This window comes from Streptococcus sp. HMSC065E03, from assembly GCF_001815045.1.
Taxonomy (GTDB): Bacteria; Bacillota; Bacilli; order Lactobacillales; family Streptococcaceae; genus Streptococcus; species Streptococcus parasanguinis_AD.
In genome coordinates this window covers 331,312-385,933 of sequence record NZ_KV818853.1, presented here as the reverse complement: position 1 = coordinate 385,933, position 54,622 = coordinate 331,312, and the positions used below count along the sequence as shown (strand labels likewise).

General features: G+C 40.0%; 73 protein-coding genes, 2 tRNA genes and 1 other RNA gene (1 of these 76 cut by a window edge). 69 read left to right on the top strand and 7 right to left on the bottom strand.

Going from position 1 to position 54,622, the window contains the following annotated elements:
* From obgE to whiA, 6 genes are all read left to right on the top strand, one after another.
* A protein-coding gene (obgE, locus tag HMPREF3002_RS08655) for a GTPase ObgE (protein WP_023917726.1) crosses the window boundary here: on the top strand, positions 1-884 show its 3' portion. The gene continues 430 nt to the left of window position 1, outside the view; 884 of the gene's 1,314 nt are visible here — the last part of the coding sequence; its start codon lies off the left edge, out of view; it ends in the stop codon at positions 882-884.
* Positions 885-935: 51 nt separating this feature from the next.
* Entirely contained in the window at positions 936-1,100 is a 165-nt protein-coding gene (locus tag HMPREF3002_RS11085) for a hypothetical protein (protein WP_003006512.1), read from the top strand.
* Between the two features lie 18 nt (positions 1,101-1,118).
* The gene (locus HMPREF3002_RS08650; RefSeq protein ID WP_003006514.1) at positions 1,119-1,502 is read left to right on the top strand and encodes a RidA family protein; all 384 of its coding nucleotides are present in this window, start codon (positions 1,119-1,121) and stop codon (positions 1,500-1,502) included.
* A 77-nt stretch (positions 1,503-1,579) separates the two neighbouring features.
* Positions 1,580-2,470 (top strand): RNase adapter RapZ, encoded by an 891-nt coding sequence (gene rapZ, locus HMPREF3002_RS08645; protein WP_009732574.1) that lies wholly within the window; start codon positions 1,580-1,582, stop codon positions 2,468-2,470.
* Positions 2,467-3,444, top strand: a complete 978-nt coding sequence (locus HMPREF3002_RS08640) for a YvcK family protein (protein ID WP_003017791.1) — start codon at positions 2,467-2,469, stop codon at positions 3,442-3,444. Before rapZ ends, HMPREF3002_RS08640 begins: the two co-directional genes overlap by 4 nt.
* On the top strand, positions 3,441-4,358 hold the full coding sequence (gene whiA, locus HMPREF3002_RS08635) for a DNA-binding protein WhiA (RefSeq protein WP_023917728.1): 918 nt from the start codon (positions 3,441-3,443) through the stop codon (positions 4,356-4,358). The genes HMPREF3002_RS08640 and whiA overlap by 4 nt, the downstream gene beginning before the upstream one ends.
* Before the next feature lie 289 nt (positions 4,359-4,647).
* Here whiA and HMPREF3002_RS08630 read toward each other — a convergent pair whose 3' ends face one another.
* Positions 4,648-5,616: an NAD(P)/FAD-dependent oxidoreductase gene (locus tag HMPREF3002_RS08630; RefSeq protein ID WP_023917730.1), complete on the bottom strand. Its 969-nt coding sequence runs from the start codon at positions 5,614-5,616 to the stop codon at positions 4,648-4,650.
* A gap of 179 nt (positions 5,617-5,795) precedes the next feature.
* Between HMPREF3002_RS08630 and rpsU the strand changes: the two genes are divergently transcribed.
* A complete protein-coding gene (rpsU, locus tag HMPREF3002_RS08625) occupies positions 5,796-5,972 on the top strand; it encodes a 30S ribosomal protein S21 (RefSeq protein WP_000048054.1) in 177 nt (58 codons plus the stop codon).
* A 100-nt stretch (positions 5,973-6,072) separates the two neighbouring features.
* Here rpsU and mscL read toward each other — a convergent pair whose 3' ends face one another.
* A complete protein-coding gene (mscL, locus tag HMPREF3002_RS08620) occupies positions 6,073-6,453 on the bottom strand; it encodes a large conductance mechanosensitive channel protein MscL (RefSeq protein WP_021152922.1) in 381 nt (126 codons plus the stop codon).
* A gap of 214 nt (positions 6,454-6,667) precedes the next feature.
* On the opposite strand from mscL, the gene dnaG reads away from it, so the two are divergent.
* The 6 genes from dnaG (at position 6,668) to ssrA (ending at position 12,198) form a co-directional block, all read left to right on the top strand.
* Positions 6,668-8,446 (top strand): DNA primase, encoded by a 1,779-nt coding sequence (dnaG, locus tag HMPREF3002_RS08615; RefSeq protein WP_070666239.1) that lies wholly within the window; start codon positions 6,668-6,670, stop codon positions 8,444-8,446.
* Positions 8,447-8,448: 2 nt separating this feature from the next.
* Positions 8,449-9,558, top strand: a complete 1,110-nt coding sequence (gene rpoD, locus HMPREF3002_RS08610) for an RNA polymerase sigma factor RpoD (protein WP_021152924.1) — start codon at positions 8,449-8,451, stop codon at positions 9,556-9,558.
* 174 nt (positions 9,559-9,732) lie between these two features.
* Entirely contained in the window at positions 9,733-10,062 is a 330-nt protein-coding gene (locus HMPREF3002_RS08605) for a metal-sulfur cluster assembly factor (protein WP_004220168.1), read from the top strand.
* 172 nt (positions 10,063-10,234) lie between these two features.
* Positions 10,235-10,942: an ABC transporter ATP-binding protein gene (locus tag HMPREF3002_RS08600; RefSeq protein WP_021152925.1), complete on the top strand. Its 708-nt coding sequence runs from the start codon at positions 10,235-10,237 to the stop codon at positions 10,940-10,942.
* A gap of 9 nt (positions 10,943-10,951) precedes the next feature.
* Positions 10,952-11,746 (top strand): hypothetical protein, encoded by a 795-nt coding sequence (locus tag HMPREF3002_RS08595; RefSeq protein ID WP_070666232.1) that lies wholly within the window; start codon positions 10,952-10,954, stop codon positions 11,744-11,746.
* 103 nt (positions 11,747-11,849) lie between these two features.
* Positions 11,850-12,198: a transfer-messenger RNA gene (gene ssrA / locus HMPREF3002_RS08590) on the top strand.
* Positions 12,199-12,350: 152 nt separating this feature from the next.
* Here the strand turns inward: ssrA and HMPREF3002_RS08585 are convergent.
* From HMPREF3002_RS08585 to HMPREF3002_RS08570, 4 genes are all read right to left on the bottom strand, one after another.
* Complete coding sequence (locus tag HMPREF3002_RS08585) at positions 12,351-13,436, bottom strand: tyrosine-type recombinase/integrase (RefSeq protein WP_070666229.1); 1,086 nt, start codon at positions 13,434-13,436, stop codon at positions 12,351-12,353.
* 124 nt (positions 13,437-13,560) lie between these two features.
* On the bottom strand, positions 13,561-14,055 hold the full coding sequence (locus HMPREF3002_RS08580; RefSeq protein ID WP_070666224.1) for a hypothetical protein: 495 nt from the start codon (positions 14,053-14,055) through the stop codon (positions 13,561-13,563).
* Between the two features lie 13 nt (positions 14,056-14,068).
* Positions 14,069-14,449 (bottom strand): ImmA/IrrE family metallo-endopeptidase, encoded by a 381-nt coding sequence (locus tag HMPREF3002_RS08575; RefSeq protein ID WP_070666221.1) that lies wholly within the window; start codon positions 14,447-14,449, stop codon positions 14,069-14,071.
* A gap of 11 nt (positions 14,450-14,460) precedes the next feature.
* Positions 14,461-14,805, bottom strand: coding sequence for a helix-turn-helix domain-containing protein (locus tag HMPREF3002_RS08570; RefSeq protein ID WP_070666218.1), 345 nt, complete (start codon positions 14,803-14,805; stop codon positions 14,461-14,463).
* Between the two features lie 274 nt (positions 14,806-15,079).
* On the opposite strand from HMPREF3002_RS08570, the gene HMPREF3002_RS08565 reads away from it, so the two are divergent.
* Positions 15,080-15,265 (top strand): helix-turn-helix domain-containing protein, encoded by a 186-nt coding sequence (locus HMPREF3002_RS08565; protein WP_070594941.1) that lies wholly within the window; start codon positions 15,080-15,082, stop codon positions 15,263-15,265.
* 1 nt (position 15,266) lies between these two features.
* A complete protein-coding gene (locus HMPREF3002_RS08560; RefSeq protein ID WP_070666214.1) occupies positions 15,267-16,013 on the top strand; it encodes a phage antirepressor in 747 nt (248 codons plus the stop codon).
* Between the two features lie 58 nt (positions 16,014-16,071).
* Here the strand turns inward: HMPREF3002_RS08560 and HMPREF3002_RS08555 are convergent, their stop codons facing one another.
* Entirely contained in the window at positions 16,072-16,806 is a 735-nt protein-coding gene (locus tag HMPREF3002_RS08555; RefSeq protein WP_070666211.1) for a DUF4145 domain-containing protein, read from the bottom strand.
* A 53-nt stretch (positions 16,807-16,859) separates the two neighbouring features.
* Between HMPREF3002_RS08555 and HMPREF3002_RS08550 the strand changes: the two genes are divergently transcribed.
* The 54 genes from HMPREF3002_RS08550 (at position 16,860) to HMPREF3002_RS08305 (ending at position 54,590) form a co-directional block, all read left to right on the top strand.
* Complete coding sequence (locus HMPREF3002_RS08550; protein ID WP_256263423.1) at positions 16,860-17,168, top strand: hypothetical protein; 309 nt, start codon at positions 16,860-16,862, stop codon at positions 17,166-17,168.
* A gap of 68 nt (positions 17,169-17,236) precedes the next feature.
* Entirely contained in the window at positions 17,237-17,404 is a 168-nt protein-coding gene (locus HMPREF3002_RS11230) for a hypothetical protein (protein WP_176745577.1), read from the top strand.
* A complete protein-coding gene (locus tag HMPREF3002_RS08545) occupies positions 17,401-17,679 on the top strand; it encodes a hypothetical protein (protein ID WP_141754502.1) in 279 nt (92 codons plus the stop codon). Before HMPREF3002_RS11230 ends, HMPREF3002_RS08545 begins: the two co-directional genes overlap by 4 nt.
* On the top strand, positions 17,666-17,875 hold the full coding sequence (locus tag HMPREF3002_RS08540; protein WP_070666206.1) for a hypothetical protein: 210 nt from the start codon (positions 17,666-17,668) through the stop codon (positions 17,873-17,875). The genes HMPREF3002_RS08545 and HMPREF3002_RS08540 overlap by 14 nt, the downstream gene beginning before the upstream one ends.
* Positions 17,872-18,132 carry a DUF3310 domain-containing protein gene (locus tag HMPREF3002_RS08535; RefSeq protein ID WP_070666205.1) on the top strand — a complete coding sequence of 87 codons (261 nt, stop codon included), beginning with the start codon at positions 17,872-17,874 and terminating at the stop codon, positions 18,130-18,132. The genes HMPREF3002_RS08540 and HMPREF3002_RS08535 overlap by 4 nt, the downstream gene beginning before the upstream one ends.
* Positions 18,125-18,538 (top strand): single-stranded DNA-binding protein, encoded by a 414-nt coding sequence (gene ssb / locus HMPREF3002_RS08530; RefSeq protein WP_070666204.1) that lies wholly within the window; start codon positions 18,125-18,127, stop codon positions 18,536-18,538. Before HMPREF3002_RS08535 ends, ssb begins: the two co-directional genes overlap by 8 nt.
* 14 nt (positions 18,539-18,552) lie before the next feature.
* Positions 18,553-19,452 carry a phage replisome organizer N-terminal domain-containing protein gene (locus HMPREF3002_RS08525; protein ID WP_070666203.1) on the top strand — a complete coding sequence of 300 codons (900 nt, stop codon included), beginning with the start codon at positions 18,553-18,555 and terminating at the stop codon, positions 19,450-19,452.
* Complete coding sequence (locus tag HMPREF3002_RS08520; protein WP_070659765.1) at positions 19,452-19,649, top strand: hypothetical protein; 198 nt, start codon at positions 19,452-19,454, stop codon at positions 19,647-19,649. The genes HMPREF3002_RS08525 and HMPREF3002_RS08520 overlap by 1 nt, the downstream gene beginning before the upstream one ends.
* Before the next feature lie 20 nt (positions 19,650-19,669).
* Complete coding sequence (locus HMPREF3002_RS08515; protein WP_070666202.1) at positions 19,670-20,059, top strand: helix-turn-helix domain-containing protein; 390 nt, start codon at positions 19,670-19,672, stop codon at positions 20,057-20,059.
* 12 nt (positions 20,060-20,071) lie between these two features.
* Positions 20,072-20,575, top strand: a complete 504-nt coding sequence (locus HMPREF3002_RS08510; protein WP_070666201.1) for a MazG-like family protein — start codon at positions 20,072-20,074, stop codon at positions 20,573-20,575.
* Positions 20,568-21,047 carry a DUF1642 domain-containing protein gene (locus HMPREF3002_RS08505; RefSeq protein WP_070666197.1) on the top strand — a complete coding sequence of 160 codons (480 nt, stop codon included), beginning with the start codon at positions 20,568-20,570 and terminating at the stop codon, positions 21,045-21,047. Before HMPREF3002_RS08510 ends, HMPREF3002_RS08505 begins: the two co-directional genes overlap by 8 nt.
* Positions 21,047-21,469, top strand: coding sequence for a hypothetical protein (locus tag HMPREF3002_RS08500; protein ID WP_070666194.1), 423 nt, complete (start codon positions 21,047-21,049; stop codon positions 21,467-21,469). The genes HMPREF3002_RS08505 and HMPREF3002_RS08500 overlap by 1 nt, the downstream gene beginning before the upstream one ends.
* Positions 21,470-21,607, top strand: a complete 138-nt coding sequence (locus HMPREF3002_RS11225; protein WP_176745576.1) for a hypothetical protein — start codon at positions 21,470-21,472, stop codon at positions 21,605-21,607.
* 21 nt (positions 21,608-21,628) lie between these two features.
* Complete coding sequence (locus HMPREF3002_RS08495; protein ID WP_070666192.1) at positions 21,629-22,075, top strand: hypothetical protein; 447 nt, start codon at positions 21,629-21,631, stop codon at positions 22,073-22,075.
* Between the two features lies 1 nt (position 22,076).
* The gene (locus HMPREF3002_RS08490) at positions 22,077-22,553 is read left to right on the top strand and encodes a class I SAM-dependent methyltransferase (RefSeq protein WP_070659751.1); all 477 of its coding nucleotides are present in this window, start codon (positions 22,077-22,079) and stop codon (positions 22,551-22,553) included.
* On the top strand, positions 22,553-22,708 hold the full coding sequence (locus HMPREF3002_RS11220) for a hypothetical protein (RefSeq protein ID WP_176745575.1): 156 nt from the start codon (positions 22,553-22,555) through the stop codon (positions 22,706-22,708). The genes HMPREF3002_RS08490 and HMPREF3002_RS11220 overlap by 1 nt, the downstream gene beginning before the upstream one ends.
* Positions 22,709-22,814: 106 nt before the next feature.
* Complete coding sequence (locus HMPREF3002_RS11215; RefSeq protein WP_176745574.1) at positions 22,815-22,988, top strand: hypothetical protein; 174 nt, start codon at positions 22,815-22,817, stop codon at positions 22,986-22,988.
* On the top strand, positions 22,985-23,389 hold the full coding sequence (locus HMPREF3002_RS08485; RefSeq protein WP_049483864.1) for a transcriptional regulator: 405 nt from the start codon (positions 22,985-22,987) through the stop codon (positions 23,387-23,389). Before HMPREF3002_RS11215 ends, HMPREF3002_RS08485 begins: the two co-directional genes overlap by 4 nt.
* Before the next feature lie 68 nt (positions 23,390-23,457).
* A tRNA-Lys gene (locus tag HMPREF3002_RS08480) sits at positions 23,458-23,530 on the top strand.
* A gap of 42 nt (positions 23,531-23,572) precedes the next feature.
* Positions 23,573-24,115, top strand: coding sequence for a site-specific integrase (locus HMPREF3002_RS08475; protein WP_070666189.1), 543 nt, complete (start codon positions 23,573-23,575; stop codon positions 24,113-24,115).
* 139 nt (positions 24,116-24,254) lie between these two features.
* Entirely contained in the window at positions 24,255-24,551 is a 297-nt protein-coding gene (locus tag HMPREF3002_RS08470; protein ID WP_070666187.1) for a hypothetical protein, read from the top strand.
* Positions 24,548-25,054, top strand: a complete 507-nt coding sequence (locus tag HMPREF3002_RS11210; RefSeq protein WP_070666185.1) for a YopX family protein — start codon at positions 24,548-24,550, stop codon at positions 25,052-25,054. Before HMPREF3002_RS08470 ends, HMPREF3002_RS11210 begins: the two co-directional genes overlap by 4 nt.
* Positions 25,055-25,390: a hypothetical protein gene (locus HMPREF3002_RS08460; RefSeq protein ID WP_070666182.1), complete on the top strand. Its 336-nt coding sequence runs from the start codon at positions 25,055-25,057 to the stop codon at positions 25,388-25,390. It abuts the gene before it with no gap.
* 9 nt (positions 25,391-25,399) lie between these two features.
* A complete protein-coding gene (locus tag HMPREF3002_RS08455) occupies positions 25,400-25,603 on the top strand; it encodes a hypothetical protein (protein ID WP_083312676.1) in 204 nt (67 codons plus the stop codon).
* A gap of 112 nt (positions 25,604-25,715) precedes the next feature.
* On the top strand, positions 25,716-26,048 hold the full coding sequence (locus HMPREF3002_RS08450) for an endonuclease (RefSeq protein WP_070666179.1): 333 nt from the start codon (positions 25,716-25,718) through the stop codon (positions 26,046-26,048).
* 179 nt (positions 26,049-26,227) lie between these two features.
* Entirely contained in the window at positions 26,228-26,620 is a 393-nt protein-coding gene (locus HMPREF3002_RS08445; RefSeq protein ID WP_049483858.1) for a P27 family phage terminase small subunit, read from the top strand.
* Positions 26,613-28,343: a terminase large subunit gene (locus tag HMPREF3002_RS08440; RefSeq protein ID WP_070666176.1), complete on the top strand. Its 1,731-nt coding sequence runs from the start codon at positions 26,613-26,615 to the stop codon at positions 28,341-28,343. The genes HMPREF3002_RS08445 and HMPREF3002_RS08440 overlap by 8 nt, the downstream gene beginning before the upstream one ends.
* Positions 28,344-28,363: 20 nt before the next feature.
* Complete coding sequence (locus tag HMPREF3002_RS08435; protein WP_049483856.1) at positions 28,364-29,566, top strand: phage portal protein; 1,203 nt, start codon at positions 28,364-28,366, stop codon at positions 29,564-29,566.
* Positions 29,553-30,131: an HK97 family phage prohead protease gene (locus HMPREF3002_RS08430; RefSeq protein ID WP_049483855.1), complete on the top strand. Its 579-nt coding sequence runs from the start codon at positions 29,553-29,555 to the stop codon at positions 30,129-30,131. Before HMPREF3002_RS08435 ends, HMPREF3002_RS08430 begins: the two co-directional genes overlap by 14 nt.
* Positions 30,128-31,300 (top strand): phage major capsid protein, encoded by a 1,173-nt coding sequence (locus HMPREF3002_RS08425; protein ID WP_070666173.1) that lies wholly within the window; start codon positions 30,128-30,130, stop codon positions 31,298-31,300. The genes HMPREF3002_RS08430 and HMPREF3002_RS08425 overlap by 4 nt, the downstream gene beginning before the upstream one ends.
* A gap of 11 nt (positions 31,301-31,311) precedes the next feature.
* Positions 31,312-31,650 (top strand): hypothetical protein, encoded by a 339-nt coding sequence (locus HMPREF3002_RS08420; protein WP_049483853.1) that lies wholly within the window; start codon positions 31,312-31,314, stop codon positions 31,648-31,650.
* A gap of 1 nt (position 31,651) precedes the next feature.
* Positions 31,652-31,918, top strand: coding sequence for a hypothetical protein (locus HMPREF3002_RS08415; protein WP_049483852.1), 267 nt, complete (start codon positions 31,652-31,654; stop codon positions 31,916-31,918).
* 1 nt (position 31,919) lies between these two features.
* Entirely contained in the window at positions 31,920-32,219 is a 300-nt protein-coding gene (locus tag HMPREF3002_RS08410; protein ID WP_021152936.1) for a phage head closure protein, read from the top strand.
* On the top strand, positions 32,216-32,575 hold the full coding sequence (locus HMPREF3002_RS08405; RefSeq protein WP_049483851.1) for an HK97 gp10 family phage protein: 360 nt from the start codon (positions 32,216-32,218) through the stop codon (positions 32,573-32,575). Before HMPREF3002_RS08410 ends, HMPREF3002_RS08405 begins: the two co-directional genes overlap by 4 nt.
* Entirely contained in the window at positions 32,572-32,895 is a 324-nt protein-coding gene (locus tag HMPREF3002_RS08400) for a hypothetical protein (RefSeq protein ID WP_049483850.1), read from the top strand. Before HMPREF3002_RS08405 ends, HMPREF3002_RS08400 begins: the two co-directional genes overlap by 4 nt.
* 11 nt (positions 32,896-32,906) lie before the next feature.
* The gene (locus HMPREF3002_RS08395) at positions 32,907-33,479 is read left to right on the top strand and encodes a major tail protein (protein ID WP_070666171.1); all 573 of its coding nucleotides are present in this window, start codon (positions 32,907-32,909) and stop codon (positions 33,477-33,479) included.
* Between the two features lie 15 nt (positions 33,480-33,494).
* Positions 33,495-33,893, top strand: coding sequence for a hypothetical protein (locus HMPREF3002_RS08390; protein WP_070666168.1), 399 nt, complete (start codon positions 33,495-33,497; stop codon positions 33,891-33,893).
* Between the two features lie 278 nt (positions 33,894-34,171).
* Positions 34,172-37,264, top strand: a complete 3,093-nt coding sequence (locus HMPREF3002_RS08385; protein WP_070666165.1) for a phage tail tape measure protein — start codon at positions 34,172-34,174, stop codon at positions 37,262-37,264.
* Complete coding sequence (locus HMPREF3002_RS08380; protein ID WP_070666163.1) at positions 37,258-37,983, top strand: phage tail protein; 726 nt, start codon at positions 37,258-37,260, stop codon at positions 37,981-37,983. The genes HMPREF3002_RS08385 and HMPREF3002_RS08380 overlap by 7 nt, the downstream gene beginning before the upstream one ends.
* 32 nt (positions 37,984-38,015) lie before the next feature.
* Entirely contained in the window at positions 38,016-42,182 is a 4,167-nt protein-coding gene (locus HMPREF3002_RS08375; RefSeq protein ID WP_070666160.1) for a phage tail spike protein, read from the top strand.
* Between the two features lie 13 nt (positions 42,183-42,195).
* Positions 42,196-42,417 (top strand): hypothetical protein, encoded by a 222-nt coding sequence (locus HMPREF3002_RS08370; protein ID WP_070666157.1) that lies wholly within the window; start codon positions 42,196-42,198, stop codon positions 42,415-42,417.
* Positions 42,417-43,088 (top strand): hypothetical protein, encoded by a 672-nt coding sequence (locus tag HMPREF3002_RS08365; RefSeq protein ID WP_070666154.1) that lies wholly within the window; start codon positions 42,417-42,419, stop codon positions 43,086-43,088. The genes HMPREF3002_RS08370 and HMPREF3002_RS08365 overlap by 1 nt, the downstream gene beginning before the upstream one ends.
* Positions 43,089-43,106: 18 nt before the next feature.
* A complete protein-coding gene (locus tag HMPREF3002_RS08360) occupies positions 43,107-43,559 on the top strand; it encodes a phage holin family protein (RefSeq protein WP_070594910.1) in 453 nt (150 codons plus the stop codon).
* The gene (locus HMPREF3002_RS08355) at positions 43,556-43,885 is read left to right on the top strand and encodes a phage holin (RefSeq protein ID WP_070594909.1); all 330 of its coding nucleotides are present in this window, start codon (positions 43,556-43,558) and stop codon (positions 43,883-43,885) included. Before HMPREF3002_RS08360 ends, HMPREF3002_RS08355 begins: the two co-directional genes overlap by 4 nt.
* A 9-nt stretch (positions 43,886-43,894) precedes the next feature.
* The gene (locus HMPREF3002_RS08350; RefSeq protein ID WP_070666151.1) at positions 43,895-44,641 is read left to right on the top strand and encodes a CHAP domain-containing protein; all 747 of its coding nucleotides are present in this window, start codon (positions 43,895-43,897) and stop codon (positions 44,639-44,641) included.
* A 32-nt stretch (positions 44,642-44,673) separates the two neighbouring features.
* Positions 44,674-45,411, top strand: coding sequence for a hypothetical protein (locus HMPREF3002_RS08345; RefSeq protein ID WP_070666148.1), 738 nt, complete (start codon positions 44,674-44,676; stop codon positions 45,409-45,411).
* 288 nt (positions 45,412-45,699) lie between these two features.
* Positions 45,700-45,787 (top strand) — tRNA-Ser (locus HMPREF3002_RS08340).
* An 83-nt stretch (positions 45,788-45,870) separates the two neighbouring features.
* Complete coding sequence (locus HMPREF3002_RS08335; protein WP_070666145.1) at positions 45,871-48,972, top strand: DNA polymerase III subunit alpha; 3,102 nt, start codon at positions 45,871-45,873, stop codon at positions 48,970-48,972.
* Between the two features lie 84 nt (positions 48,973-49,056).
* Positions 49,057-50,070, top strand: a complete 1,014-nt coding sequence (gene pfkA, locus HMPREF3002_RS08330) for a 6-phosphofructokinase (protein ID WP_021152956.1) — start codon at positions 49,057-49,059, stop codon at positions 50,068-50,070.
* A 69-nt stretch (positions 50,071-50,139) separates the two neighbouring features.
* The gene (pyk, locus tag HMPREF3002_RS08325) at positions 50,140-51,645 is read left to right on the top strand and encodes a pyruvate kinase (protein ID WP_013903352.1); all 1,506 of its coding nucleotides are present in this window, start codon (positions 50,140-50,142) and stop codon (positions 51,643-51,645) included.
* A 165-nt stretch (positions 51,646-51,810) separates the two neighbouring features.
* A complete protein-coding gene (gene lepB, locus HMPREF3002_RS08320) occupies positions 51,811-52,371 on the top strand; it encodes a signal peptidase I (RefSeq protein ID WP_003006560.1) in 561 nt (186 codons plus the stop codon).
* 98 nt (positions 52,372-52,469) lie between these two features.
* Positions 52,470-53,111 (top strand): amino acid ABC transporter permease, encoded by a 642-nt coding sequence (locus HMPREF3002_RS08315; RefSeq protein WP_023917742.1) that lies wholly within the window; start codon positions 52,470-52,472, stop codon positions 53,109-53,111.
* Between the two features lie 12 nt (positions 53,112-53,123).
* Positions 53,124-53,753: an amino acid ABC transporter ATP-binding protein gene (locus tag HMPREF3002_RS08310; protein ID WP_023917743.1), complete on the top strand. Its 630-nt coding sequence runs from the start codon at positions 53,124-53,126 to the stop codon at positions 53,751-53,753.
* A 9-nt stretch (positions 53,754-53,762) separates the two neighbouring features.
* On the top strand, positions 53,763-54,590 hold the full coding sequence (locus HMPREF3002_RS08305; protein ID WP_023917745.1) for an amino acid ABC transporter substrate-binding protein: 828 nt from the start codon (positions 53,763-53,765) through the stop codon (positions 54,588-54,590).
* The last annotated feature ends 32 nt before the right edge of the window (positions 54,591-54,622 follow it).

Here is a 54,622-nt window from a genome sequence, read left to right as displayed (position 1 = left end):
ACGGGGAACCTGGTCAGGAACGCGAACTTGAATTAGAGCTCAAGGTCTTGGCAGACGTTGGTTTGGTTGGCTTCCCATCAGTAGGGAAATCAACTCTTCTTAGTGTCATCACTTCAGCCAAACCAAAGATTGGAGCTTATCATTTCACAACCATCGTTCCAAACTTGGGCATGGTTCGGACACCGTCAGGTGAATCCTTTGCAGTCGCGGACCTTCCTGGATTGATCGAAGGGGCTAGCCAAGGTGTCGGACTCGGAACCCAGTTCCTTCGTCACATCGAGCGCACCCGTGTTATCTTGCATGTTATTGATATGTCAGCCAGTGAAGGACGTGACCCTTATGAAGACTATGTTCAAATCAATAAAGAGCTTGAAACCTATAATCTTCGTTTGATGGAGCGACCTCAGATTATCGTGGCAAATAAGATGGATATGCCAGAAAGCCAGGAAAATTTGAAAGAGTTCAAGAAGAAATTGGCAGCCAATTACGATGAGTTTGATGAACTGCCACAGATCTTCCCGATCTCTAGTTTGGCGCATCAAGGTTTGGACAACTTGTTAGAAGCAACAGCAGAATTGTTAGACAAAACGCCAGAATTCCTCTTGTATTCAGAAGACGAAATGGCCCAAGAAGAAGTCTACTATGGCTTTGATGAAGACCAGCCAGCCTTTGACATCAGTCGGGATGACGATGCCGCTTGGGTCTTGTCTGGTGAAAAACTTGAAAAACTCTTTAATATGACGAATTTCGATCGGGATGAAGCGGTCATGAAATTTGCTCGTCAATTGCGTGGCATGGGTGTTGATGAAGCTCTCCGTGCGCGTGGGGCAAAAGATGGCGATATCGTCCGGATCGGTAAATTTGAATTTGAGTTTGTAGATTAGGATAGATCCCCAGCGGATCAAGGATTCCAAATAAGAAGTGAGGCTTTTTCAGTGGGAGATAAACCAATATCTTTTCGAGATGAAAATGGAAATTTTGTTTCAGCAGCCGATGTTTGGAATGCTGAAAAACTTGAAGAACTCTTTAATACGTTAAACCCTAAGCGCAAGTTGCGCTTACAAAGGGAAAAATTAGCAAAAGAAAACCAGCAGAAGTAAATAGACTTGGAGAATACTATGGCAAAAACAATTCATACAGATAAAGCACCTGCAGCAATTGGACCTTATGTTCAAGGGAAAATCGTAGGGAATCTTCTCTTTGCAAGTGGACAAGTTCCCTTGTCACCTGAAACAGGTGAAATCATTGGAGAAACCATCCAAGAACAAACAGAGCAAGTCTTAAAGAACATTGGGGCTATTTTAGAAGAGGCTGGGACAGACTTTGACCACGTGGTGAAAACCACTTGTTTCTTAAGTGATATGAATGACTTTGTACCTTTTAATGAGGTCTATAAAACAGTCTTTACTACAGAGTTTCCAGCTCGATCTGCTGTTGAAGTAGCACGCCTGCCACGTGATGTGAAGGTTGAAATTGAAGTTATTGCGGAAATCAAAGCCTAATAACCATTCAAAGACAAAAAGACAGAGTGGAGAGCAGGAAACTGTAGGCCACTCTGTTTTATTTATGGGAGGAGAAAATGACAGAAAGTAAGATTCAACTGGTCATGGTAACAGGGATGAGCGGTGCGGGTAAGACCGTCGCCATCCAATCGTTTGAGGATTTGGGTTACTTTACCATCGATAATATGCCACCGGCGCTCTTGCTGAAATTTATTGAGCTCATGCGCCACAGTCCCGATAACAATAAATTAGCCGTTGTTGTGGATATGCGGAGCCGGTCTTTTTTCAATGAAATTCGCACCATTTTGGATGAATTGGACAACCAAGAAGACCTCGATTTCAAGGTCTTGTTCTTGGATGCCACTGATAGTGAGTTGGTAGCACGATACAAGGAAACCCGTCGTAGCCACCCACTAGCGGCAGATGGCCGTGTCTTAGATGGGATTACTCTAGAGCGCGAACTCTTATCCCCTTTAAAAAATATCAGTCAAAATGTAGTAGATACGACTGAGTTGACACCTCGTAATCTGAGAAAAACCATTGCAGAACAATTTGCCAGTCAAGACAATCAGCCAGATTTTCGGGTTGAGGTCATGTCATTTGGGTTTAAATATGGCCTTCCGATCGATGCTGACCTTGTGTTTGACGTGCGTTTTCTTCCAAATCCCTACTACAAATTGGAGCTTCGGAATTTAACCGGTCAAGATCCAGCTGTTTATGATTATGTCATGGATCACCCTGAATCAGAGGACTTTTACCGTCATCTTCATGACTTGATCGTTCCTATTTTACCGTCCTATAAACGTGAGGGTAAATCCGTTCTCACCATTGCTATGGGATGTACCGGTGGGCAACACCGTTCAGTAGCCTTTGCAGAGCGCTTAGCACATGATTTAGAAAAAAATTGGCAGGTCAATTGCAGTCATAGAGACAAGGACAGACGGAAAGAAACGGTGAATCGCTCATGAGAAAACCTAAAGTAACCGTTATTGGAGGAGGAACAGGGATTTCTGTTATTCTCGATAGTCTGAGAAAGAAACCGGTCGATATTACTGCTATTGTAACCGTTGCAGATGATGGCGGGAGTTCAGGTGAATTGCGGAAGAACATCCAAAAATTGACACCACCTGGGGATCTTCGAAATGTGCTGGTTGCCATGTCAGATATGCCTCGTTTTTATGAGAAGGTCTTTCAATACCGCTTTGCTGACGATGATGGCCCTTTGGCCGGACACCCTTTGGGAAACTTGATTATTGCAGGGATTTCAGAGATGCAAGGCTCGACCTATAATGCCATGCAGTTGTTAACCAAGTTCTTTCATACGACCGGCAAGATCTATCCGTCCAGTGATAGTCCCTTGACCCTTCATGCCGTCTTTCAAGATGGAAAAGAAGTGGTAGGAGAAAGCCACATTGCCAACTACACCGGCATGATTGATCATGTTTATGTGACCAATACCTTTGATCAAGAGCGTCCAAAAGCTAGTAAAAAAGTAGTGGAAGCTATTCTTGAAAGTGATATGGTCGTCTTAGGTCCTGGTTCGCTCTTTACCTCGATCCTTCCTAATTTGATGATCGATGAGATTGGGAAAGCCATCCTTGAAACCAAGGCTCAGGTAGCCTATGTTTGTAACATCATGACCCAAAGAGGAGAAACCGAGCATTTCACAGACAGTGACCACGTTGCCGTTCTCCATAAACATTTGGGAGAGAAGTTCATCGATACCGTCCTTGTCAATATCAATCAGGTTCCCGCAGCTTACATGAACAGTAACAAATTTGATGAATACTTGGTGCAGGTAGAGCACGATTTCAAGGGGCTACACTCGCAAGTTCCCCAAGTGATTTCTTCTGATTTCTTGAAGTTGGTCAATGGAGGAGCCTTTCATGATGGTGAAAAAGTGGTCGAAGAGTTGATGCAGATCGTGCAGGTGAGAAAATGAGTTTTACGGTTCGTGTAAAAGAAGAATTATTGTCTCTCAAGCGATTTGAAAAGAGTGAATTGGCTGCCATTATCAAGATGTCTGGAAGTCTTGGGATTTCAATGGGGGGCTTGACGCTCTCGGTAACAACAGAAAATGCCAAGATCGCTCGCCATATCTATGAATTGTTGCATCATTTCTATGAGGCCAAATCGGATATCCGCCACCACCAAAAAACCAATTTGAAAAAAAATCGTGTTTACACAGTATTCTTGGATGAAAAGGTGGAAGAGATTCTAGCTGACTTGCATTTGGCAGATGCCTTCTTTGGGATTGAAACAGGTATTGATGCCAGTGTTTTAGAAGATGAAGTAGCCAGTCGTGCTTATCTTCGAGGGGCTTTTCTGTCGAGTGGTTCCATCAAGGATCCTGAAAAAGGAAAGTACCAGTTGGAAATTCATTCTGTTTATACAGACCACGCGGAAGGAATTGCCCTTCTCATGCAAGGATTTTTACTAGATGCGAAAACCATCGAGCGGAAAAAAGGAGTGGTGACCTATCTGCAACGAGCGGAAGATATTATTGATTTTCTCATTGTAGTAGAGGCCATGCAAGCCATGCAGGAATTTGAGTCTATCAAGGTCATGAGAGAGACGCGCAATGACGTCAATCGGGCCAATAATGCCGAGATGGCCAACATTCAGCGCACAGTCACAGCTAGCATGAAAACCATTAATAATATTAGTAAAATTGTGGATACGGTCGGCCTAGGGAGTTTACCAAGTGACTTGCAAGAAGTTGCCTATATCCGGATGAACCATCCAGATTATTCCATCCAGCAGATCGCAGATAGCTTGCAACAACCTATTTCAAAAAGCGGCGTCAATCACCGCTTGCGTAAGATCAATAAGATCGCAGACGATTTAGACAAATAAAAAAGGCCAAAGGCCTTTCATAATGAGGATAAAGTCTTTTTAAAAACTTTCCTTAGGTGAGTACGGACGTCAGCGAACTTCATAGAAGTTCCATGACTTAGTTTTGAGCCTAATGTCTCAAAACTCCCGAGTGCCTGAAACGTAATGTTTCAGGCACTTTTCTCACAGCGGAAAGTTTTGTATTTTCTTGATTCATACTAAAAATAGGAACTCATTTTTACTTCTTTGCAGAATCGATTAACTTAAAATAGTTTGACTTCAATTTAAAAAAGGCCAAAGGCCTTTTTTATTATAAACTAGTTGAGTGCGTTGGTTGGACTTTCTTATCTGGATAGATGTAGTTGATGGCATTGTTTACGGCTGTTGGAGCTTCCCCCAGACCTGTAGCGATGAGATCAATCTTTCCTTCGTAGAAGCAGCAGTCTCCACAGGCATAAATTCCAGGAAGGCTGGTTTCTTGTTTCTGATTCACCTTGATTTTATGGCGTTGCAATTCTACACCCCATTCTTTCAAGTTTCCGATTGAAGATTTAAAGCCATAGTTGACAAATAAGTGATCAATCGGGATGAGTTCGGTTTCATCGGCTTTAACTTTTGTGATTTCAAGATGAGTGGCATGACCATTTTCGCCAATCAAGCGGCTAGGAACAAATGGTGTTTTGATGCTGACAGAAGATTGCTTGAGTTCTTCTACACTGTGTTCTAGGGCACGGAAGTTGTCCCGACGGTGAACGATTGTAGTTGGAGCAATCATATCAAAAGCAAGAGCCCAGTCCACAGCAGAGTCCCCACCACCAAGGACGGTCACCTGTTGTCCTTTATATTGTTGGATGTTTGAAACATGGTAGTGGACGTTATCAAAGTCTTCAGCCCCCTCGATATCAAGAGCGCGTGGCTTAAAGGCACCGCCACCCATGGCAATGATGACTGCTTTAGACTGATGAACCTGGCGAGAAGTAGTGATAGTGAAGAGGTCACCCTCTTTTTGAATATCCTCTACAGTTTCATTGAGGAAGATCGGCGTATCAAACCGTTCGACTTGCTCGATCAAGCGGTTGCTCAATTCTTCACCAGTCAAATTGGTAAAGCCAGGTACATCGAGGATACTCTTTTCTGGATAGAGAATAGCTGGTTGCCCTCCAAGTTGAGGTAAGGAATCAATCAGTTTGACTTTAACTTGGCGCATATTGCCATAAAAAGCAGCAAACAGACCAACTGGTCCGCCCCCAACAATCGTAATATCATAAATTTCTGACATGGTATCTCCTTCAGGGTTTTCTTTGTTTCCATTGTATCATAAAATAGGAGGATTGAAAAAGTCATAAAAAAGAAATGGCATAAAGGCTAGGAAGGCTAGAAAAGTTTCAAAAGATCTTGACAGCCTCTTTAAAGTGTGATAAAATAATTAAGATTTTAGGCTTGAAGGGAGTGAAAAATATGTCAAAAACAGTAGTACGTAAGAATGAATCTCTTGACGATGCTCTTCGTCGTTTCAAACGTGCGGTTACTAAAGCTGGTACTCTTCAAGAAACACGCAAACGTGAATTCTATGAAAAACCTTCTGTAAAACGTAAACGTAAATCAGAAGCAGCTCGTAAACGTAAAAAATTCTAATTGAATACAAGAACAGACCTCGGTCTGTTTTTTGTTTTTTTCATCCGTTAAAGACAAAAAAACCGATCTTCTAGCTAGAAGATCGGATCTTTTTATCTGATTATTTGTTTGCAAGCAAGTCGCGGATTTCAGTAAGCAACTCTTCTTGAGTAGGAGCAGGAGCTTCTTCTTCGACAGCTTCTTCTTTTTTACCAAGGTTTTGAGCTTTTTCAGCAGCTTTCACTACGAAGAAAAGAACAGTACCAACAACAAGGAAGTTGATCACAGCGCTCAAGAAGCTACCGTATGCAACACCGTTCCATGACAAATTAGCAATCTTATCAACACCAGCAGCTTTCATAGCTGGTTTCAAAATAAGTGGAGTGATGATATCGTTAACAAGTGATGTTACGATAGCTCCAAATGCAGCTCCGATAACGACTGCTACAGCAAGGTCAACAATATTCCCACGAAGGAGAAAAGCTTTCAAATCTTTTAACATATCCTAAATATGTCCTTTCATAATAATTTTTTACTATGATAGTATAACGGAAAAATATTCGACTGACAAGGAATATGCCTCATTTTTAAAAATTAGTGATAAAGGTTGAAAATCTTTTCTTTTATGTGTGAAATCGGTAGGAAAAAATTTACTTTTACTAACTTTTAGTATAAAATATAAAGTGATAATCTATGGTAAAATGGAGGCACTGTTTATGGTTGATAAAGAGCTGATTGCAGAAATTAAAAACAGTGTAAACATTGTTGAAGTTATTGGAGAAGTTGTTTCTTTGACCAAGGCTGGCCGTAATTTTTTAGGGCTCTGTCCTTTTCATGGTGAAAAGACTCCTTCTTTTAATGTCGTTGAAGACAAGCAGTTTTACCATTGTTTCGGATGTGGTCGCTCGGGAGATGTCTTTAAGTTTATTGAGGAATACCGTGGAGTCGCTTTTATGGATGCGGTTCAGATCGTAGCAGAAAAAGCGGGTATTGCGCTTCAGTACCAAGCAAGGCCGGCTCAACCAACGTCTATCAATCCCAACCAAGAACTTTATGAGATTCATCAGGAAGCCAGTAAGTTCTACCAGGCGATTCTGATGACGACAAAGATGGGAGAAGAAGCGCGAAATTATCTGCATGAACGTGGACTGACGGATGAGGTCATCCGACATTTTCAATTGGGCTTAGCCCCAGCAGAAGGGAATTATCTCTATCGAAATCTCTCTGAGAAGTTCTCTGAGAAAGTGATTACCGATTCGGGGTTATTCACAATCTTAGATACTGGAACAGTTTTTGATGCCTTTCAGGATCGGATTATGTTTCCTTTGACGGATGATAGTGGACGTGTCATTGCTTTTTCTGGTAGACTGTGGAAACTAACGGATGATGGCAGTCATCAAGCCAAGTACAAGAATAGTCGAAGTACCCGTCTATTTAATAAGAGTTATGAACTTTATCATTTGGATCAAGCTAAGACGAGCGCCAAAAAGCAACATGAAATGTATATCATGGAAGGCTTTATGGATGTCATTGCGGCTTATCGAGCTGGGATTGAAAATGCAGTCGCCTCTATGGGGACAGCCTTGACACCAGAGCACGTCCAGCACCTGTCTCATTTTACCAAAAAGGTCATTTTGACCTATGATGGGGATAAGGCGGGACTTGAAGCAACCGCTAAGGCCTTGGATGTCTTGCAGGATCTGGAGTTGGAGATCGTCCGTATCCCTGATCAGATGGATCCCGATGAGTACCTCAAAAAGACCTCCCCAGAAGATCTAGCTTCCCTCTTGAAGAATTCGCGGATCAGTAAGGTTGAATTCTTGATGCACTACTGGAAACCCCAGTATATTGAGAACTTACAGGCACAGATTGAGTTTGTCGAGAAGCTGGCACCGATGATCGCCCAGACGCGCTCCATCACAGCGCAAAACACCTATATTTATAAGTTGGCAGATTTATTGCCAGACTTTGATTATTTGCAGATTGAGCAGATTGTCAATAATTGTCGCTTGCATCAACGGCAGGAGGATCAAAGTGGTGGACGATCAAGAACGTCGAATTTTTCAGTCGATCTCCTGCCTAATCGTGGGATGACGCGCTTGATCAAGGCGGAAAATCATTTATTAAGTAGGATGAAAGATTTTCCAATGGTGCTTAATGATTACCGTTTGCGACCTGATTTTGTCTTTGACACACCGGAGTTACAGATCTTGTACCAATTACTCTGTCAAAATGGAGAAGTCACATCTCAGGATTTGTCCGAGCAACCTGAAGGGGTCCAGCACGCCTGGTACCGGATGTTAGAAGAAGATTTGCCAGAAGAGATAGCGGATGGTGAATTAGAAGAAGTGGAAGAAACGCGAAATCGTGAGCTTCTTCGCAAAGAAAGTCAACAAATTGGAAATAAAGTGAAGGAAGCTTCCTCGACAGGGGATGCGGAAAAAGCTTTATTGGAACTCGAGCGTTTGATCGCTCAAAAAAGAAGAATGGAGTAGGAATGGCTAAAGAACAAAAAGATATTACAACATTGGACGTTCAAATTGCAGAGTTTATTCGCAGCCACAAGAAAAGTGGAACTGCAACAGATGATGAAATTAATGACAAGTTGGTTATTCCATTCACACTAGATGCAGATGGGATTGAAGATCTTTTGCAACGGATTCAAGATGCAGGAATTTCGATCACGGATAAAGATGGTAACCCAAGTGCGCGTGTGTTGAACAATGAAGAAGAGCCAGAATTGTCAGATGAGGAATTGCTTGGAAGCAACTCTGCCAAGGTCAACGACCCAGTACGGATGTACTTGAAAGAAATTGGGGTTGTTCCTCTTTTGACAAATGAAGAAGAACAAGAATTGGCTATCTTAGTGGAACAAGGTGACTTGGAAGCCAAGCAACGTCTTGCAGAAGCCAACCTTCGTTTGGTTGTATCCATTGCGAAACGTTACGTTGGTCGTGGAATGCAATTTTTGGATTTGATCCAAGAAGGAAATATGGGCTTGATGAAGGCCGTTGATAAGTTTGACTATACCAAAGGGTTCAAGTTCTCTACCTATGCTACTTGGTGGATTCGTCAGGCTATCACTCGTGCCATTGCAGACCAAGCACGGACCATTCGGATCCCTGTTCACATGGTGGAAACCATTAACAAGTTGGTTCGTGAACAACGCAATCTCTTGCAAGAATTGGGACAAGACCCAACGCCTGAACAAATCGCTGAACGCATGGATATGACGCCTGATAAGGTACGCGAAATCTTGAAGATTGCCCAAGAGCCTGTTTCTCTTGAAACCCCAATCGGTGAAGAGGACGATAGCCATTTGGGAGATTTCATCGAAGATGAAGTGATTGAAAATCCAGTAGACTACACCACTCGTGTGGTTCTACGTGAACAATTAGATGAAGTCCTCGATACCCTGACAGACCGTGAAGAAAACGTACTTCGTTTACGTTTCGGTTTGGATGATGGAAAAATGCGGACCTTGGAAGATGTGGGTAAAGTCTTCAACGTGACCCGTGAACGGATCCGTCAGATCGAAGCCAAAGCCCTCCGTAAACTCCGCCACCCAAGCAGAAGCAAACCATTGCGTGATTTTATTGAGGATTAAAAATGTCCGGGGGACATTTTTAACGGTCGCCTAGAAATAAAAAAGCGACCTAGGTCCGGGGGACATTTTTAACGGTCGCCAAGAAATGAAAAAGCGACCTATGTCCGTGGGACCTTTTTAACCCGAGCTAAGCAATTCTATCGAGAGTAACATAACAAAAAAAGGAAGTGTCATATGGCATATACAACTGAGCAAATTGAAGAAATTAAAAATAAAATCTTAAATGCTTTGGAAGAGGTAATCGATCCTGAGCTTGGGATTGACATTGTTAATTTAGGTCTTGTTTACGAGATCCATTTTGATGGTGAAACTGGAGCGACCATTATTGATATGACGCTAACGACCATGGGATGTCCATTAGCGGATCTTCTGACAGATCAGATTCATGATGTTTTAGCAGAAGTAGAAGAAGTGACATCGGTGGATGTGAAGTTGGTCTGGTATCCTGCTTGGACGGTTGAAAAAATGAGCCGCTATGCACGGATTGCACTTGGAATTAGTTAAAAATTCTATTCATCAAAACAAATCAGAGGTTAGGGGCTTCCCTAACCTCTGATTTGTTTACACCTGTATTTTTGAACAACCATTTTCAAATTCTTAGCAAATTTTCAGATAAAGTTGCAATCATCAAGAGGACAAGGTATAATAGCATAAATAGAAAATAAAGGAGATTTACATGAATCAGTATCCTTTGGTCTACTTGGACCATGTGACAAAGAATTATGGGCATGAAGTTGCTCTCATGGATGTTAGTTTGAACATCCAACCTGGCCGTATTATTGGCCTTTTGGGGCCTAATGGTAGCGGGAAAACAACCATCATTAAATTGATTAATGGTTTGTTGCAACCAAGCCTTGGAAATATCTATATTCATGGTCAATTACCATCCCCAGCTTCAAAAAAAGTTGTTTCCTATTTGCCGGATACGACTTATCTGAGTGAAAATATAAAAATTAGTGATGCTATTAGCTATTTCCAAGATTTTTATTCAGATTTTAATGTCCAACGAGCTTACCAATTGCTCAACGATTTGCATTTGCATCCAAATCAAAAATTGAACAGCCTTTCAAAAGGGAACAAGGAAAAAGTACAATTGATTTTGGTGATGAGTCGTGAAGCTGACTTGTATGTCCTTGATGAACCAATCGGTGGGGTCGACCCAGCAGCGCGTGATTATATTTTGCGGACCATTATTCAAAATCGACGTCCAAACTCTTCTGTCTTGATTTCTACTCACTTGATTGCGGATATTGAGCAAGTTTTGGATGAAGCGATTTTCATCAACCAAGGAAGAATCCTCTTGCATGAAAATACGACTGTTTTGCGCAATCAACACGGAAAATCAATCGATGAGATCTTCCGTGATCAATTCCGTGTTTATTAGGAGGACCCCATGTTTGGTAAATTATTAAAATATGAATTTAAATCGACAGCTAAGTGGTATTTATTGATCACCCTGATCGCACTAGGTTTGTCAGTGATTACAGGTGTTATTGGTGGAAGTGCTACAAACGGTTTTGTGGATATGGAAACCAATAGTATGCAAATCATAACTGGGACTCTTGGGATTCTCATTTTTGGAGGAGTCATTGGTCTTTATCTTAGTAACTACTATATTATTATTCGTCGTTTCTATTCCAACTTATACGGACGTGAAGGTTACTTGACCTGGACCCTTCCAGCTAGCCCTCATGCGATCATTTTGTCTAAATTTGTGGGAGCTTTAGTAGCGAGTCTTTACTGCCTATTCCTTCTATTTTTTAGTGGTTTTATCACAATACTTGTGATGGGCGCTGTCATTGGACAAGACCTCTCTCCTGTATTTAGTATTATCGCTGAGGCTTTTAGTCATTCTATTGCTTATTGGATTATCATCTGGTGGATTTTTACCACAGCTTCAGGAATCTTACTATTTTATGTATCAATCGCACTTGGCCAACTCTTCCAAAATCGTCGTGGATTGAAGGCTATTCTGTTTTTCTTTCTCTTGTGTATTGTGTTAAGTATCATAGGTACAGCAGTCAATCCATTAAAAGATTCATATGCTGTCGGATATGCATTGGTTTATGGAAATATTGATGATTTTGGACCAAACTTCATCCCAGGTCTCATTTATGAAGTTATTAAGATTGTTTCTATGTACTTCACCATTCACTACATCAGCAAGTACAAGTTGAATCTTCAATAATAACAGCAAATTGAGCAAGGAGCTTCCCAGTGGAAGCCTTCTTGTTCAATTTTTTTCTTTTGCATTTTTAGCTACATTTTGATATACTAATTGTATTCGTTTTGGGGTCGTTACGGATTCGACAGGCATTATGAGGTATATTTTGCAACTCATCTAGCGGATGTAAAACGCCAGTTAAATATAACTGCAAAAAATAATAATTCTTACGCTTTAGCTGCCTAAACACCAGCAGGCGTGACCCGATTCGAATCGCTCGTGTTTGATGACAGGTCTTAATTTTAGCGAGATACGATCTAACTTTGTCTAGAAGTTAGATAAGAGATTGATAGACTCGCAGGTACAGGACTTGAGTTATGTGTCATGTAGCTGTTAAACTAAGACATAACCTATGGTTGTAGACAAATATGCTGGCAGGTGTTTGGACGTGGGTTCGACTCCCACCGGCTCCATCTATAGTTTCTAAAGCTTTCTAAATCTTTCTAAAACGTTGTAAAAACAACGTTTTTTGTTTTATACTTTCTATTCCTTTTTGAACCTTTTTGAAACCGACAGACCCAAAAACAGACCCTTTTTTATCCAAAGGGTCTGTCTTTATGTTATTTGTCTAAAAATCAATATAGTTTGCAAATTTCTCACCAATATCATCCTTGGCCTCTCTGGTGATGTGAGTATAGATGTTCATGGTTGTTTTTAAATCTGAGTGTCCAAGTCTATACTGGACCTGTTTGAGTGTCATTCCAGCTTCGAAGCATAGGCTGGCATGTGTATGTCGGAAGCCGTGGATCCTAATCGGACGCACATCCGAATCTTTGACAATTTGTTGTAGCCATTTCCGTGGTAGTGTTCCTGGTATTGGTTTTCCTAATTCATTCTCAAAGATAAAAGTAGTAGTAGGATTCATTTCTCTCCACTCTGTGAGCAGTTCACTTGTCTTTTCGTCCAAGCTGATCAATCGGTTGCTACTTTTGTTTTTTGTAGGACCGACAGATTCCCCGTCAAATCCTCTCGTAATGGCCTTGTTTATGCTCAGAGTGTTATTGGTCCAGTCTTCCCATTTGAGGGCTAAAACCTCCCCTTTTCGAACTCCTGTGAAGGCTAGAAGACGAAAGAGGACTTTCTTTCTCAGTTCATCTGTTTGGTCTACTAACTCAAGGAAAGATTTCAGTTCCTCCTTGTCGTAAAAATCGCTATCTGTATCTGCTTGCTTTCTGACAAGCGTTGTTACACTCTCAACCGGATTTGTTGAGATGTAGCCATGTCTGATAGCGTACTTACATATGTTATTCATCAAGCCTTTCATCTTACGTCCGTAAACAAGTTCTTTGGACCAGGCATTGACTTGTTCCTGAAGTTGCAGAGGAGTGAGAGCAGAAATTTTCTGATTTCCTAAAGTCGGATAGATATGATTTTTTATATTCCGTTCGGTCTTGATGTAGGTGCTATCCTGCACTGTGTCAGCATATTCCTTGAGCCATTTTTCAGCGACTTCCTCGACAGTAATTTCCTTGACAGTGATTTCCTCACTATTTTCAAGGTCAGTTTGAAGTTGGAGAAGTGCTGCTCTTGCCTTGGCTTTTGTCTGGAAGCCCTGACGCTTCACATACTTATCCTTTCCGTTTTCTTTACCGACATAGATCCTAAACTTATAGGCTGTATCGCCATTTTTCTTTTTGTAAGACTTTATTTCCATTGCGTTTTACCTCATTTCTTGATAAAATGGGCATAAGAAAAAGACCTTTTGAATGGCTTTTCTTACACTGTAATCCTCACACTCAATTTTTGGCGAAGGCGAGTGTGGGGATTTTTTTGCTTACTTAATTATTAAGTATCTTCATCTTGCCACTATGCTCTTGGGCAATTGTTGTTTTATCTGCATCAGAAACTTTAACTATTAATTCTGGGTTATCTTTATTTAGGTTAACTTCATAGTTATTTTCTGCCGCCCATTTTTTAAACAGCTCATTTTTTTGTTTAAGAAATGAATTAGCAAGATAGATTTTACGGCTTACACTTTCATATTTCCACGCTTCACCAACACGTACAGAAACATTAGTAGAATTTCCACCTGTAGCAAATTCGATTTTATCACCATTGTCCAAGACTTCCGCATTTTCTCGTAAATAAATTGCGAACTCTTCCCCAAGCTTATCCGTCATTTTAAAAGTGTTGTTTTTAATAGTAGCAGACTTTTCTGCACTACTTGTGGTTTTTGATTTTGGTTTAGTTAGAGAGCTTATACCGCCAATAACAACCAAAATAATAAATATTATAAACCAAACATGTTTATAAAAAGGCTTACTTTTTTTCATTAGATCCTCCTATTTAACTAATTAGTGAATTAAACTCGTCTTTAACCATCGTTTCATTTGCGATGGTCTTCAGACTGTATTTTTCCATAAAATGAAGATAATTAAAATCCCTAATATCATCCATTAGCTTCAATTCTTCTTCAAGCAAATGATGAATCATGCTTCTATCAGCTTGTAATTCGCAAAGCTCTCTATTCAATTCATATTGAACAGGAGTGTGTTCTTTATGACCTAATTCATGGAGAGCTACTTGTTTTTGATCTTCCACCGACAAATTAATGTCCAGGGCTAGAATATTAAGAGCAGGATTGAAAAATCCAGGGCTGTGCCAATTACTTCCGTCAAAGTAGCAGAGATTTACACCTTCTTTGGCACAAAGCTCTTGTACTGTCATATAATGTACCTCTATTTATTTTTTAAATGAGCCTCAAGGACAGCAGTGATGAAATCAATATCTTCTTCGGTCAATGGCTTTCCATCAAACAGCATGGATTGAGCCGCAATATCACGCAGATCCAATGGTGCAGAAGCATCACCATGGTTTGCGATATTCGGGTTATCAGTTCTTCCCAATAAGTAGTCTGTAGAGACATTGAAATAATCAGCAACCTTTTCTATTTTGTCACCGCTAGGCATAGAGGTTTCCCATTTTCTTAAACTACCATTGCTGAAATCTAGCTTTCTTTCCAGTTCAGCCATGGTCATTTGATGAGTAGCTGCCAATAACTTGATTCTATCAAGTAGACTCATTTTTTCCTCCTTTTTTTAAAAAAACTTACAAAAAATGTAAAATTTTCTATTTTATCTGTTGACAAGAGGAAAATTTTCTATTATACTATTCTTGTAAGTTAAATTCAAAGCTATAAATAAGTTTTACAAATATCAACGTGGTCCGCCAAGACAGTAGATATAAAAACCTATTTAGTAGTGTTCTTTTCTATACCCTAATAGTAGAATATTTTCTATTATTTGTCAATAAAAAAGATAATTTTCTTATAAAATTTTCCAAAGAAAGGAGAAAAAGATGCTATATGACAAAATTAAAAAAATAGCAAAAGAAAACAATATTTCTATTTATCGAATAGAAAGAGATCTGGATCTTAGCAATGGAAGCATCAGAAAATGGAATTCGAGCATTCCGCTTTCCCAAACATTGAATAAGGTCGCTAAATATCTTGGTGTATCAATCAGCGACTTGATGGAGGAATAAAATGAATGAGATTTTTAATTTTAACGGAAAACAGGTCCGCACAATAATCTTAAACAGTGAACCTTATTTTGTTGGAAAAGATGTTGCGGATATTTTGGGATATTCAAGAGCAGACAATGCAATAAGAAGTCATGTTGATGATGATGATAAGCTAATGCATCAATTTAGTGCATCAGGTCAAAATCGAAATATGATAATCATTAATGAATCAGGTTTGTATTCATTAATATTAGCAAGCAAATTACCACAAGCAAGAGAGTTCAAAAAGTGGATTACAAGTGAAGTCCTGCCAGCAATACGGAAACACGGGGGCTACTTGACAGATAGCATGATTGAACAGGCTTTGCTAAATCCTGACACGATTATCAGATTGGCAACAGATCTAAAGCACGAACGTGAGAAAAATAGCCGTCTAGAAATTGAGTTGGAACAAGCACAGGAACAGGCACGTTACTTAGATTTAATTATTGAAAGCAAATCTGCTGTTGTCATTACTCAAATAGCTGCAGACTATGGAATGAGCGCTATTAAATTCAATCAACTTTTGAACTCTCTAGGAATCCAACACAAAGTGAATAATCAATGGATTCTATACAGAAAATACATGGCTAAAGGATATACGGACAGCAAGACGATTGAAATTTCTGGCAGGGTTCGAATGCAGACCGTATGGACCCAAAAAGGGCGCTTGTTCTTGTATGAACTGTTAAAGAAGCATGATATTTTGCCATTGATTGAACAGGAGTGATTGGAATACAACAAAATAAAAAAGCCCATGCTTGGGCTGTAAGGAATCGGTTTGAGGATCATGAATCTCTTCTTTCAATAGATTTTAGGTTAGATTCTGGCAAACTATTATATATTTCATCAATCTTTTTTGGTTGGCTGATTTGGTTATCAACAATTAAATTAATAAAATTCAGTAAAGACAAAGCTAGTTGAGTATTATCTGACAGGTCTATCTCTCCAGGATGAACAGCATTGTTTCCAATTACTCTGACACTATCAAGCATTTGTTGAATTCGTGGTGGTAACCCTTTTGAAACAAGATCGGCAATTTTTAAATTCAAATTGCTCCCTTCAGCTTCTAAGTGGTCAACTAATTTTTCTATTGCTAAACGTGAGAGAGCAGCAGAAGATCTAGGAGAATCTTTTAAAACGAGACAAGCCTCATCATAAATTTTCTTAACATCTTCCGGCATATCTTCATTTGCTTTTGGAAGATCAGGACTAGTGAATGGATATAAAAGAATTTCTGAAGAATCATCTCCTGAAAATGTACTGGGATTAGAAACGGTATTTTTCAATTTCTCTGTTAACCAAATGGAAGTTTTTAGACAACCTTGACATCTTGCAAAAATTACATATCTGCTTTCTTTAATTTTATCTAGACCCACCATATCACCATCAAAAAGTTCCATTTGCATGTATCTCCAATCATGAGTTGCCACCCCATTACAATAAGGACAAATAAAGGAACGGGAGTGAAAACCTTCGTTATATGTGTAGCTAGTAATTTTATTGTTATCAAATTTTTGCATAGCAACCTCTTATGTGTTTTTACATTTATTATATCAAAAATTGAAAGGACGTGATGAAAATGATGCAGTATCCTATTCTAAATCAAATAACTCAAACTCATAACGAGAACTATATTAATCAACTTTTTGAAGAACTCGTATCTCTTAATATTAAAGCTATGGAAGAAGCTAAGCGCAGAACAAGCAGACAGATTACCTGGGTGTCCATCAAAGAGCTGCAAGCATCTACTGGCTGGGGCAGAACCAAGCTGGAAGAATGGCGTGATCAAGGGAAATTTCAGTACCAACAATCAGGAAAAGGCGGGAAGTATCTCTACAACTTGGAAGATGTTCAGAGATTCTGTCGCTCAATGCAAAAATAAAAAGCGCCTTGAGAAAGGCGCCTTGAAAGAACTATAACTTGATTATAACACAATTTGAAGGAGAAAAAATGGATCCTATTCAAAAATTATTAAAATTGATGGATTGGCAAGATGCCAACCGTACGTTAAAGGTCGAAGAAAAAGCCGAATTGATGAAACTATCAGATATCGAATTTGAAGACAAACTTCATCAAATGGCTCTGGATTTTAAGAATGATGGGGTGATTAGAGCATGAGCTTAAAACAATTAAAATTTACTGTTTTATCACTTACAACACTATTCTTATTATTTTCAGGGGCAACAATAAAAATCATGTACGATCAAGAACAACACATCAAGGATCTAGAAAATGCGGTCCAAATGAACTTTGAAAGTACAGGTCATTGGGCCGAAAGTATCGAAAAAATCAAAGAGACCAATAAGGCTCAAGATGTGATGATTAACAAATTCAACCGGGAACTTTTCCCGCAAAAAGAAACAAAAGAGGTAGAAGAAAATGACAACAATTGAAATTATTTTAGCAGTAGCTTTGGTAACATACATTTTATTTTCAGGATTCGCAATCTTTGTGATGCGTGAAGTAATTATTCGCCAAAAAACCAAAATGAAGCATTACAAATCAGCAAAATATCAGCGTGAAATGTGGAATAAGAGAATGTCAGAAATTCATCAAAAAAGAACAGTGAAAGGAATGTCTGAACTATGAACGACAATGTAAAAAATCCCAAACATTACCAAGGCCGGAATGGCTTAGAAGCAATTGATGTTCATCGCAATTTCATGAATGATGAACAGTTAACAGGGTATCATTTGGGTAATACCCTAAAATACATCCTTCGCTATCGCCAAAAAAATGGGATTGAGGACTTGGAGAAAGCAAAGGTTCACTTGGATTGGTTGATTGAGAAAGAGAAAGCAATTTTAAAAAACGAAAAGGATTTGAAAGGAGTGGAAAATGATTAATAATGTTGTACTTATTGGGCGCTTAACTCGTGATGTAGAACTACATCGAACACCTCAAGATCAAGCAGTTGGACAATTCACGCTTGCTGTAAATCGAAATTTTAAAAATCAAGATGGTGGATATGATGCAGATTTTATCAATTGCGTGATCTGGCGGAAATTAGCGGAGAACTTCGCAAGCTGGATCAAAAAAGGAAACCTTGTAGCCATCACTGGCCACATCCAAACCCGTAATTATGAGAATCAGCAAGGTCAACGTGTCTATGTGACTGAAGTTGTTATTGATAGTTTCAGAAGTTTAGAAAAGCGTGACAATTCAGCCAACCGGAACTCTATGGATGAACAAATGCCTCCTTCATTTGAGAATAATCAAATGAATATCCCTGATGATGGTCTGCCATTCTAGAATGGAGGAATGAAATGTCAGATAATAAGAAATACTACTATCTGAGAGTGAAAGAAAATTTTTACGATAGCGATGAAATGATTATTTTAGAAAGCATGCCAGATGGTTTTCTGTATTCTAACATTTTGATCAAGCTCTATCTGAGATCTTTGAAGAACAATGGTAAGTTGATGTTCAATGATCGAATCCCATTCAATTCTGAAATGCTTTCAAAAATTACAAGGCATCCTGTGGCAGTAGTAGAAAAAGCTGTCAGCATTTTCAAGGAAATGAACCTAATTGATGTTTTGGACAATGGTGCCATTTTTATGCTAGACATTGAATCATTTATTGGAAAATCGAACACGGAAGCTGATAGAAAGCGTGACTATCGCAGAAGAATTGAGAAGGAAAAACAAAAATTATTGTTGGGACATTTGTCCGGACAAATGTCGGACGAACATCCACCAGAGTTAGAGATAGAGAAAGAGAAAGAAATAGAGATAGATATAGAGAAAGATTTAGAGAAAAATACGCTCAAAATCATCGTAGATGAATATCAGTCTCGTATTTCACCAATTGATGGAATCCAATTTGAAACTTTAAAAGAATTCATCACTCTGGATGGTATGGAACCAGATGTAGTCTTAAAAGCTATCAGTTTAGCCGCTGACAATGGTAAAAGAAATTTCAGCTATATTAGAGCTATTTTGCAAAATTGGAAAAATGATGGATTGTTATCAATTGCAGCAGTAAACGAACGAGAACGGAAGTTTCAGGAAAGCAAAACAAAAGGGCAAACAACAAAGCAACAATCAAACGTTCCAGATTGGTCAAAACCAAATTATACCAATCAAACAAGTGATCAAGAGAAAAAAGCTTTGGAGGAAGCAAAAAATAAAATGCTACAGAAATTAGAAAAGGATGGGAAGTAATGTTTATTTTAAAACATGGATCAAAACAAGCAAAACCATTTATAAAATCTGTAGTAGTTGGGACCACTGGTTTGGATGTCTCTTTCTCTGAGGAAGCGAAAGCAATGAAATTCGCATCTCGTGGGGTAGCTATCCAGGTAGGAAATGCTTTAAGAAAGTCATTCGGTACATTCTATCCAGTAGAAATTGATAATTGAAAAAGGAGTTGTAATGTATCATGGCAGGCTACACCAAAAATCAGATAGAACATTTCAAGGAGCAACTCAAACTCTTAATGAAAAGTCATAACTTAACAGCTAGAAAATTATCCGAAGAAATAGGCTACTCAATGAATACAATAAGCAGTCTACTTACTGGCAAAATAAAAGTACACGAACGTCACGTACAACTGATTTGCCAATATTTTCAAATCGGAGAGAACTCTCTCATGGGTGATGTGGATGAGTTAGCTGATTATAAGCTATATGAGAACGGACGTTATTTATGTACCGGATCATTGAAGAAGTTAAGCAAAATTACAGGGAAAGATAAATTGCTATTGAAATTCTATGCAGATTTAAACAAAAAAGGCAAAGAGACTGGCAATCTAAAACTTGTGAAAAAATAGAAAGAGGTAAAAATGGAGAATTTAATTTTAAACAAAGTAAAACAATGGTTTATTGATCGAGATCTAGAAAACGGGGGCCGGCTAGATAAACAGTCCTTAAAATTAAGTGAGGAATTTGGTGAGTTATGTGCAGGATTCTTGAAAAAGAATGAAGCACTAACAAAAGACAGCATTGGTGATTGTGCTGTAGTAGTTGTAGGTTTAGCATTGCTGATCAAAGAAGATGTACAGAACATCTTTGAAGAGTCTAACAATATTAGGCGAAAAGAAGCAATGGACTGCTTTAAACTGCTAAATGCCAATATCAGTGAGTTTCAACTATCTCAAGACTTAGCAAGCAAAAAAATGTGTCGTCATAACCTTGTGCGCATTGTGGCTTACTTGAAATCAATCAGCAATATTTTAGGTTATGAATTTCTAGAATGTTTCACTGGAGCCTATAACGAAATCAAAGATCGAAAAGGTAAATGGATTGATGGTTCATTCGTAAAAGAGGAGGATTTGCCACATGAATAAGCAGGAGTTGATTGAGAGTATTGGTCATTTACCTTCAGATTGTAGTAGACCAAGACCGATGATTGATAAATTGACAACGTTGGAATTGATTAAGTTGCTAGACGAAACGCAGGAAGTAGAGCTCCCAATGCTTGTGGCGGATTTTATCACAGAACAGAAAAAACTAAGTCATACGCTGTCCTACTCAATAGATGCATGCATGTCTGATGGAGTTGCAGAATGGTATTGGGATAATTCCGAACTCTTTGTCCGTGCTTGGCTGGACGGTTACACAGTCGATAAAGAAAAGCGGTATGAAGTGATATTGAGCAATGGACAGTCGTTGAAAACTGTGTACAGACAGGGTGAGGATCGTCTTGATTTTGAAAAGGTGTATGGTGATCTTGAAAGATTTACTAGAAAACAATTGGAAGACGCCGGTCTTGCCTGGGTGTTTGATTGTCCGGGCGTGAAAGTTAAGGAGGTGGAGTGATGGAATGGAATAAGCTAACAACAAGAAATATTGCTGAAGATGAGAAGGAATATTTTAATGGTGGCATTGAATTTGTTTGGGATGGCAAAACTCCAGAAATTGACGAAGAAGTCCTTGTCTATAATCCAACGACAAAGCGGATAACAACAGATACTTGGGTTGATTATGGGGAAGGAATTGGTTTCGAGAACACTGATGAAGACGTAGTTTTCTGGATGAGCTACCCTCAACCACCAAGTGGCAAAATGATGAAAAAACGAGAAATGCCCAAAATAGACGATTTTGTGTTTGCATTACAAGTAGGAAAGCTTGTAGTAGATACAGCAAAAGCAATTATCGTAGATGATAATCTTTTGGGGAGCAATGGAAAGTTTGTTTTAGACGGTCACACGTTCAATATAACTGTGTCGGAGGTGGAATAGATGGAAGAAATAATTATGGCTTCGTTGCCAAATAAAGAATTAAATCGTCTGATAAAGATTGAAATTGCAGTTGAAAATCTAATTGAGAACGGAATCTTAGACGAAGATGTTTATAACAAGTATTTGAACGAAGTTTGAAGTTGAAGAGGTGAAGGGATAATGCCAAATTGGGCCAAAGGATCTCTTAAATTAAGAGGAAAAAGTGAAAATATTGCATCAGCATTAAAAGAAATGCTATTAAACAACACTGTGACGCTAGAAGATGAATGGGATGGCACTCTGCTTAAATTCAACAGCACAACTCCCTATTTTTACATTAATAAAACAAGACGAGCGTTTATTGATCAAAAACAAATAGAAGTTTGGCTTGAAGAAAATTTTTGTATCGTAGAACTGGATAATTTCAAACAGGCGTGGAGTGCTATTCCAGAAAATTATCAAGAAATTTCAAGCAAGTTTGATGTTGATATTAAAATTTTTACGTTTGAGTGTGGCATGGAATTCACGCAGGAAATTGAAATTTCCAAAGGTGAAATCATCAAAAATGTTTGCTATGGATATGATGATTATCGGTGGGAAGTCCCGTTTAGTAATTTAGGAGGATAAAATGACAGAAGAAATTAAAATACTTGACGCTTGTTGCGGTAGTCGGATGTTTTGGTTTGATAAAAATGAAAGCCATACAACTTTCATGGATATCAGAAAAGAAAACTTTGAAATACACGGTAAAAAAGTCAACGTACATCCTGATGTTATTGGCGATTTCCGTGATATGCCATTTGAAAATAATACTTTTAATTTGGTTGTTTTTGATCCACCTCATTTGAAATGGGCTGGGCCTAATTCGATAATGAAAGCACAATATGGACAACTTGATAAAGACACTTGGTCTGAGGATTTGGCTAAAGGTTTTGAAGAGTGCATGCGTGTTTTAAAAACAGGGGGAACGTTAATTTTTAAGTGGTCTGATTGCCAGGTAAATGTAAAAGAAATACTAAAGGTCATTCCATTTAAACCTTTGTTTGGACAACAAAGAGGAACAACCCACTGGATGACGTTCGTAAAATTTGAGGAGGTAGAGTGATGGGATTTATTAGTTGGTTAACTTTATTATTAACAGCTTTGAAATTGTTAGGTGTAATCTCTTGGAGCTGGCTCTATGTCTTTCTGCCTGCAATAGTTGATCTAGTAATTTCTGTTTTGATTTTAGTGATAGCTAAAATGATATGGGATAAGTAGGACTTGTTATGGAATTTCAAAATTTTATTTATTTGTTGTTAGCTTTTGCTTGGTTTGCTGGCTTCCTGTGGGCCTTCAGTGTAGTCTTGAAATGCAGGAGAAAGAAATGAAGATGTATGTTGTAAGAAAATATCATGGACAAGCAAGTTGGATTGATCCTAAACATTTAGCTGAATACACTGAAACTGAATTTCAGACAAGGCATGAAGCGCTTGCTCACCGAGAAAGACTAAAAGGGAAAGGGATAGTAGAAATCTATCAAAGAGAGGTTATTGAATGAAAAAACTAAACAATAGAGAATTGTTTAACCTTGATCAAGAATTATTCAATTTTCGTGGAATTGACAGGGCAATCTGGACACGCAAAGCAGAATTGATGGCAAAGAACGGTGATGATCTAGTTGGTGGTGGTAATTCTGGCATCAGCAAGCCAACGGAAAACACAGTGATGAAATTTGCTACTGATGTGACTCTGAAGAATCTTGAGCTGTTCAAAGAGACTGTTGAATCCTTCAAGAAGCAATTGACAGGCGAACAGCTTGACATCTTCTATCTAAGATGGGGGCAAGCCAATCTAGATTGGGAAGAAATCGCAGAAAAGCAATTTGTCAGCAATGCTACAATTTACCGCAAGCGTGCTGGCATCTTGGAAACGTATGCCAGAATGAAAGGTGTACTCTAAATTGAGAATATAAGATATTGTATTCTCACACAAAATTAAATACTATAATCTTGTTCATGATAGTAGTTAGGGAGTTAGCTCAAATGGTAGAGCGATTGGCTTTTAATCAATTTGTTGCAGGTTCGATTCCTGTACTCCCAATTCCTAATGGAAATCAATTTTAATATAGAGAGGGGGAAGCGTATGGAAGAGGTCTCACCTATTAAAGACACGGATGACATTCAAGCGATGAAAGACTATCTGAGAGAATGGAATGAAATGTATTACATGCTATTCATCACTGGTCTAAATACAGGCTTGCGAGTCGGTGACATCCTCACACTCAAAGTCAAAGATGTTCAGGGATGGCACATCAAACTACGAGAGAGAAAAACTGGCAAACAGATTTCCCGTAGAATGACAAAAGAGTTAAAGCGAGAAATGAGGAAATATGTTAAAGGGAAGCCATTCCATCATTTTCTATTCAAGAGCAGGCAAGGAGGAAATAAGGCCATCACTCGTGAACGAGCCTATCAGATCATCCATGAAGCTGCTGAAGAATTGGGCATTGATAACGTGGGAACGCACACGATGCGAAAAACGTTTGGATACAAATACTACAATAAAACAAAGGACGTAGGGACACTACAGAAGATGTTCAATCACTCATCTCCAGCCATAACGCTGAGATATATTGGAATTGAACAAGCTGAACTAGATGATGCCTTGAGAAACTTTGTTATTTAATTTTTATATTTTTGACATTAACATAATGAGTTAGGCATAAGCTAAGAAAAGAGAAACGAATGAACCCCATATTCTAAAAGGATTTCAGAAATAAGGCGAGCTTAACAAAATATAAGATATGTGAAAGTGAGGGTAAAAAATGGCTACTGCAAAAAGAACATCAGACATAACTGTGGCACTTTATGAATGGAATAAATTGACAACCAGAGATATCTACGAAGACGATAAAGAAATATTCGGGGATGGATTCGATTTTGTTTGGGAAGGTAAGACTCCAGAAATAGACGAGGAAGTTCTTGTATATAATCCAAAGACCCAAGAGATAACCACTGATATCTGGATTGATTTTGGGAACGGTGTTGGATTTGAAAACACTTATGAAGACACAGTATTCTGGATGAGTTATCCAAAACCACCAAAGGAGATGGAAGAATGATTCCAAAATTCAAAGCATGGGACAAAAATAAACGATGTATAAAAGATGTTGATTTCACTCCAAAAGGTATTTCATTTGATGATGTGGAATTCATGCAATCAACAGGACTTGAAGATATAAACGGAAATGAAATCTTTGAAGCAGATATTCTGAAAAACAATGCACAGGATTATATTTTTCTCGTGAGATATGATCATGATAATTGCAGATGGTTTGGTGAAGGTATTACAATAAATACCAGAATAGACATAACAAGAGACATTCTCCGATATTACTCAAAAATTGGGAACCGTTGGGAAAGTCCTGAATTGTTAAAAAAAGAGAAACGCTACAAAGTGAAAATAAAAGCATCCGGTCAGTACATCATGAGAGATCCTGATGAAGATGCAATTTATTTTTACAGCAGTAAAGCTTATTCGAAACTTACAAAGAAGAAACTGGAACAAGCTGGATTTGGTTGGGTCTTTGATTGTGAAGGGATTGAGATTGAGGAGGTGGAGTAAATGGGAGAATTGATGTATTGGTTAATGTTCTTAGCTTGTGTGTCGGTTTTAGTAATGGCATTATTTGTAATGCTCTATCAAAGAGAAGTTAATATTGATTTAAGAAATAAATATAACGATTTAACACGAGAGTTAAATAATTCCTTTGGTTGGGAAGAGTGGAACTGGGCGAATAATTTTAGAGAGTACGCTCGTAAAGTTGATTCTCTGGAAAACTTTAAGATGAATCTTGAACGTCTTGAAATCATCAAGAAAGCGTTAGATGTTCAAAAACTAGAAGAATTACAAGAACGTAAAAAATTACTAGAACGTGAAATCGAAAAGATTGAAAGTTGAGGAAGAGAAATGAACAACAGTATGACGATAAAACAATACACAGATATTCCGTTCATAAAAGGAGCAGTAGATGAATTGAACATGGATATCAAGAACAATCCGGGTTTAAAATATGAGATTGTAGGATATTCAATTTGCAAAGATGAAACACTCTGCATTACCATTTCAAGTATCCTTGTACATTGGGAAGGAACACCATTCCGAAAAGAATGAGAAAATAAGCTCTTGTTTTCTCACGTAAAATAAAATATTATGATAGCATAGCTTCAAGTATGAGAGGGACAGACCAAAGAGATTGGCTGTCCTTTTTGCATGAGGAGAATATATGTATAACAAAATTGTCAGGCCTTCTTTGAAGACAAAGAAGTGGGAGAAGTTCAGAGATAAGATTCTAAGGAAATATAACTATCTATGTCAAGAGAGTTTGAGATATGGAATATCAGAACCGGCTGAAATGGTTCATCATATTTTTCCAGTATCCGAATATCCTGAACTAGAATTCCAAGAATGGAATTGTCTGCCACTTACTAACAAGAGACACAATACTTTTCATGATAGAAAGAATGATAAAGTTATTGGTCAAGGAATTTTTTGGCAAAAGAAGCGAAAAAGGGAATTTTTGAATTTTTACAAAAATCGAAAAAATGAAATTTTGTAAAAATCGAATTTTTCAATTTTTTCAATTTTTGAATTTTTCGATTTTTTCGATTATCCCCCCCATCGAAAAAAAATTTTTTTGATCGTCTGGGAACCGGTGAAGGGAACTTTTTCCAAGTCGGAGGCCTTCAGACAAAAAGGGGATAAAAACTAAAGGATTTTGGGAAGGAGGCCTAGTTTTTGGCAAAACCAGTCACAGCTAAATCTATCAAGTCAAAAGTCATAAAACAGATGAAAGAGCTTGGGACTTATCGCAAAGAATTTGACATGATCATTGACATCTTTTCAGGAATGTTGTTCCAGTATCAGAAACTTGCTCAGGACTATGCTGATATGGGCTACCCTGTCACAGATGTTTATGTGAACAAGGCAGGAGCTGAGAATGAACGTAAGGTCCCCATCCTAACAGCGATGGAAATTCTACGGAAAGACATACTCAGCTATTCCAATCAACTGATGATGAATCCTAAATCATTGGGTGAAGTAGTAGAACAAGACAATGGATCAGTTCTCACAGAGGTTCTGAAATTCAAAGACCAAATCAAAAAGAAACGGGTGAAGTCTGATGGGTAACGTGGAGAAAGCTAAAAAATACGTTCAACACGTTCTAGACCATCAGGAAGAGCATTGTGAAGAGAACATTTTGGCAGCATCACGCTTTCTGAGAGACTTGGACAATCCAGAGTTTGAGATGGATGAAGACATGGTTGATTTTGTCGTTCATTTCATTGAAAACACAATTGTCCATCAGCAAGGAGATGACATGTTTGCGGTGTCCATCCGTAACAAGCCATTGTTGCTTCAACCGTGGCAACATTTTGTTGTGGTCAATCTCTTTGGCTTCTACATCAAAGGAACGAATGAGAGACGCTTCAAGGAAGCTTTGATCATGCTTGCCAGAAAGAATGGCAAGACTTCCTTCACTGCTGCAATCGCTCTGGCCTATCAGATTCTTGATACAGATAGCGGTTCAAAATGCTATATTGTAGCCAATTCTGTCAAGCAAGCCTTGGAAGCCTTTGGTTTCTTGCGGTTTAATGTTGAGCGATGGAATGACAAGAACATCCGTATCAAGGATAACAACCAAGAACATTCCATCACAGCAAATTTTGGTGAAGAGGGTTCATTCTTCATCCAAGCACTGGCCAATGATGAAAGCCGGCTTGACTCTCTCAATGGGAATGTCATCATTCTAGATGAAGCCCATACCATGAGAAATTCAAAGAAATACGGTCTTATGAAGAAAACAATGTCAGCATACCGGAACAGTATGCTTTTTGTTATCTCTACAGCCGGGGACATTCCAACAGGTTTCCTTGCTAACCGTCTGAAATACTGTCAGAAGGTCCTGAAAGAGCTGGTCAAAGATGATTCATTCTTCATCTTCATCTGCAAAGCCAATCAGGCAACAGATGGAGATGTGGGAGACTACTTGGATGAGAATGTGTTGAAGATGGCTAATCCTTCATGGGGTGTGACTGTATCGCTCAAGGCCCTCAAGGAAGAAGCAGAACAGGCCTTGAATGATCCACAGACTAGGAATGAGTTCTTCAATAAGACATTGAATGTCTTCACTAACTCAATGAACGCTTATTTCAATCCAGATGAGTTCATTGCCAGTGATGACTGCTATGACTGGAGCATTGAGGAGCTTGCAAAACTTCCTATCCGATGGTATGGAGGAGCTGACCTCTCAAGACTGCATGACTTGACCGCTGCTGCTCTCTATGGTGTATACAACGATGGTGAAAAAGATGTTGATATCTGTATCACACACGCTTTCTTCCCTCGTGTCAACGCTCAGAAAAAAGCCAATGACGATGGCATCCCACTTTTTGGGTGGCAATCAGATGGATGGCTTACAATGAGCAACACTCCAACGGTTCTCTATGATGACATTGTTAAATGGTTCATAGAGATGCGACAGAAAGGCTTCAAAATTGCTGCTGTCGGTATGGATAGGAAATTTGGTAGAGAGTTCATGCTCAAAATGAAGCAGGCCAAATTTAAAATGATTGACCAGCCTCAGCTATTCTATTTGAAATCAGAGGGATTCAGAAGAATTGAATTGAAAGTGAAGAATAAAGAATTTTATTATGTACATTCGGACGCTTATGAATACTGTGTCAGCAATGTAAGAGCCATCGAGAAAGTAGATGATGCTGTTCAGTATGAGAAATTGGACGGTGATGGCGGTACAGCAAGAATTGACTTGTTTGATGCGAGTGTCTTTGCTTGTATTCAGGCGCTTGCTAACCTTGGTAAGAATAAGAATGTGATGGCTTACTTTGATTAGATAGAAAGGAGGTGAGAAATATGGGAATCTTTAACAAATTATTCAAGCGTGGGAAGTCTCAGACGATGTTCACAAGCTTTGGGAATTCAGATCTTGGCATCATGTATGACGGTGATGGCTATATTCCACTGGCAAGAAATCCAGATGTGATCATGGCTGTCAATAAAATTGCTGACATGGTTTCAAATATGACTATCCAGCTCATGGAGAATACAGAATCCGGTGATGTACGAATCAAGGACGGGTTAGCCCGTAAGATTGACATCAACCCTTGTGATCACATGACAAGAAAATCATGGATCTTCAAGATTGTCAGGGACTTGCTTCTATTTGGTGACGGAAATTCTGTGCTACATGTGGAATACGATCCAATGACTGACTATATCAGCAATCTCAGACCATTCCCGATGTCAGAAGTGTCGTTCAAAAGTAATGATTTGACATATATGATCCACTTCAGGGACACTGATTTCAATCCAGATGAAGTGGTCCACTTTGCCATCAATCCTGATCCAGACCGGCCTTATATTGGGACCGGTTTTAGATTGGCCTTGAAAGACATTGTACGCAATTTGAACATGGCTACACAGACCAAGAAGGGCTTCATGAACGGAAAGAACGTTCCAAGTCTCATCGTGAAGGTGGACTCATCCAGTGAAGAGCTTGGAACTGTTGAGGGGCGGGAGAAAATCGCTAAGAAATACTTGACAACAAGCCAGTCTGGTGAACCTTGGATTGTTCCTGATGCCTTGATGGAAGTGGAACAAGTGAAGCCATTAAGTTTGAACGACATCGCTTTAAATGAGTCAGTAGAAATTGATAAGAAGACAGTAGCTGGAATGTTAGGTGTTCCGGCTTTTGTGTTGGGTGTGGGCGATTTTAACAAGGAAGAATACAACAACTTTGTAAACACAACCATCATGAGCATCGCAACAACGATTACTCAGACGCTTACAAGAGACCTACTGACTTCAACCACACGTTACTTCAAATTTAATCCACGTTCACTGTATTCTTACGACATTACAGAACTTTCAACTGTTGCTCAACAAATGACAAACAGTGCTGCAATGCGTAGGAACGAGTGGAGAGATTGGGTTGGTATGACTCCAGATCCTGAAATGGATGAAATCATTGTTCTTGAAAACTACCTTCCACAAGGGGAGTTAGGCAATCAGAGCAAATTAAATAAGGAAGGAGGAAATGCCAATGAAGAAACGTAATTCATACATCGCTACTCAATTTGAGACACGAGAAGAACAAGAATCTGGTGACTTGATTCTGAGTGGCTACTTCATCCGGTTCGATGAAGAAACTGAGCTGTGGCCAGGCTATTTTGAAGTGATCAAACGTGCAGGAGTGGAAGAAGCAATCAAGAATGCTGACATCCGTGCATTGTTCAATCATGACCATAACCTAGTTTTAGGGCGCACAGGGAACAGCACAGTGAGTCTCAAAGTTGATGACAAAGGCCTTTATGGTGACATTATCATCAACAGGAATGATCCTGACGCTATGGGAGCCTATGCCCGTGTACAGCGTGGGGATATTGTTGGATGCAGTTTTGGATTTATGCCAATCAAGGTGGACACTGTTGAGCGTGAAGATGGTTCCTATCTTGATACCGTGCTGGAGCTTGAAATCTTTGAAGTAAGCCCTTGCACGTTCCCAGCATATCCACAGACTGAAATTGCTGCACGGAAGAAAGACTTTGAATGTCTAAAACGTGCCAATCTTGAAGCGTTAAATGAACGCAAAATGAAAATTAAGGAGAAATACAATCTATGAACAAAGCATTGATCTTGGGCGCACGTATGCGCACTAAAGCAAGCAAAGTTGTTGAATTGGAAGAAGCAATCACAGAATTGAAAGACCGTTCTGCAACCGAAGCGGAAAAATTGGACCGTGCTGAAACTGAAGAAGAAGTTTCAACGGTTGAGAAGAGCCTTGAAGACATCCAAAAAGAATTGGAAGAAAAACAAGCAGAAAAAGCAAAACTTGAAGAAGAAATTGAAGAACTTCAAAAACAAGTTGATGAACAAAATCGGAAAGCCCCAACATTCAAAGATGTTGAGCAACGTGGAGGAAAGAAATTGGAACAACGTGACGCAATTGCTAAATTCATTCGTACTGGTCAAACTCGTGACATTGAAGGTCTTAAAACAACTGACTCTGGAAGCGCTGCTTTGATCCCAACTGAAGTGCTAAAACCTCACTTCCTTGAAAAGACACGCAATCCACTCTTGGATCTTGTCCAACGTGTCAAAGTAAATAGTGGTTCTGGTAAATATCCAGTTATCAAGAAGACAGACAGCAAAATGGCTTCAACTGAAGAATTGAAAGCTAATCCTGAACTTGGAAAACCAAGCATCAGCGAAATTGATTACTCAATCAAGACTTACCGTGGATACATTCCTGTATCTCAAGAAATGATTGATGATGCTGATTATGACATCATGTCAATTGTAGAAGATGAAGTATTCAATCAAGGTGAAAACACTGAATTGTCATTGGTCGCTACCATCCTCAAATCAGCAACTCAAGCAGATGCTGCTGGATTCGATGGCATCAAGGACATCTACAACAAGAAACTCAAATCAATCTACAAAGCAAGCATTGTTGTGACGCAATCAATGTTTGCAGCACTTGACAAAGTGAAAGACAAAAATGGTCGCTACATGCTTCAAACGGATGTTGCTTCACCTACAGGCTACTCATTCGGTGGGAAAACAATCTACCCGGTAGATGATACAGTCTTTGGATCTGAAGGAGACATGAAGTTCTTCATTGGTGATGTTTCTGAATTTGTAAAACTCTTTGACCGTTCTCAAGTATCTGTTAAATGGGTCAACAATGACATCTATGGCCAATTGCTTGGACTCTTCATCCGTTTAGATGTTAAGAAAGTAGATGCTGCTGCTGGATTCTTTGGCACATACACTGATGTTGTAGCATAAGGAGGTATCACATGCCCTATACAGTAATTCGTCCATTCAAGGACATGCGTGATGAAGAACAACATGAATATCAAATTGATGATGTGTTTCCACGCAAAGGCTATGAACCTGATCAAGAGTTTGTTAAAGGACTCTTGACAGGCTTTAATTCAGCAGGTTCAATCTTCATCACTGATGAAGTGGTAAAGAAAGCTACTAAGAAAGCAGAAGAGACTGCTGAAGAGGTGGAAACAACTACTAAGGAAGTAGAAGAAACTACTGAAGAAGCGAAAGAAGCTACTGAGGAAGTAGAAGAAACTACTGAAGAAAAACCAAAGCGCAAGAAAGCAACTAAGAAAGAGGAAGAATAGCATGGACATTGGTCAGTTAGTGGAATTACTTAAAATCAAATTAGGAATTGCTTCAAATTTGCGAGATAAAACACTGGAGAAGATTGTCTCAAGCGTCATCAGCGAATTAACAAACAATCTGGGTGTTGAATTGGTTCCAGATCGTGCTGACCATGAAATGTTCATTGTTGACTTTGCTGCTTATCGCTATGAAGGTGGTGTTGATTTGCCACGTCACCTTCAATGGCGCTTGCACAATCTGCAAATCTCTTCCAAGAAAGAGGTGTGAGATGTGGAATGATGAAATCACATTGATAGGTTTTAAAATTACAGGCAAGGACAAGCTCAAGCAAGATCTGACTGAGAAAGTAAAGACTACAATCTTTTGTAAGAAGAAATCTATTACACGGTCCGAATTTTACCAAGCCAATCAGGCTGGCATTAGGCCCAATCTGATTGTTGATATTCATAGCTTTGAATATGACAATCAGGAATTTGCTGAATTTGGCGGTAAGGAATACCGGATTTTGAAGACATATCCAATCAACCTCAACATCCTTGAATTGACTTTAGTGGAGAAGATGACATGAGCCAAGATCTAGCCAGTCAAATTGCTAAAGCATTAGCAGAGTATTCCACGGAAGTTGAAGAAGAAGTGGATAAGATAGCAGAAGAAACAGCAGAAGAGGCCGTCCAAGAATTAAAAACCACAAGTCCAAAAAGTCCAAGGGCAAAAGGTGGTAAGTATGCCAAATCCTGGAAAAAAACAAAAATGGGGAAAGGTAATTTTGTAGTTCATAACACAAATTATCGTCTCCCACATTTGCTTGAATTTGGCCACTTAAAGAGGAACGGGGGACGGGTTTCCGGCATCGTACACATCAAGCCGGCAGAAGATCACGCTATTGAGAATTTTGAAAAGAAATTGAAGGAGCTTGGAAGATGAAGCTGTCAGAGTTTGCAGAAATTTTGGAACAGGCTGGGTTGCCAGTCACCTACAAGGCATTCAGGGAAGGAAATGTCCCTTCACTGCCCTACCTCATCTATTTTGAAAGCTTGCCATCTATCACAGGGACAGACAATCAAGCATCATACAAGATCCGTGCTGTCACTGTAGAATTAGCCTTTGAAAGAAAAGATGAGGAACTAGAAGAACGATTAGAAGAGCTGTGGAATGACCACAAGCTCTTTTATGATGTTCAAGAAGAAAATTTTATTGAATCAGAAAGACTGTTTGTGAAGTCTTATGAAGTCTATCTATATTGAGGAGGAAAGAAATGACTGAAAACAAAGTTACATTTGGACTTGAAAATGTCCATGTGGCACCAATCCAATCAATCAGTGAAGCAGGAGTGATCACTTATGGTCAAGTATTCCGCTTCCCCGGAGCGATGGAATTGACGCTGGACCCTAAAGGGGATTCAGGATCAGTGAAAGCTGATAACATTGATTATTACTTCGTCAACTCAAACGAAGGTTACGAAGGTAAATTCAAAGTCCCACACATCATTGAAGCATTCGCAACAAAAATTTTGGGCGACATCAAAGACTCTACAACAGGAGTGGTCACAGAAAAAGCAGATGCGAAGACAACCAACTTCGCACTTATGTTTGAATTTGCTGGCGATGCTAACAAGACACGCCATGTCATGTATTACTGTTCAGCAAGTCGCCCATCGAGCGGATCAGCTACCAAGAACGGAACCAACGTGAATGAACGTGAATTGAGCTTCAATGCCAGCCCTCGTCCCGGTGACCAAGTTGTGAAACGTTCCATCACATCAGCGGATGATCAAGAAGTTTATAAGAAATGGTTTGAAAAGGTCTATGAACCTAATCAAGCTTTGTAATTAAGGAGGCCTTAAATGCGTAAGAGTGTGACCATTAGTGAAAAGGAGTATGAGCTTGTAACCAATGCTTACACTCCTATCGCTTATAAGAGTGAGTTTGGGAAAGATTTCTTCCAAGATCTATTTGGAATGATCTCAAACCAGAATATCATGCAAATGGCTGAGAATGGCAACAATGAAGTTGACATCAACATGTTGGCTAATTTTGACATGACCTTCTTCAATCGCTTGTTTTGGGTGTTCACCAAATCAGGGAACCCATATATCAAGCCTTATGAACAATTTTTCATGGAAATGGAAGAATTTCCTTTGCAGGACATTGCTCCAATTCTAATGGGAATGATCAATGATACGATGACATCAAAAAAAAACCAGATGAGTCAGAATCAGCCAGTGATGAAATCTTTACAGTAGAATCTTATCTTTCTTGCTGTAAAGAAACTGGGCTTACAATTGATGATCTGAAGCACATTTCAATTGGAATGGCTCTGGACTATCAAACAGATTATGTGAATTTGCGTACTGAAAACAAATCAGAAACACGCAAGGCCACACAGTCAGATTTTGACTCATTCTAGTCTGAAATAGAGTGCTGAGAGGAAGAATCTGAGGTCAAGTTCATCGAATGAATGGACGATTGATCACAAGAATCCTTTAGGCGCTCTTTATATTTTTATGTGAAAGGAGGAAACATGGCCGGTAATATTAAAGGGATAAAAATTGAAATTGGCGGTGACACACAACCCCTTCAAAACGCCCTGAAAAAAGTAAATTCTGCCTCTATTGAAGCAGCAAAAGAATTGAAGAGCATTGACAAGGCTCTGAAATTTGACACAGGGAACGTGACCCTATTGGCTCAAAAGCAAGAAGTCCTTCAAAAGCAAGTCTCAACTACCAAGGAAAAACTGGAAACATTGAGACAGGCACAAGCACAAGTTGAAGCTCAATTCAAAAGTGGTGACATTGGAGCTGATCAATACCGTGCATTTCAACGGGAAGTGGTCCAGACAGAGAACATCCTGAAGGGCTATGAGAATAAGCTTGAGAATGTAAATAAGGCATTAGATGGAAATGGGAATGCTACCAAGTCCAACCGTGAACAACTGAAAGAGCTTCAAAACGAGCAACAGCGCCTTGCAAGTGAAGGTGACAAAGTTGTCAGCTCATTCAAGCTGCAAGAAAGCCAAATGGGTTCCAATGCTAGTGAAGCAGATAAGCTGGCACTTGCTGAACAGAAAATTGGGAAGCAAAGCGAGATTGTCGCCCAACAGGTTGAGAATCTTGAGAAACAGCTTGCTCTTGCAAAACAAGAGTATGGTGAGAACTCGACAGAAGTCAATAAGCTAGAAACTCAACTGAATGAGTCCAAGGCTGCCTTCAACGGGCTTTCCAATGAAATGGAGAATCTTGGTGAGTCAGGGAAGAAAGCTAGTAGCGGTCTTGAAGAGACAAATAAGCTTCTGAAAGCTGAATTGCTGAATCAATTCTCTGAGAAGTTATCTGAAATCAGTCAAAAGTTGGTTGATTTTGGGAAAAGCGCTCTGGACGCATTCCGGGAAATTGATGAAGGAATGGACACTATTGTCACCAAGACTGGTGCAAGTGGAAAGTCCCTTGAGCAGATGCAAGGAATTGCCAATGGCATAGCCACTGAAATGCCTACTGATTTCAGCAAAATCGGGAATGCAGTCGGTGAAGTTAACACCCAATTCGGCCTAACAGGGGATGCGCTCAAAACCACATCTGTTGACATGCTCAAGTTTGCAGAAATCAACGGATCTGACATCACGAATGCAACAATTCAGTCCAAGCAAGCCTTGGAAGCCTACGGATATTCTGTTGATTACCTATCTGATGTACTGGATAGCACCACTTATGTGGCACAATCCACAGGGGTTTCTGTTGATGACTTGATGAAGAAAGCAACAGATGGAGCGCCACAAATCAAGATGCTTGGTCTTGAATTTGATGAAGCTGTCACATTGATTGGTCAACTTGAACAGCATGGGGTTGATTCATCAGCAGCATTGTCAGGAATGACAAAGGCAGCAGGGGTCTACACCAAGCAAGGAAAGACCATGAAAGAAGGTCTCAAAGAGACCATTGAAGCAATCAAGAACAGTAAATCAGAGACTGAAGCAATGGGGATCGCTATGGAGATCTTTGGTGCCAAAAAGGCTCCTCAAATGGTCGATGCCATCAAGCGTGGAGCTTTGAGCTTTGATGAACTTGGAAAAACATCTAAAGAGTCAGCAGGGTTAGTTTCACAAACTTATGAAAGCACTCTAGATCCTATTGATAAATTCACGACAGCACAAAATGGCTTGAAAATTGTCATGGCTGAGGTCGGTGGAGCAATCGCTGAAACATTCGCTCCCGCCCTTGACATCATTGTGGATGTCTTCAAGAAAGTGGCAGAATGGATCAACAACTTACCTGGGCCCATCAAAAACTTTGTTGTAGTCTTTGGAACAATTGTAACAGTGGCCGGTGTACTTGCCCCAATCTTCCTCGCCCTTCAGGCGGCTGCTGTTGCTGTAGGAGCAAGTATAGGAGGGCTGATAGCTGCTGCATTGCCAATCATTGGAGTGATAGCCGCTGTTATTGCAGCAGTCACAGGAATAGTCTTGGTTATCAAGCACTTGTGGGAAACCAATGAGGGATTCAGGACCGCTGTTGAAACAGTCTGGAATGCTATCATGTCAGTCATCAACACTGTTGTCCAAGCCATTTCAAGCTTTGTTATGGAGATTTGGGGGACATTGACAACATGGTGGAATGATAATCAACAACTGATCAGACAGACAGCAGAGACCGTCTGGAATGCCATTTCAGCAGTAGTAACGACAGTCATGAATGTTCTTGGACCATTCATTGAGACTGCTTGGAACAATATTTCAACCATTGTTTCTACAGTATGGGACACCATCAAAACTGTTGTTGAAACAGCCATCAACGTGGTTTTAGGCATCATCAAGACTGTGATGCAGATCATCAACGGGGATTGGTCTGGGGCTTGGGAGACCATCAAGGGTATTGGTGAAAATATCTGGAACGGGATCAAAAGTATCTGTGAATCTGTATTCAATGCAATGGCTCAAATTTTATCTGGAATTTGGGACACAATTTCCGGTACGGCTTCAACTGTTTGGAACGGGATCAGCTCAACTCTATCTGGGATTTGGGATGGAATCACAGGAACAGTTTCAACTGTATTCAATGGGATTTCTAGCACAATTTCAGGAGTTTGGAATGATATCAGCTCAACCGCTTCAAGCATTTGGAATGGGATCAAAGACACAATTGACACAGCTATCAATGGAGCAAAAGATCTCGTAGGAAGAGCCATTGACGGAATTAAAGGTTTCTTCAATTTCCAATTCAAATGGCCACACATCCCATTACCTCACTTCAAGGCCAGCGGATCGCTGAATCCGATGGACTGGCTGAAAGGTAAAGGGATTCCAAGTATTGGAATTGACTGGTATGCCAAAGGTGGGATCTTAACCAAGCCCACAGCATTTGGCATGAACGGGAATAGCCTGATGGTTGGTGGGGAAGCTGGAAAAGAAGCAGTCCTACCACTGAATGAACGTAACTTGAGCGCCATTGGTCGGGGCATTGCCCAAACAATGGACCCACAAGGAACCGTGATCAATATCAACATCTCTGACAATATCATCAGAGAAGAAGCTGACATTGAGAAGATCGCTAATAAGGTATCTCAGAAGATAGCTGCTGAATTGAGAAGACAGAAAGAATTGAGAGGAGCGCCTGCATGGTAAAATACAACGAATTGATCATTGATGGAGTTGGAACTTCATCATTTCCATTTGATGTGATTGTGCTGGAAGGTCCTACAATTCAAGTTGGTCTCTCAAAGGATAAGCTGTTGAGCCATGATGGAGTTAGTGGATATATTGTTCAGTCGAATCCTCACAGAGAAGCGTTTGAAAAGAAATACACTCTTCAACTCATCAACCCAACAGAATTGCAAGTCCTTGAATTTGTCCAATTCCTTTCCAAAAGAAACTTCTGGCTTGAGAATCAACAGAACAAGCTCACAAGATGGTTCTGTTATCAGACAAAGGTGTCTGACACTCAGAGAGATAAAACTAAAATGTATTCTTTAGAGGTGACATTCATTTGTCACCCTACAAAATACATGAAGAACAACGATGTTCAAACTCTTACCTCAAATGGTGTTCTCAGGCTGCAAGGTAGCTCACTTGCGTTCCCTAAAATCACAATTAGAGGGACCAGCTCATCTGAGACTAGCTTCACGGTTGGGAAACAAACCATCAAGCTTGAGCAACTATCTGATAGCGCTGTGATGGTGAATGATCCACAGAATCCAAGTTTCCTTGACAAGAAAGGGAATCTGGTGAAGTGGTCAGGAGACTTCATCACAATTGACGCTAACCAAGGCCAGAAGACTGTTGGTGTGGTTTTAGGGCCAGGTATTCAATCACTTGTCTTCGAAACTAATTGGGGGTGGTTATAATTCTATATCTATTAGACAGAAATGTTCAAACAGTGAAATGGAATGGGCAACCACTCCATGAAGCAACAAAAGCAGAAGTTGAAGAAGTAACCAATGAGAGCTACACACTCAAGGTTGACTATCCAATCACAGACACTGAAATTTATAAGAAATTTCAGGAAGACATGCTCATCATCGCCCCAACTCCTGTCACTGGCCGGCAATTGTTCCGGATCAAGGAAATCAGCGAGCAAGATGACACAGTGAACCTGACTTGCCAGCACATCACAGAAGACATCTTCAAGCGCTCTGTTCGTCCTATCAAGGTTTCAAACTCAACCTGTCAAATCGCCTTGAATGCTATGATTTCAGCAGTCAAGACACCACTTGGAAAATTTTCATTCACAAGTAACATTATGGACAATAGAACCTTCAACACCACAGAGGATGAAACGCTCTATAAGATCCTGATGGATGGAAAACATTCCATTGTAGGTGCTTGGGAAGGTGAGATGATCCGTGACAACTTCCTGATTGACATTCCAAAGAGTCGGGGAATTGATCGTGGTGTGGTTATTACTACGCATCAAAACTTGAAGCAGTATGAACGGAATAAGAGCAGTTCAAGCATCATCACAAGACTGCATCTGAAATCAACCTTCAAGCCAGAGGGAGCAGAAGAAGACACGGTTCTGAAAGTCACTGTGGACAGCCCCCTCATTGGCAATTATCCTTATATCAATGAAGCTGAGTATGAGAACAATGATCTTACTACAGAGGAAGAATTGAGAAAATGGGGTGAAGCCAAATTCAAGAATGGTGACATTGACAAGTCCACTGATCAGATCAAAGTTGAAGCTTATGAGCTAGATGGTCAAACTGTGCATCTTGGTGACACAGTGACCATCATGAGCTTGAAGCATGATGTCATGTTGAAGAAAAAAGCTGTGGGCTATGTCTTTGATGCTCTGTCAGAAGAGTATATCTCTCTTACATTCGATGACAAGGCTGGCCACGGTGGAGGCATGTCAGGCTCAAATGGAATTTCTGATGTAGCATCTGAAATCCTTGATACAGTCCAAAAAACTCAAGAGGATGATGAATACTACAAGAAATTGAAAGTATTGGTTGATAATGCCAACAGGGTCTTTGAAGACAAAGCAGGAGCCTTGAAACAAGAGATCACAGATGGCATTGAGGAAGCCAAGGCTCAGGCTGAAGTAGTCAAAGAAGAAATCTCAGCGCAAGTCACTGAGAAGATCAATGCTGCTAACCAGAAGAACAAAACTGAAATTGTAGAAGAGTTCAAAGCTCAATACAATGGCATTGAAGTGACGATGGAAGGCTTAAAGACTACAACTGAAAAGCTCATTGAAAAAGATGTTGAAGTCAAAGAGCTAGTTGATAAATTCAAACAGTCTACAGAAAGCCAATTCACTGACTTAAAAGGCGCACAATCACGCTTTGAGCAGACAACTGAAAAAGCTATCTCTGACCTGACCAATGTCACAGCTGGCAAAGCAGATCGCTCTTATGTCGAGCAGACAGTAAATGGTATCAAAGAAGAGTTCACAAGTCTGAAAGTAGGTTCAAGAAACTACGCTGAAGACTATGATTTCACTCGTGGTTTGTGGTTTTTTGCTCACGGTGATTCAAGTGATTCAACTGGTACATCAGAGAATGGTGTTTATACCATCACAGGCAATACAAACACTTGGAAGCAAGCGCAGCTATTCTCTAGCACTGCACCAAGTTGGGCTACTTCAAAAACAACTGCTCTGGATTATCTAGAAAAAGGTGAGCCTTACACGCTTTCGTTCTATGCTAAAAGAAATAGTGGATCTGGAACAATGTGGGCTTCCTTGCGTGAGAATAGAAAAGCTGGCTTCAATCCAGAAAGAATCTATGCCCAATTTCAATTGACTGATGAATGGAAATTGTACAAAGTTTCTGTTCCAGCGCTAGAAAAAAGCGATGAGTTTGATTTCTGGCGCATCATTATTGGCTATAGTGAAGCAGGCTCAATTTCATTCAAGAGGGTAGAGCTAACACAAAGCAATACCAGAACAGATGCAGGACCTGCTCCAGAAGATCAAGAAGCTATTGTCACAAACGCTTCAGCATCATTTGAACGTACCGCAAAAGGACTTAAAACACAAATCACAGCACTTGAACAGTACACTGGAGAGAGTGGAATCCTTGAATCTAGGCTAAAACGCTATACAGAAGAGCAAACAAGCAATACCCTGAAGACAATTCGTGAGAATCTATCTGAGAATTACATTTCTAAGAATAAGTACACAGAAGATTCTGAGGGGATCACAAGAAGGATCGAAGCTCTAGGAAGTCAGATTGACCAAGAAAACCTTGTGAAATTAGCTGACAGCTTAACTGAATATACAGCGCCCAACAATGGCACAACCAGAATTACGTCCGTAGAAAACGGGATTTTCAAAATGAAAGTTTCCGGATCTCCTGCAAATTCTTATACATTTGCAGGTCCAACATTCCCACTGTATATCAATAAGATGACTCAAGGTGAATACTATTCATTAGGTTTTGAATATCAAGTGAGAAGTGATGTTGAATGTGATAAAGGAATAGCAGTTACACTCAAACGACATTCAAATAATAAGCAAGTATTTGGGAAGAGTTTTGCAGATAAAACAACAGCAAAAAACACATGGCTGAAAGCTGAGTTCACATTCCTAGCAACTGATTTTGAATTTGATACCTCTGGAAGTTTTCCACTATACTTCTATGCAGTCAACAATGCACACTTTTGGATTCGCAAACCAATATTGGTCAAAGGGCCAAAAGTACCTCCATACAAGCCTAACAGCTTGGACACAATCAACTCACGAATTGAGAGCAAACTTGCTGAATACAAGCAGACTGTTGATGGTCAATTCTCAACATTCTCAACTGAGTTTGGGAATAATCTGAGATATGCAACAGAAGGTCTAAACAATAAGCTTGCAACTCAGGAACAGTCACTTACAACCAAAATTGAAGAGCAAGCACACTCAACAGATGTCAAACTGGCAACTCAAGCAGATGAGACAAACAAGAAATTATCTAGTCAAAATTCTGTCCTCAATGACAAGTTAGATGATTTCAAGGACAGCATCAACGGGCGCTTTGCTAACTATCAGCAAACAGTCAACGGGCAAATATCAACAATTGTCAGCCAATTCGATGGAGTTCTCAAGAAAACAGACATTAATATCACAGATGGTCAAATTTCGTTTGGTACAGGTAAGAGCATCAACGGAAGGACCATCAGTTCATTGCTTGTACAAGAACCAGAAGCCATTGCCTTGATCGCTCAATTGATCAAGGTTAAAGGTGACATGGTAGTTGATGGATCCATCACAAGCAGGCATCTGGCTTCTCAGAGCGTCCGAACTGGTCACATGGAATCTGGATCAGTAACCACTCAAATTCTGGCCAGCAATGCAGTCACAGCAGATAAGTTGTTAGTAGATTCAGCCATGATCAACAAATTTGTATCAAATCAAGCTTTTATTAGAGAACTGATTTCACAACAGGCTTTTATTACTGAGTTGAATTCCATCAAGATTGCTGCTGAAAGAATTCAAGGTGGACGATTGAGTGCCAACAACGGGGCTACAGTATTTGACTTAGATAACGGGACTATCAATCTATTTTCAAATACTGGCACAATTCGAAGAATCGATGATACAAGCTCCTCACAATTTATCAAATTTAACCAAGTTGGTCTTATTGGTGAGTATCTAAGAGACAATAAGGCTGCCAGAATCGTCATAGGAACAAATCAAGACAAAACTGAAAATACAGAAAATGGAACATTTGCTGGGATGCGCTTGTGGTCAGGAGCGAAGAATGATGTAAAAGAATCTTTGTACGAACTTGTTGGTGATCGAATCATATTCTATGCAAATGGTCAGTATAGAAGTCCTTGGATTATTCACAATAATACTAAAGATGGAAATAGCTATTTGATTCCAATGAATGAAAAAGGCGTTAAACATAATTTAGGGCGTGGCGATAAACATTTTAGCAAAGCTTATATAGATGATCTATTTATTGGGAAAGGATCACAAAATGTAGGAGGCTATCTATGGGATATCTTGACTTGTTTTGGTATTCTCGCTCGTTATGGTTGGGATCTAAAAAATGGAGCTGTTCAAAATCATATAAAATCAAATCTCATCAATAAATATGGCTTTAAATAGAAAGGAAATTAACATGAACGAAAATATTCTACTAGCTATGATTGCTGAATTAAACAAGCAATTAGGCGACAAAACACTCGGAGAGATTGAGTTTAAAGCTCGATGTACTTACCTACAAGAAAAACTAGATCAGCTCACACAAGAGCTAGAAATCTATCGCTCTGTCCTAGAATCTGACAAAGATTTGAAGGACCTATTTGAAGAAGTTAAGAATAAAAATGAGGTAAATGCTTAATGAATTATAAAGTACAGTTCAAATCCTATGATCCAGTAGCTAATGCCACAAAGGTTTCCATCAAGCAAGATTACCCTTACCGGGTATTTGAAGAATCCCTTCCAAATAACCGCATGGGAGATGAAGAGACAGCCCTTGTGGATGCTGTTCTAAATCTTGTCCGAATGGAATTGGATCCATCTGGCGCTATCGTGGCGCTCAAGAAAGAGCTTGACAAGTCCGTTGATGCCAATAAGAACGCTATCCAGAAAATTCAAGAACTCACTCAAGAGAACGAAAAGAAAGATGTCCTAATCCAAAATAACAAAGCTCTTGCTGACTGGTCTGTCCTTGTAGCTGTGACCAATCAAGATAATCCACTTGATCCAACTCTCTACAAGCGAGCACTTGAGCTTGTGGAAGTTGCTCAAGTAGGCAAGACCTACAAGCAACATGACATCTTCACCTTGATTGATCCAGACCACACTGAAAAATTCAGTGAAGGGAAACGTGTTCTTGTTCAAGTCAACTATGATTTCACCTACAATGGCGAATCCATCAAAGACTTGAAAGGCCCACTTCTCCAAAATGGGAAACTGGCAATCTACAATTGGGAAGTTCCCAAAGAAGAGAAGCAAAACAAGCCATCAGGAGATCTTGAAACTCAACCAGTAGCACATCCTGAATCCTAATTGAAGGGAGTGTGATTGATGTATCAAGAACCAGATGGAATTTTTGGAATTATTGAAGTAGTACGTGACTTCTATGATCACGGAATTGATGAACACATGATTGTATTTCTCTTGATGGCCATTGTGGCTCTAGATATCGTTTTAGGGGTGGCTAGAGCATGGGCCTATCATGAGTTCTCAAGTAGAAAATGGAGAAAAGGGCTAGTAAGTCACACAGCTATGATTTTAATCACAGCCATTGGCTATCCATTCGCTCTATACATGAATCTTGGACCCGTAGTTGATGCCTTCATTGTCGCAATGATGGCAGCCTACGGTTCCAGCATCCTTGCCAGCCTTTCAGCTCTGGGAGTTGAAATTCCTGGCCTAGATCGCCTTGTGAAACAAAATATTGATCATGAGAAATTTCAGTTAAAAGATGGCTTGGAAGAGCCTAGTAAACTAATCAAAAAAGGAGAAAAGAAAAAATGAATCAAATCACTGATATCGTAACAACTAGCGCAATGAGTATTCTTGTAATTTTGGTTGGAATTGTTGTCCAGGCAGTCAAAAAATATCTCTTGACTCGTGGAGGAAAGAAAGCTCTTGAAGTGGCTGAAATCCTTGCAAACAACGCTGTGCATGCCACTGAACAAGTAGCAGGAACATTGGACATCCACGGCAAGGATAAGATGGAGCATGCTAAAACTAGCTTGATTGAGGGACTAGAAGCATATAACATCAATTTGACCAATGACCAATTAAACACATTCATTGAGGCTGCTGTCAAGAAAGCCAATGAACAATGGAAGAAATGAGGTTCAAAAATGGTAGCAACAAATGACATTTTAAGTTTTTCAGAATCTTTGGCCAATCAAGGTGTTGGAGCCGATGCAGATGGTGCGTACGGGACCCAATGTGTTGACTTACCAAATTCAATTTCTATCAACTTTTTCGGGAAAGCTCTCTGGGGAAATGCTATTGACCTACTTAATTCAGCCGCTGGGTTAGGGTATGAAGTAGTATATGATGCAGTAGGAGTCAACCCACGAGCAGGAGCCATCTTTGTCATGGATACAACTTATCTGTATGGCCATCCTTATGGTCACACAGGAATTGTGATTGAGGATAGTGATGGAGTCACTATGAGAACCATTGAACAGAACATTGATGGAAATGCTGATTCCCTCTATGTTGGAGGTCCTGCACGATACAATACACGCAACTTTGATGGAATTGTTGGATGGTTCTATTTCCCAACTGATGACACATCTGTGGCATTCGAACAGCCAGAACCATCAGAACCATTGACAATTGAATCAAGTGGCTTCAATCCAGAAACAGGAACATTCACTGTTGAAGTATCTGCTCTAAATGTACGAGCTGAAGCCGGTCTTGGAGCTGAGATTGTAGCTGTGTATAGTGTAGGTCAAGAAATCAACTATGATGGATGGATTGACAATGATGGCTATATTTGGATCACATACATTGGCGGTTCTGGAAATCGTAGATATGTGGCAGTAGGACAATCTGAAAATGGGCAACGCATCACAGATTTTGGATCTTTTAAATAGATCTCTGTGATTTGTAGAATAAGAGGATTTAGATGAGCGGAAAAAATTCAACTAATCTGAAACAGACAAAAGGTGGGGAAGTCATCAAGCAAGGTGACTCCTCATCCATCTTTGAATATGAATTATTAGACTATGATGGCAACAAATTCAGCTCTCTTGATGGAAAAAACGCTAAGATCAAAATAGCAAATGCCAAAGGAAAGAAGACAATTGAAACTGTTGTAGAAAATTCTAAAATTCAGTTCAAACTTGAAAAAATTCTACCTACAGGCATCTATCAAGTTGAGGTTGAATGTGATGGCTTCATCTTCCCTAGCGATAAGAGTGCTAAAATTGATATAATTCAATCCATTGAAAATTATCAAATAAGCAACATTGTTGAAATTGATAAAGTCAACATTCAGGAAGAAATAGCTGCATACATGGCCACACATCAAATTCAGCCTTACAACGACAGCCAAATCATCAAGAGAATTGAAACACTGGAAAATAGACCACAAGCACATCCAGAGGTTGTTGACTTAACAAACTATTTGACATCAGATCAATCGTATCAAACATTTGTGACCTACAGCGCTCTTCAATCTCAGATGACAACCAACATCAAGGAAAAGCATCTAGAACTTGGAATTGATGCCCTGATAGATGAGAAACTAAAAAATGGCGGTGATTCATTCATCACTGGCCATCAAGCAGAAAACATTTTTGCTTCAAAACAAGAGCTTGCTGCTATCGTTTCACGAGTTCAAGCGCTAGAAAATAAAGCATAGTTTTCACCCTCCAAAATGGAGGGTTTTTTCTGTTATAATGGAAAATTTCAGGAATGTCTGTTATAACCTCAACAACTATCAAAAAAATCTTTTCCTATTAAATAACTTCCTTTTATGTATGAGATAAAAAATAAAACTTGAACTTTCTTGGAAGCTATGCTAAACTAACAATGTGAGCAATGAACTTGTGGAGTTTTAGAAGTCAGTACCTAAAACAGACCCTAAAACCTAAAAACAGCGATATAATTGAGTTTTAGAAACTCCCACCGGCTCCATATTTTTATTCATGGAAGATTACTCAAGAGGCTTAAGAGGCCGTGTTGGAAACGCGGTAGGCGTGTAAAAGCGTGCGTGGGTTCGAATCCCATGTCTTCCGTTGTTGAGACATCATTGTGTAGCAGTGGTGTTTTTTTGTACAAAAAAGAGTCCCAAAAATAGACAAGTGAGGGAGGAGACAAAGTGATTGCACAGCTAGATACCAAATCAGTCTATACTTTTATGGAAAGCCTTGTGACCATAAAAGACTATGTCCACGTGGCTAAAAGCATGGGGTATGACGCATTGGGAATCATGGATGTAGATAATTTGTATGGTGCTTATGAATTTATCGAAGCCTGTCAGGCCCACAATCTCAGCCCCTTGGTCGGATTAGAAGTTGGACTAGAAGTAGACAATGAAACAATTCCGTTTCGGATGATGGCCCTGTCAACGAAGGGCTACCAGAATCTGATGAAGATGTCGACCGTCAAAATGATGGGGAAGAGCAATTGGGAGGATGTGAAGCACCTAACAGAAGGAGTAGCAGTTATTGTCCCAGCGCCTTTTGCTAGTGGAGACTTGCCGTTTGGTCTAGATTACTTCATCGGAGTTTTTGCGGATACGCCGGTTCAAGAGTTTAGCCACCCTGTGCTCCCTCTTCATACCGTTCGATTTTTTGAGGCGGGAGATATGGAAGCCATGCAGATGCTGGCAGCCATCAAGGACAATCAAAGCTTGACGGAAACAGGGCCAATTGATCAGACAACAGTCCTAAAAACTCCTCAGGATTTAAAGAATGATTTTGCAGAGCGATTTCCTCAAGCCATCACAAATCTGGAAAACCTTGTTCAAGGGATTCAATATGACATTGATACCCAGTTGAAATTGCCTCGCTTCAATCCTCAGAAACCAGCTGTTGAGGAACTCAGAGAATTAGCTCAAGCGGGTCTCCTTCGAAAGAACTTGACTAGTCCGGTCTATCAAGAACGTCTGGAGCATGAATTAGACATTATTCACCAAATGGGCTTTGATGACTATTTCTTGATTGTCTGGGACCTTCTTCGTTTCGGACGGAGTCAAGGCTATTATATGGGAATGGGACGTGGGTCTGCTGTAGGCTCACTGGTAGCCTATGCATTAGGAATTACAGGGATTGACCCTGTGGAGAAGAACCTCCTCTTTGAGCGCTTTTTAAATGTGGAGCGCTACACCATGCCGGATATTGATATTGATATTCCTGATATCTATCGTCCAGAATTTATCCGCTATGTGCGAGACCGTTACGGGAGTTACCATGCAGCTCAGATCGTGACCTTTTCAACCTTTGGGGCCAAACAAGCCATTCGAGATGTCTTTAAACGTTTTGGGGTACCAGAGTACGAATTGACCTCCATTACCAAGCGGATTGGCTTTAGGGATACACTGACGACAGCTTATGAACAGAATCTAGCTTTTCGACAAGTGATTCATAGCCGAGCAGAATTTGAGCGTGGCTTTGAAATTGCCAAAAGAATAGAAGGCCAACCAAGGCAGACCTCTATCCATGCGGCTGGGGTTGTGATGAGTGACCAGGATTTGACGGATCACATTCCTCTCAAGTATGGAGAAGACATGTTTGTCACCCAGTATGATGCCCATGCGGTTGAAGCCAATGGTCTGTTGAAGATGGACTTTTTGGGTCTGCGAAATTTAACCTTTGTTCAGAAAATGAAGGAAGCCGTCTATGAAAAGTACCAAGAAGAGATCGTGATTGAAGCCATTGATTTAGAAGATCCAGAAACCTTGGCCTTGTTTGCTGCTGGGGATACCAAGGGGATTTTCCAATTTGAACAGGCTGGAGCCATTCGCCTCTTGAGACGTGTGAGACCCAATCATTTCGAAGAAGTGGTAGCGACCACCTCTCTCAATCGTCCAGGGGCTAGTGATTACATTGATAATTTCGTCAAAAGAAAGCACGGCCAAGAAAAAGTTGAGATTTTAGATCCAGCTATTGAAGAAATCTTAAGGCCCACTTATGGGATCATGCTCTACCAAGAGCAGGTCATGCAGGTTGCCCAGCGTTTTGCAGGCTTTAGTCTAGGGAAAGCCGATATTTTACGTCGGGCTATGGGCAAAAAAAATGCAGCTGAAATGCATCAGATGGAAGACGATTTTGTCGCAGGTGCTCTTAAACTTGGGCATACGGAAGAAAAAGCTAAAGAGGTCTTTGCAATCATGGAAAAATTCGCAGGCTATGGGTTTAACCGTTCCCATGCCTACGCCTATTCTGCCTTGGCCTTTCAGATGGCCTATTTCAAGGTCCATTATCCAGATGTTTTCTTTGATGTTATGCTCAATTATTCGAGCAGCGATTATCTGACAGATGCTCTCCAGTTTGATTTTAAAGTCGCGCCATTATCCATCAACACCATCCCTTACAGAGATAAGTTCCAGGATCGAAAAATCTACTTGGGAATGAAAAATATCAAGGGACTCCCAAGAGATTTCGCGTATTGGATCATTGATAATCGTCCCTTTGAAAGTGTCGAAGATTTTATTTTACGCCTCCCCAATCAGTATCATAAATTACCTCTGTTAACACCTTTAGTGGAGCTTGGATTGTTTGATATTTTTGAAAAAAATAGGCGCAAGGTGCTTCACAATTTGCCGAATTTGTTTGTCTTTGCCGATGAGCTAGGTAGTTTATTTGCAGATTCTAACTATTCCTGGACAGAAGCAGAAGACTTTAGCCAAGCTGAAAAATATGAGAAGGAAGAGGCCATTATTGGTGTCGGGCTCAGTACTCACCCATTGGTTGCGATTGGGCAAACGAGTCCCTACGAGATCCAACCAATTTCTCAAATCATACAAGGAGAGCAGGTACGCATTCTCATTGAGGTACAAAGCATTCGAACCATTCGAACCAAGTCAGGTGATCTCATGGCTTTCTTACAAGTCAGTGATACCAAGAAAAAATTGGATGTGACCCTTTTCCCTGAAACCTACAATCGATTTTCCTCCTTGATAAAAGAAGGTGGCTTTTATTACTTGACAGGGAAGATACAAGAGCGTGATGGGCGCTTGCAGATGATTCTAGCAGAGGCACAACTAGCGACCAATGAAAAGTTCTGGATCCAGTTGCTCGATCATCGTCAGGATAAAACAATTCTTTCTATCTTGAAAAAATATCCGGGCCCATATCCTGTGATATTACGCTATGAAGACGAGAAAAAAACTCTACAATTGAAGGGCTATACAGTCCAGAAAAACAAAGAATTGGAAGATGAATTAAAGAATCTCGTTATGAAAACGATTTATCGGTAAAAACTGCGAAAAATACGAGAATTTTAGTCTTCTTTGTGTTATAATTACGTAGAATGTAAAAGAAAAAAAGGAGCAAACAACGAAATGAAACGTATTGCTGTTTTAACTAGTGGTGGAGATGCCCCTGGTATGAACGCTGCCATCCGTGCAGTTGTTCGTCAAGCAATTTCAGAAGGAATGGAAGTTTTCGGTATCTATGATGGATATGCGGGAATGGTTGCTGGTAAAATTCAGCCTCTTGACGCCTCATCTGTTGGAGATATTATCTCCCGTGGTGGTACCTTCCTTCATTCAGCTCGTTACCCTGAATTCGCTCAACGCGAAGGTCAATTAAAAGGGATCGAGCAATTGAAGAAACACGGGATCGAAGGTGTTGTCGTTATTGGTGGAGATGGTTCTTACCATGGTGCGATGCGCTTGACTGAGCTTGGATTCCCAGCTGTTGGTCTTCCTGGTACGATCGACAACGATATCGTCGGAACTGACTTTACAATTGGTTTTGATACGGCAGTCACAACTGCAATGGACGCGATCGATAAGATCCGTGATACTTCATCTAGTCACCACCGTACTTTCGTAATTGAAGTTATGGGACGTAACGCTGGAGATATCGCTCTTTGGGCAGGGATTGCATCTGGTGCAGATGAAATCATCATCCCTGAAGAAGGATTCAAGATCGAAGATGTTGTTGAGAGCATCAAAGAAGGTTACGCAAAAGGTCGTACCCACAACATCATCATCTTGGCTGAAGGCGTGATGTCTGCAGATGAATTTGGTAAAGCGTTGAAAGAAGCTGGTGATGAAAGTGACCTTCGTGTGACTGAGCTTGGCCACATCCAACGTGGTGGTTCACCTACTGCGCGTGACCGTGTTCTTGCTTCACGTATGGGAGCACATGCAGTTAAATTGTTGAAACAAGGAATCGGTGGTGTAGCCGTTGGTATCCGTAATGAAAAAATGGTGGAAAACCCAATCCTTGGTAAAGCAGAAGAAGGAGCCCTCTTTAGCTTGACAGAAGATGGTAAGATTGTGGTAAACAATCCACATAAAGCTGATCTTGGTCTTGCCGAGTTGAACCGTAGCTTGTCTTCAATCTAATTTTATTTCATAAATTCGTTAACCTTGTCTTAAAAAGACAGATATATTTAAAAAGGAGTCATATATATCATGAACAAACGTGTAAAAATCGTTGCAACTTTAGGTCCTGCGGTAGAAATCCGTGGCGGTAAAAAATTCGGTGAAGATGGATACTGGGCTGAAAAACTTGACGTTGAAGCTTCAGCACAAAACATTGCTAAATTGATCGAAGCTGGTGCGAACACTTTCCGTTTCAACTTCTCACACGGTGACCACCAAGAACAAGGTGAACGTATGGCGACTGTTAAACGTGCAGAAGAAATCGCTGGTAAAAAAGTTGGTTACCTTCTTGATACAAAAGGTCCTGAAATCCGTACTGAATTGTTCGAAGGCGAAGCTAAAGAATATTCATACAAGACTGGTGAACGTATCCGCGTTGCTACAAAACAAGGTATTAAATCAACTCGTGAAGTGATTGCTTTGAACGTTGCTGGTGCGCTTGACATCTTTGATGACGTTGAAGTTGGACACCAAGTATTGGTTGATGATGGTAAATTGGGTCTTCGCGTTGTAGAAAAAGACGCTGCAAAACGTGAATTTGTTGTTGAAGTTGAAAACGATGGTATCATCGCTAAACAAAAAGGTGTAAACATCCCTAACACTAAGATTCCTTTCCCAGCACTTGCTGAACGTGATAACGACGATATCCGTTTCGGTTTGGAACAAGGTATCAACTTCATCGCGATCTCATTCGTACGTACTGCAAAAGACGTTCAAGAAGTTCGTGCTATCTGTGAAGAAACTGGTAACAGCCACGTTCAATTGTTTGCGAAAATCGAAAACCAACAAGGTATCGAAAACTTGGATGAAATCATCGAAGTTACTGATGGTATCATGATCGCTCGTGGTGACATGGGTATCGAAGTACCATTCGAAATGGTTCCAGTTTACCAAAAAATGATTACTTCTAAAGTAAATGCTGCTGGTAAAGTTGTTATCACTGCAACAAACATGCTTGAAACAATGACTGAAAAACCACGTGCTACACGTTCTGAAGTATCTGACGTCTTCAACGCTGTTATCGATGGTACTGATGCTACAATGCTTTCAGGTGAGTCTGCAAACGGTAAATACCCACTTGAATCTGTAGCTACAATGGCGAAAATCGACATGAACGCTCAAACACTTTTGAAAGAATATGGTCGTTTGAACCCAGCTTCATTCGAACGTAACTCTAAGACAGAAGTTATGGCTTCAGCTGTTAAAGATGCTACAAACTCAATGGATATCAAATTGGTTGTAACCTTGACTAAGACAGGTCACACTGCACGTTTGATCTCTAAATACCGTCCAGATGCTGATATCTTGGCATTGACATTTGACGAATTGACAGAACGTGGATTGATGTTGAACTGGGGTGTTATCCCAATGTTGACAGATGCTCCTTCATCAACTGATGATATGTTCGAAATTGCTGAACGTAAAGCAGTTGAAGCTGGTCTTGTTAAATCTGGTGATGATATCGTTATCGTTGCTGGTGTACCAGTTGGAGAAGCTGTTCGTACAAACACAATGCGTATCCGTACAGTACGTTAATAGACAATTATATCTAAAAGCCTTGCTGGTTGGTCCGAAAGGATTGACCGCGAGGTTTTTCTTTTTCTTCTGGTGTGTGTTGATAAGAATTCTCACTAATGCTTACTTTCTCTTTTTTAAAGATCAAAAACATGGTATAATAAATAAAAAGGAAGGGAGACATACATGCCAAGGAGAGATTTAATTAGAAATGTCATAATTGTCGGTGTACTGGTTTTGGCACTGATTTTGCTTCGAATCTTTGTATTTCATCCATTTAGTATCAATGATAAAATGGCCAATGCTTCTGTGAAAACTGGAGATCTTGTGGTAGCAACTAGAAACGCTCAGGTAGATCGCAGTGATTTGGTCTTATATAAGGTCGGTGGAAAAGAATACCTTGGACGTGTCATTGCCAAAGAAAACGACGAAGTCAGCTACGTAGATGACGTCCTCTATTTGAATGGACAGGCAACACCAGAACCTTACCTGAATAAAATGCTGAATAAACACCTAGCTGCTCCAACGAGTAATGGGTATTATACGGATGATTTCTTTTTATCAGAGTTAAAAGGGACCAAGGCTGGTCGTGTACCATCGGATACTTATCTAGTCTTAAATGATAACCGTGGGGATACAGAAGATAGCCGTGAGTTTGGTTATATCCATAAAAATCAGATCGAAGGAGTCGTGAATCTGCGTCTCTATCCTCTCAATAAATTTGGATTTATAAAAGTAGAAGAATAGCCGAAAGGCTATTTTTTTTATAAATATCAAAATGAACTAGTTTTTTTCCATTTTTGTGGTAAGATGTTCATTAAATAATTTTTTAGGAGGAGAATGCTATGCAGTATGCTTTGGAAATTTTACCAAGTTTGTTAAAGGGAGCAAGCCTCACCTTGCAAGTGTTTGCTTTCGTATTGATTTTATCGATTCCGCTAGGAATCGTTGTTGCTTTTTTGCTTCAGTTGCGCTCAAAGATCCTGCATGGACTCCTAACGATTTATATCTGGATCATGCGAGGAACTCCTCTTTTGCTTCAGTTGATCTTTATTTATTACGTCCTTCCAAGTATTGGGATTCGGATTGATCGCTTGCCTGCAGCTATCACAGCCTTCACTCTCAATTATGCAGCCTATTTTGCGGAAATCTTCCGTGGAGGAATTGTCGCCATTCCGACAGGTCAGTATGAGGCGGCCAAGGTCTTGAAATTGAGTTCATGGCAAACAATTCGCTATATCATTTTGCCTCAGGTGGTGAAGATCGTTCTTCCAAGTGTCTTCAATGAAGTCATGTCCTTGATTAAAGACACCTCCTTGGTCTATGCTCTGGGAATTAGTGATTTGATCCTGGCTAGTCGGACGGCAGCCAATCGTGATGCCAGTCTAGCGCCTATGTTTTTGGCGGGAGCTATTTATTTAATCCTCATTGGGATCGTGACCATCATTGCTAAGCGAGTTGAAAAGAACTTTTCATATTATAAATAGGAGGAGAAGCATATGTTAGAATTAAAACAAATTTCGAAACGGTTTGGGGATAAGCAGATCTTATCAGATTTCAATCTTCTCGTTCCTGAAAAACAAATCGTCGCCATTGTTGGTCCTTCTGGGGGAGGAAAAACCACCTTGCTTCGCATGCTAGCTGGTCTTGAAACCATTGATTCTGGTCAGATCATTTACAATGGTGAAAACTTGCCTCTGGATGCCTTAGAAAAACGAAATCTTCTCGGTTTTGTCTTTCAAGATTTTCAATTGTTTCCACATTTATCGGTCTTGGAAAACCTTATCTTGTCTCCTGTTAAGACCATGAATGTGACTAAGGAAGAAGCGAGTAAAAAAGCCATGAGCTTACTGGAGCGTCTAGGACTCGAACAACATGCGGATGCTTATCCCTTCTCTCTATCTGGTGGTCAGAAGCAACGGGTGGCATTGGCTCGTGCTATGATGATCGATCCAGAAATTATTGGCTATGATGAGCCGACTTCGGCCTTGGATCCAGAATTGCGATTAGAAGTTGAGAAGTTAATCTTGCAAAACCGTGAACTGGGGGTGACTCAGATCGTTGTTACCCATGATATTCCGTTTGCAGAAGCAATTGCGGATGTTCTTCTCAAGGTTGAGCCTAAATAGGAGGAGACTATGAAACGAGTAATACCATGGCTGATAGGTGTCCTTAGTCTCGCTCTTCTGACTGCCTGTGGACAGACAGTCAGTGATCCTAAAGTGGACAACTGGCAAAAATACCAAAAAGAGCAGTCCATCACGATTGGTTTTGATAATACTTTCGTTCCCATGGGCTTTGAGCAAAAAGATGGGAGCTACGCTGGTTTTGACATTGATTTGGCCAATCAAGTCTTTGAATCTTATGGGATTCATGTCAACTGGCAACCCATTGATTGGGATATGAAAGAAACGGAACTGAAAAATGGGACCATTGATGCCATCTGGAATGGCTATTCGGCAACAGATGAACGTCGGGAAAGTGTTGCTTTTACCAAGCCCTATATGAAAAATGAACAAGTCTTGGTCACTAAGAAAGCCTCTGGGATCCAATCAGTCGATGGGATGAAAGAGAAACGATTAGGTGCCCAGACCGGATCGTCTGGCTATATGGATTTTGAAGCCAATCCTAAAATCTTAAAAAATAAGGTTAAAAATCAAAAGGCTACCCAATACCAGAGTTTCAACGAGGCGCTGATCGATCTTCAGAATGATCGGATCGATGGCCTCTTAATCGACCGTGTCTATGCCAACTATTATCTGCAAACGGAAGGAATTTTAAAAGACTACAATGTCTTTCCTGTCGGTTTTGAGACAGAATCCTTTGCGGTAGGGGTGCGCAAGGCGGATAAAACTTTGAAGAAAAAAATTGATGAAGCATTCGTAAAACTTTATCAAAAGGGCCAGTTCCAAAAGATCTCTAAGAAGTGGTTCGGAACGGATGTAGCAACAGACGATATCAAGTAATAAAGAGAGTGGGACAGAAATCGGTAATTCGT

Bases quoted from the DNA above. Each gene is read 5' to 3' on its own strand.
- HMPREF3002_RS11215 (WP_176745574.1), top strand. From the start codon at position 22,815: ATGAAGATGTATGTTGTAAGAAAATATCATGGACAAGCAAGTTGGATT.
- HMPREF3002_RS08630 (WP_023917730.1), bottom strand. From the start codon at position 5,616: ATGTCAGAAATTTATGATATTACGATTGTTGGGGGCGGACCAGTTGGT.
- HMPREF3002_RS08555 (WP_070666211.1), bottom strand. From the start codon at position 16,806: ATGCAAAAATTTGATAACAATAAAATTACTAGCTACACATATAACGAA.
- HMPREF3002_RS08345 (WP_070666148.1), top strand. From the start codon at position 44,674: ATGAGCGGAAAAAATTCAACTAATCTGAAACAGACAAAAGGTGGGGAA.
- HMPREF3002_RS11230 (WP_176745577.1), top strand. From the start codon at position 17,237: ATGGATCCTATTCAAAAATTATTAAAATTGATGGATTGGCAAGATGCC.
- HMPREF3002_RS08455 (WP_083312676.1), top strand. From the start codon at position 25,400: ATGAACAACAGTATGACGATAAAACAATACACAGATATTCCGTTCATA.
- HMPREF3002_RS08400 (WP_049483850.1), top strand. From the start codon at position 32,572: ATGAAGCTGTCAGAGTTTGCAGAAATTTTGGAACAGGCTGGGTTGCCA.
- HMPREF3002_RS08410 (WP_021152936.1), top strand. From the start codon at position 31,920: ATGTGGAATGATGAAATCACATTGATAGGTTTTAAAATTACAGGCAAG.
- HMPREF3002_RS08485 (WP_049483864.1), top strand. From the start codon at position 22,985: ATGAAAAAACTAAACAATAGAGAATTGTTTAACCTTGATCAAGAATTA.
- HMPREF3002_RS08650 (WP_003006514.1), top strand. From the start codon at position 1,119: ATGGCAAAAACAATTCATACAGATAAAGCACCTGCAGCAATTGGACCT.
- HMPREF3002_RS08365 (WP_070666154.1), top strand. From the start codon at position 42,417: ATGAATTATAAAGTACAGTTCAAATCCTATGATCCAGTAGCTAATGCC.
- HMPREF3002_RS08520 (WP_070659765.1), top strand. From the start codon at position 19,452: ATGTTTATTTTAAAACATGGATCAAAACAAGCAAAACCATTTATAAAA.
- ssb (WP_070666204.1), top strand. From the start codon at position 18,125: ATGATTAATAATGTTGTACTTATTGGGCGCTTAACTCGTGATGTAGAA.
- HMPREF3002_RS08495 (WP_070666192.1), top strand. From the start codon at position 21,629: ATGCCAAATTGGGCCAAAGGATCTCTTAAATTAAGAGGAAAAAGTGAA.
- HMPREF3002_RS08510 (WP_070666201.1), top strand. From the start codon at position 20,072: ATGGAGAATTTAATTTTAAACAAAGTAAAACAATGGTTTATTGATCGA.
- rpsU (WP_000048054.1), top strand. From the start codon at position 5,796: ATGTCAAAAACAGTAGTACGTAAGAATGAATCTCTTGACGATGCTCTT.
- HMPREF3002_RS08350 (WP_070666151.1), top strand. From the start codon at position 43,895: ATGGTAGCAACAAATGACATTTTAAGTTTTTCAGAATCTTTGGCCAAT.
- HMPREF3002_RS08415 (WP_049483852.1), top strand. From the start codon at position 31,652: ATGGACATTGGTCAGTTAGTGGAATTACTTAAAATCAAATTAGGAATT.
- HMPREF3002_RS08370 (WP_070666157.1), top strand. From the start codon at position 42,196: ATGAACGAAAATATTCTACTAGCTATGATTGCTGAATTAAACAAGCAA.
- HMPREF3002_RS08535 (WP_070666205.1), top strand. From the start codon at position 17,872: ATGAACGACAATGTAAAAAATCCCAAACATTACCAAGGCCGGAATGGC.
- HMPREF3002_RS08565 (WP_070594941.1), top strand. From the start codon at position 15,080: ATGCTATATGACAAAATTAAAAAAATAGCAAAAGAAAACAATATTTCT.
- HMPREF3002_RS08600 (WP_021152925.1), top strand. From the start codon at position 10,235: ATGAATCAGTATCCTTTGGTCTACTTGGACCATGTGACAAAGAATTAT.
- HMPREF3002_RS11210 (WP_070666185.1), top strand. From the start codon at position 24,548: ATGATTCCAAAATTCAAAGCATGGGACAAAAATAAACGATGTATAAAA.
- HMPREF3002_RS08515 (WP_070666202.1), top strand. From the start codon at position 19,670: ATGGCAGGCTACACCAAAAATCAGATAGAACATTTCAAGGAGCAACTC.
- HMPREF3002_RS11225 (WP_176745576.1), top strand. From the start codon at position 21,470: ATGGAAGAAATAATTATGGCTTCGTTGCCAAATAAAGAATTAAATCGT.
- HMPREF3002_RS08360 (WP_070594910.1), top strand. From the start codon at position 43,107: ATGTATCAAGAACCAGATGGAATTTTTGGAATTATTGAAGTAGTACGT.
- pyk (WP_013903352.1), top strand. From the start codon at position 50,140: ATGAACAAACGTGTAAAAATCGTTGCAACTTTAGGTCCTGCGGTAGAA.
- lepB (WP_003006560.1), top strand. From the start codon at position 51,811: ATGCCAAGGAGAGATTTAATTAGAAATGTCATAATTGTCGGTGTACTG.
- HMPREF3002_RS08550 (WP_256263423.1), top strand. From the start codon at position 16,860: ATGAAAATGATGCAGTATCCTATTCTAAATCAAATAACTCAAACTCAT.
- HMPREF3002_RS08315 (WP_023917742.1), top strand. From the start codon at position 52,470: ATGCAGTATGCTTTGGAAATTTTACCAAGTTTGTTAAAGGGAGCAAGC.
- HMPREF3002_RS08500 (WP_070666194.1), top strand. From the start codon at position 21,047: ATGGAATGGAATAAGCTAACAACAAGAAATATTGCTGAAGATGAGAAG.
- HMPREF3002_RS08560 (WP_070666214.1), top strand. From the start codon at position 15,267: ATGAATGAGATTTTTAATTTTAACGGAAAACAGGTCCGCACAATAATC.
- HMPREF3002_RS08435 (WP_049483856.1), top strand. From the start codon at position 28,364: ATGGGAATCTTTAACAAATTATTCAAGCGTGGGAAGTCTCAGACGATG.
- HMPREF3002_RS08425 (WP_070666173.1), top strand. From the start codon at position 30,128: ATGAACAAAGCATTGATCTTGGGCGCACGTATGCGCACTAAAGCAAGC.
- HMPREF3002_RS08385 (WP_070666165.1), top strand. From the start codon at position 34,172: ATGGCCGGTAATATTAAAGGGATAAAAATTGAAATTGGCGGTGACACA.
- HMPREF3002_RS08545 (WP_141754502.1), top strand. From the start codon at position 17,401: ATGAGCTTAAAACAATTAAAATTTACTGTTTTATCACTTACAACACTA.
- HMPREF3002_RS08355 (WP_070594909.1), top strand. From the start codon at position 43,556: ATGAATCAAATCACTGATATCGTAACAACTAGCGCAATGAGTATTCTT.
- HMPREF3002_RS11220 (WP_176745575.1), top strand. From the start codon at position 22,553: ATGGGATTTATTAGTTGGTTAACTTTATTATTAACAGCTTTGAAATTG.
- HMPREF3002_RS08595 (WP_070666232.1), top strand. From the start codon at position 10,952: ATGTTTGGTAAATTATTAAAATATGAATTTAAATCGACAGCTAAGTGG.
- HMPREF3002_RS08450 (WP_070666179.1), top strand. From the start codon at position 25,716: ATGTATAACAAAATTGTCAGGCCTTCTTTGAAGACAAAGAAGTGGGAG.
- HMPREF3002_RS08580 (WP_070666224.1), bottom strand. From the start codon at position 14,055: ATGAAAAAAAGTAAGCCTTTTTATAAACATGTTTGGTTTATAATATTT.
- HMPREF3002_RS08525 (WP_070666203.1), top strand. From the start codon at position 18,553: ATGTCAGATAATAAGAAATACTACTATCTGAGAGTGAAAGAAAATTTT.
- rpoD (WP_021152924.1), top strand. From the start codon at position 8,449: ATGGCTAAAGAACAAAAAGATATTACAACATTGGACGTTCAAATTGCA.
- HMPREF3002_RS08490 (WP_070659751.1), top strand. From the start codon at position 22,077: ATGACAGAAGAAATTAAAATACTTGACGCTTGTTGCGGTAGTCGGATG.
- whiA (WP_023917728.1), top strand. From the start codon at position 3,441: ATGAGTTTTACGGTTCGTGTAAAAGAAGAATTATTGTCTCTCAAGCGA.
- HMPREF3002_RS08540 (WP_070666206.1), top strand. From the start codon at position 17,666: ATGACAACAATTGAAATTATTTTAGCAGTAGCTTTGGTAACATACATT.
- HMPREF3002_RS08395 (WP_070666171.1), top strand. From the start codon at position 32,907: ATGACTGAAAACAAAGTTACATTTGGACTTGAAAATGTCCATGTGGCA.
- HMPREF3002_RS08305 (WP_023917745.1), top strand. From the start codon at position 53,763: ATGAAACGAGTAATACCATGGCTGATAGGTGTCCTTAGTCTCGCTCTT.
- HMPREF3002_RS08605 (WP_004220168.1), top strand. From the start codon at position 9,733: ATGGCATATACAACTGAGCAAATTGAAGAAATTAAAAATAAAATCTTA.
- HMPREF3002_RS08640 (WP_003017791.1), top strand. From the start codon at position 2,467: ATGAGAAAACCTAAAGTAACCGTTATTGGAGGAGGAACAGGGATTTCT.
- HMPREF3002_RS08505 (WP_070666197.1), top strand. From the start codon at position 20,568: ATGAATAAGCAGGAGTTGATTGAGAGTATTGGTCATTTACCTTCAGAT.
- HMPREF3002_RS08405 (WP_049483851.1), top strand. From the start codon at position 32,216: ATGAGCCAAGATCTAGCCAGTCAAATTGCTAAAGCATTAGCAGAGTAT.
- mscL (WP_021152922.1), bottom strand. From the start codon at position 6,453: ATGTTAAAAGATTTGAAAGCTTTTCTCCTTCGTGGGAATATTGTTGAC.
- pfkA (WP_021152956.1), top strand. From the start codon at position 49,057: ATGAAACGTATTGCTGTTTTAACTAGTGGTGGAGATGCCCCTGGTATG.
- HMPREF3002_RS08585 (WP_070666229.1), bottom strand. From the start codon at position 13,436: ATGGAAATAAAGTCTTACAAAAAGAAAAATGGCGATACAGCCTATAAG.
- HMPREF3002_RS08460 (WP_070666182.1), top strand. From the start codon at position 25,055: ATGGGAGAATTGATGTATTGGTTAATGTTCTTAGCTTGTGTGTCGGTT.
- HMPREF3002_RS08475 (WP_070666189.1), top strand. From the start codon at position 23,573: ATGGAAGAGGTCTCACCTATTAAAGACACGGATGACATTCAAGCGATG.
- dnaG (WP_070666239.1), top strand. From the start codon at position 6,668: ATGGTTGATAAAGAGCTGATTGCAGAAATTAAAAACAGTGTAAACATT.
- HMPREF3002_RS08430 (WP_049483855.1), top strand. From the start codon at position 29,553: ATGAAGAAACGTAATTCATACATCGCTACTCAATTTGAGACACGAGAA.
- HMPREF3002_RS08310 (WP_023917743.1), top strand. From the start codon at position 53,124: ATGTTAGAATTAAAACAAATTTCGAAACGGTTTGGGGATAAGCAGATC.
- HMPREF3002_RS08380 (WP_070666163.1), top strand. From the start codon at position 37,258: ATGGTAAAATACAACGAATTGATCATTGATGGAGTTGGAACTTCATCA.
- rapZ (WP_009732574.1), top strand. From the start codon at position 1,580: ATGACAGAAAGTAAGATTCAACTGGTCATGGTAACAGGGATGAGCGGT.
- HMPREF3002_RS08470 (WP_070666187.1), top strand. From the start codon at position 24,255: ATGGCTACTGCAAAAAGAACATCAGACATAACTGTGGCACTTTATGAA.
- HMPREF3002_RS08390 (WP_070666168.1), top strand. From the start codon at position 33,495: ATGCGTAAGAGTGTGACCATTAGTGAAAAGGAGTATGAGCTTGTAACC.
- HMPREF3002_RS08440 (WP_070666176.1), top strand. From the start codon at position 26,613: ATGGGTAACGTGGAGAAAGCTAAAAAATACGTTCAACACGTTCTAGAC.
- HMPREF3002_RS08570 (WP_070666218.1), bottom strand. From the start codon at position 14,805: ATGAGTCTACTTGATAGAATCAAGTTATTGGCAGCTACTCATCAAATG.
- HMPREF3002_RS08420 (WP_049483853.1), top strand. From the start codon at position 31,312: ATGCCCTATACAGTAATTCGTCCATTCAAGGACATGCGTGATGAAGAA.
- HMPREF3002_RS08575 (WP_070666221.1), bottom strand. From the start codon at position 14,449: ATGACAGTACAAGAGCTTTGTGCCAAAGAAGGTGTAAATCTCTGCTAC.